This window comes from Alteromonas sp. DY56-G5 (assembly GCF_041414725.1).
Lineage (GTDB): Bacteria > Pseudomonadota > Gammaproteobacteria > Enterobacterales > Alteromonadaceae > Alteromonas > Alteromonas macleodii.
Window position 1 is genome coordinate 1 of record NZ_JANHZQ010000010.1, and the last position, 57671, is coordinate 57671.

The 57671-nt window shown below is 45.7% G+C and carries 36 protein-coding genes (1 of these 36 running past the window's edge); 15 read left to right on the forward strand and 21 right to left on the reverse strand.

Annotated elements, in window-relative coordinates:
• Nucleotides 1-121: 121 nt before the first annotated feature.
• From NO989_RS07000 to rnr, 3 genes are all read right to left on the reverse strand, one after another.
• Nucleotides 122-1792 carry a S8 family serine peptidase gene (locus NO989_RS07000; RefSeq protein ID WP_371342307.1) on the reverse strand — a complete coding sequence of 557 codons (1671 nt, stop codon included), beginning with the start codon at nt 1790-1792 and terminating at the stop codon, nt 122-124.
• Between the two features lie 511 nt (nt 1793-2303).
• Nucleotides 2304-3044 (reverse strand): 23S rRNA (guanosine(2251)-2'-O)-methyltransferase RlmB, encoded by a 741-nt coding sequence (gene rlmB, locus NO989_RS07005; RefSeq protein WP_371342308.1) that lies wholly within the window; start codon nt 3042-3044, stop codon nt 2304-2306.
• A complete protein-coding gene (gene rnr / locus NO989_RS07010; protein WP_371342309.1) occupies nt 3045-5462 on the reverse strand; it encodes a ribonuclease R in 2418 nt (805 codons plus the stop codon).
• Nucleotides 5463-5769: 307 nt separating this feature from the next.
• Between rnr and NO989_RS07015 the strand changes: the two genes are divergently transcribed.
• Nucleotides 5770-7488, forward strand: coding sequence for an alkaline phosphatase (locus NO989_RS07015; protein ID WP_371342310.1), 1719 nt, complete (start codon nt 5770-5772; stop codon nt 7486-7488).
• 125 nt (nt 7489-7613) lie between these two features.
• Here the strand turns inward: NO989_RS07015 and NO989_RS07020 are convergent, their stop codons facing one another.
• The 3 genes from NO989_RS07020 to NO989_RS07030 form a co-directional block, all read right to left on the reverse strand.
• Nucleotides 7614-7910 (reverse strand): type II toxin-antitoxin system RelE/ParE family toxin, encoded by a 297-nt coding sequence (locus tag NO989_RS07020; protein WP_014950919.1) that lies wholly within the window; start codon nt 7908-7910, stop codon nt 7614-7616.
• Complete coding sequence (locus NO989_RS07025) at nt 7891-8139, reverse strand: CopG family ribbon-helix-helix protein (protein ID WP_014950920.1); 249 nt, start codon at nt 8137-8139, stop codon at nt 7891-7893. Before NO989_RS07025 ends, NO989_RS07020 begins: the two co-directional genes overlap by 20 nt.
• 232 nt (nt 8140-8371) lie before the next feature.
• Nucleotides 8372-10735 carry a TonB-dependent receptor gene (locus NO989_RS07030; protein WP_371342311.1) on the reverse strand — a complete coding sequence of 788 codons (2364 nt, stop codon included), beginning with the start codon at nt 10733-10735 and terminating at the stop codon, nt 8372-8374.
• Nucleotides 10736-11053: 318 nt separating this feature from the next.
• On the opposite strand from NO989_RS07030, the gene NO989_RS07035 reads away from it, so the two are divergent.
• Both NO989_RS07035 and NO989_RS07040 read left to right on the forward strand, forming a co-directional pair.
• Entirely contained in the window at nt 11054-11335 is a 282-nt protein-coding gene (locus NO989_RS07035) for a PepSY domain-containing protein (RefSeq protein ID WP_014950922.1), read from the forward strand.
• 101 nt (nt 11336-11436) lie between these two features.
• The gene (locus NO989_RS07040; RefSeq protein ID WP_014980447.1) at nt 11437-12000 is read left to right on the forward strand and encodes a cytochrome b/b6 domain-containing protein; all 564 of its coding nucleotides are present in this window, start codon (nt 11437-11439) and stop codon (nt 11998-12000) included.
• A 137-nt stretch (nt 12001-12137) separates the two neighbouring features.
• Here the strand turns inward: NO989_RS07040 and NO989_RS07045 are convergent, their stop codons facing one another.
• Entirely contained in the window at nt 12138-12782 is a 645-nt protein-coding gene (locus tag NO989_RS07045; RefSeq protein ID WP_014950924.1) for a tetratricopeptide repeat protein, read from the reverse strand.
• A gap of 178 nt (nt 12783-12960) precedes the next feature.
• Entirely contained in the window at nt 12961-13212 is a 252-nt protein-coding gene (locus NO989_RS07050; RefSeq protein WP_014950925.1) for a TIGR02647 family protein, read from the reverse strand.
• Between the two features lie 294 nt (nt 13213-13506).
• Between NO989_RS07050 and ubiD the strand changes: the two genes are divergently transcribed.
• The 4 genes from ubiD (at nt 13507) to NO989_RS07070 (ending at nt 18664) form a co-directional block, all read left to right on the forward strand.
• Nucleotides 13507-14973 (forward strand): 4-hydroxy-3-polyprenylbenzoate decarboxylase, encoded by a 1467-nt coding sequence (ubiD, locus tag NO989_RS07055; protein WP_014950926.1) that lies wholly within the window; start codon nt 13507-13509, stop codon nt 14971-14973.
• 98 nt (nt 14974-15071) lie between these two features.
• A complete protein-coding gene (fre, locus tag NO989_RS07060) occupies nt 15072-15767 on the forward strand; it encodes an NAD(P)H-flavin reductase (protein WP_014977536.1) in 696 nt (231 codons plus the stop codon).
• Nucleotides 15768-15964: 197 nt separating this feature from the next.
• Nucleotides 15965-17383, forward strand: coding sequence for a M28 family metallopeptidase (locus NO989_RS07065; RefSeq protein WP_171337403.1), 1419 nt, complete (start codon nt 15965-15967; stop codon nt 17381-17383).
• A gap of 255 nt (nt 17384-17638) precedes the next feature.
• On the forward strand, nt 17639-18664 hold the full coding sequence (locus NO989_RS07070; protein WP_075177825.1) for an ABC transporter substrate-binding protein: 1026 nt from the start codon (nt 17639-17641) through the stop codon (nt 18662-18664).
• Nucleotides 18665-18898: 234 nt separating this feature from the next.
• Here the strand turns inward: NO989_RS07070 and NO989_RS07075 are convergent, their stop codons facing one another.
• The 4 genes from NO989_RS07075 to NO989_RS07090 form a co-directional block, all read right to left on the reverse strand.
• The gene (locus NO989_RS07075; protein ID WP_171337404.1) at nt 18899-21625 is read right to left on the reverse strand and encodes an ATP-binding protein; all 2727 of its coding nucleotides are present in this window, start codon (nt 21623-21625) and stop codon (nt 18899-18901) included.
• Nucleotides 21626-21806: 181 nt separating this feature from the next.
• The gene (locus NO989_RS07080; protein ID WP_171337405.1) at nt 21807-22577 is read right to left on the reverse strand and encodes an outer membrane beta-barrel protein; all 771 of its coding nucleotides are present in this window, start codon (nt 22575-22577) and stop codon (nt 21807-21809) included.
• Nucleotides 22574-39829 carry a tandem-95 repeat protein gene (locus NO989_RS07085; RefSeq protein WP_371342312.1) on the reverse strand — a complete coding sequence of 5752 codons (17256 nt, stop codon included), beginning with the start codon at nt 39827-39829 and terminating at the stop codon, nt 22574-22576. The genes NO989_RS07080 and NO989_RS07085 overlap by 4 nt, the downstream gene beginning before the upstream one ends.
• A 773-nt stretch (nt 39830-40602) precedes the next feature.
• On the reverse strand, nt 40603-41016 hold the full coding sequence (locus NO989_RS07090) for a hypothetical protein (RefSeq protein WP_278346489.1): 414 nt from the start codon (nt 41014-41016) through the stop codon (nt 40603-40605).
• A gap of 310 nt (nt 41017-41326) precedes the next feature.
• Here NO989_RS07090 and NO989_RS07095 point away from each other — a divergent pair, with 310 nt between their 5' ends.
• The 4 genes from NO989_RS07095 (at nt 41327) to NO989_RS07110 (ending at nt 44845) form a co-directional block, all read left to right on the forward strand.
• Entirely contained in the window at nt 41327-41884 is a 558-nt protein-coding gene (locus NO989_RS07095) for a GbsR/MarR family transcriptional regulator (RefSeq protein WP_014999724.1), read from the forward strand.
• Between the two features lie 11 nt (nt 41885-41895).
• A complete protein-coding gene (locus NO989_RS07100; RefSeq protein ID WP_371342313.1) occupies nt 41896-43269 on the forward strand; it encodes a cytochrome ubiquinol oxidase subunit I in 1374 nt (457 codons plus the stop codon).
• Between the two features lie 11 nt (nt 43270-43280).
• Nucleotides 43281-44288, forward strand: coding sequence for a cytochrome d ubiquinol oxidase subunit II (locus NO989_RS07105; protein WP_283629398.1), 1008 nt, complete (start codon nt 43281-43283; stop codon nt 44286-44288).
• Nucleotides 44289-44680: 392 nt separating this feature from the next.
• Entirely contained in the window at nt 44681-44845 is a 165-nt protein-coding gene (locus NO989_RS07110) for a hypothetical protein (RefSeq protein WP_014950935.1), read from the forward strand.
• 34 nt (nt 44846-44879) lie between these two features.
• Here NO989_RS07110 and NO989_RS07115 read toward each other — a convergent pair whose 3' ends face one another.
• From NO989_RS07115 to NO989_RS07125, 3 genes are all read right to left on the reverse strand, one after another.
• Nucleotides 44880-46475 (reverse strand): methyl-accepting chemotaxis protein, encoded by a 1596-nt coding sequence (locus NO989_RS07115; protein ID WP_371342314.1) that lies wholly within the window; start codon nt 46473-46475, stop codon nt 44880-44882.
• Nucleotides 46476-46985: 510 nt separating this feature from the next.
• Nucleotides 46986-47468: an Lrp/AsnC family transcriptional regulator gene (locus NO989_RS07120; protein ID WP_014950937.1), complete on the reverse strand. Its 483-nt coding sequence runs from the start codon at nt 47466-47468 to the stop codon at nt 46986-46988.
• Nucleotides 47469-47547: 79 nt separating this feature from the next.
• Nucleotides 47548-48192 carry a hypothetical protein gene (locus NO989_RS07125; protein ID WP_371342315.1) on the reverse strand — a complete coding sequence of 215 codons (645 nt, stop codon included), beginning with the start codon at nt 48190-48192 and terminating at the stop codon, nt 47548-47550.
• Between the two features lie 106 nt (nt 48193-48298).
• On the opposite strand from NO989_RS07125, the gene NO989_RS07130 reads away from it, so the two are divergent.
• Entirely contained in the window at nt 48299-48439 is a 141-nt protein-coding gene (locus tag NO989_RS07130) for a hypothetical protein (RefSeq protein ID WP_156086993.1), read from the forward strand.
• Nucleotides 48440-48604: 165 nt separating this feature from the next.
• On the opposite strand, the gene NO989_RS07135 is transcribed toward NO989_RS07130, so the two are convergent.
• The 6 genes from NO989_RS07135 to prlC all read right to left on the reverse strand — a co-directional run bounded on the left by NO989_RS07135 (nt 48605) and on the right by prlC (nt 55109).
• Complete coding sequence (locus NO989_RS07135) at nt 48605-48814, reverse strand: cold-shock protein (protein ID WP_012519905.1); 210 nt, start codon at nt 48812-48814, stop codon at nt 48605-48607.
• A gap of 293 nt (nt 48815-49107) precedes the next feature.
• Nucleotides 49108-50736 (reverse strand): ubiquinone biosynthesis regulatory protein kinase UbiB, encoded by a 1629-nt coding sequence (ubiB, locus tag NO989_RS07140; RefSeq protein ID WP_014980456.1) that lies wholly within the window; start codon nt 50734-50736, stop codon nt 49108-49110.
• Nucleotides 50737-50759: 23 nt separating this feature from the next.
• Complete coding sequence (locus tag NO989_RS07145) at nt 50760-51395, reverse strand: SCP2 domain-containing protein (protein ID WP_014980457.1); 636 nt, start codon at nt 51393-51395, stop codon at nt 50760-50762.
• Nucleotides 51395-52192: a bifunctional demethylmenaquinone methyltransferase/2-methoxy-6-polyprenyl-1,4-benzoquinol methylase UbiE gene (gene ubiE / locus NO989_RS07150; protein ID WP_014950941.1), complete on the reverse strand. Its 798-nt coding sequence runs from the start codon at nt 52190-52192 to the stop codon at nt 51395-51397. The genes NO989_RS07145 and ubiE overlap by 1 nt, the downstream gene beginning before the upstream one ends.
• A gap of 172 nt (nt 52193-52364) precedes the next feature.
• Nucleotides 52365-53066, reverse strand: a complete 702-nt coding sequence (locus NO989_RS07155) for a DNA-3-methyladenine glycosylase I (RefSeq protein ID WP_014977550.1) — start codon at nt 53064-53066, stop codon at nt 52365-52367.
• Between the two features lie 6 nt (nt 53067-53072).
• Nucleotides 53073-55109 (reverse strand): oligopeptidase A, encoded by a 2037-nt coding sequence (prlC, locus tag NO989_RS07160; protein WP_039233979.1) that lies wholly within the window; start codon nt 55107-55109, stop codon nt 53073-53075.
• 316 nt (nt 55110-55425) lie between these two features.
• Between prlC and NO989_RS07165 the strand changes: the two genes are divergently transcribed.
• The 3 genes in view from NO989_RS07165 to NO989_RS07175 are tightly spaced (at most 23 nt apart) and all read left to right on the forward strand, a layout consistent with a single transcriptional unit that may run on beyond the window.
• Nucleotides 55426-55986 carry a response regulator gene (locus tag NO989_RS07165; protein ID WP_014977552.1) on the forward strand — a complete coding sequence of 187 codons (561 nt, stop codon included), beginning with the start codon at nt 55426-55428 and terminating at the stop codon, nt 55984-55986.
• 23 nt (nt 55987-56009) lie between these two features.
• Entirely contained in the window at nt 56010-56834 is an 825-nt protein-coding gene (locus tag NO989_RS07170; protein WP_371342316.1) for a phosphate/phosphite/phosphonate ABC transporter substrate-binding protein, read from the forward strand.
• 10 nt (nt 56835-56844) lie between these two features.
• A protein-coding gene (locus NO989_RS07175; RefSeq protein ID WP_371342317.1) for an ATP-binding protein crosses the window boundary here: on the forward strand, nt 56845-57671 show its 5' end (the start). 841 nt of this gene lie beyond the right edge of the window; 827 of the gene's 1668 nt are visible here — the first part of the coding sequence; its start codon is at nt 56845-56847; its stop codon lies beyond the right edge, outside the window.

Sequence of the window (57671 nt, forward strand, 5' to 3'; positions counted from 1 at the left end):
ATATCGCGATCGCAGCCTTCGGCTGCTAGAAAAAATAAACCCCTCCGAAAAAAGAGGGGTTTATCATCAATCTGAGCCTGCATAAGCAGGCTTTAACTGTGTCTTAGGGAGACGGGATTACTTACTCATACGAGTATGATAGCGTCACACCGCTGTATGACGAATAAGCGCGAATACCAATGTGCCACGTGCCTGACGCTGGCGCGTCGAATGTACATACTTCGCTGTTGCCATTTTGATAAGGACGACAATCATAGCTATTCGTTTCTGGCTGTGAGCCAAACTTCACATAAAGGTCTGCGTCGCCTGAGCCACCAGCAGTACTAATGGTCATTTGCGTTACGCCCTCTGGAATAGTCCATGTGTAACGATCCCAGTTACCACGAGAACCTGAAAGACCAGTTAGCTGACCTGATACTGGCTCTACACCAGGCTCAGAACCGCCACCGCCACCAGTACCGCCACCCGCACAACCATTGGTGTTAAGGTAGTTGTAGGCATCAGCAAGCTGCATTAAGCCATAACCGTAGAAGTTATCACGCCCCGCACTGCCTTTATCTTCTGCCGTTGCATTAAGTGCACTACGAATTTGGTTATTTGAACACTGCGGGAAGTAGCTCCATACCAGCGCTGCACCACCAGCAACGTGCGGAGTAGCCATTGAGGTACCGCTTAGCGATGCATAGGTGTTAGTAGGATAAGTAGACTGAACTGCACTACCTGGCGCCGCAATTTCAACTTGATCGTTGTACTGGCTGTAGCTTGCACGGTTTTCGCTTGAATCTACCGCTGCTACTGACATTACCGCATCGTATGACGCTGGGTAAGATTTTGCGCTGTTACCGTCGTTACCAGCCGCCGCAACTAACAACATGCCTGCATCAGTAAAGCTTTGCATTGCATTACGCTCGGTGGTTGACGAACTACCGCCACCTAAGCTCATGTTAACTACGTTTGAGCCGGCATCCTGACATTGGGTGATAGCATCAATAAGGTCAGATGCGTAAGTCCATTGGCCGTTGTCGTTAAAGATTTTAACGATATGCATATCCACGCCAGGATACACACCAACTACACCTTCGTTATTATCGTATGCTGCAATGGTACCCGCTACGTGGGTACCGTGGCCATTGCCATCGTTATACCAGTTACCTACAGCACTATTGTTAGCCTGACCTGTAACGCCATCGTTTGTTCCAGGCAAATCTGGGTGACCCAAGTTGTAACCTGTATCGATGATACATACTTTGCGAGCCGTAGTATCTGACTGTGCAAATTGATTAGCCTGAACCATGGTGTAGCCGTAAGGCGTGGTCTGCGCCATAGGCTTACGACGAACGTCCACTTCAATACTTTCTACGTTTGGATTTTTACGAAGCTTGTTCAGCGCTGACTTACTCATTGTAGCCGCTACCATTTTATGCTTCTTAAGCTCTTTCTTAATTGCACCACCTGCTTTTCTTACTTCTGATTTAGCAGACGCGATATCGAAAGGCTTTTTACCTTTTACTTTGGCACTTGAGATTTGACCTTTACCTTTTAATGCACTCACTTCAACCGTTTCACTGGTCATCTCATCTTTGAACTTGATGATGTAACGCTCTTGGTCAGTGGTGACAAGACGATCGACAGTCAATCGCTTACCTAGTGCTTGTTTTAGGGTTTGAGGCTTTTCTTTAACTTTTACCAGACCTTCGCCTGCTGCCATTGCAGAATTACCCATTAAGCCAAGTGATACAGCTAGAGCAGCTGCTGTTAGACATGTGTGTTTCTTATTTAATTTTGAGTTCAAAATTTATTTCCTGTTTTATCTGTCTTATTAACTTCAACACTGTTTTATTCCGTGCTTTGGAAGCTATTTGTTATTAAATGACATACAGGTATAACCATTACCTCATACGAAAAGCTCATCCATGACAACCGACGCAACTGCGTTGCAACGACCTACCCGTTTGTCAGGTATGCAAATAAACGGTATTACCAATTATTTACAGAGCTCATATTAGGCGGCGAATCAGGCTGTTGAGTATGTTGCCTTAACCCTGGTGAGCATTTTTAATACCTTTAAAAATGCACAAAAAAACAACACAACTTATGAAGAGCGCGCCAAATGTGTATTACGAGCAGATTCATGGTAGGAATAAAAAACTATAATTAACATTAATTTCACAAATTCAAATGTAACAAAATATTAAACTCTTTATAAGTTTTACTTAAATATAAAAAAGCGTGTTCCCGAAGGTACACGCTTTTTTAAAAACCAATTGAAAACTCATTAGAGGCTCAATTCTAGCAACTTAGTCTCATAAACTGCGCTGTCTTACGATCTCGTATAAGCACACGCCGGTTGCTACCGACACGTTTAAACTTGTCACGCTGCCAGCCATAGGGAGCTTCACCAACTCATCGCATGTTTCTTTGGTGAGCCTACGCATGCCCTTACCTTCAGCCCCCATTACTAATGCAGTTGGGCCTTTCAGGTCTACATCATAAAGGGTCTTATCGGTTTCACCGGCTGTGCCAACAATCCAAAGGCCTTTATCTTGAAGGTGCTTCAAGGTTCTGGCCAGGTTCGTGATTTGAATAAGTGGAACCACTTCAGCTGCACCACAGGCCACCTTTCTTACTGTGCCGTTTAAGCTTGCTGATTTATCTTTCGGTACTACTACCGCGTGCACCCCTGCTCCATCTGCAGTACGCAGGCACGCACCTAGATTATGCGGGTCAGTAACACCGTCTAGTACCAAAATTAAAGGCTGCGCTTCGCTTTCTAAAATATTGTCTAAGTCAGCTTCATCTAGTACACGGGCTGGTTTCGCTCTTGCTACCACGCCTTGGTGTTGCTCTCCGCTTACTTTGTCATCTAGCGCTTTGCGCTGACAAAACTGAACTGAAATACCGAAACGACGGGCTTGGTTAACAATGTTGGTTAGGCGCTCGTCATTGCGACCTTTTAACACTAACACTTCCATTACACGCTCGGGCTCTTTTTCAAGTACCGACTGCATGGCATGTAAACCGTATAACCATTCTTGCTGCGCCATTTAACGCTTACCTCTTTTATTCAATGACAGTGTTTTGCCGCTACTACCGCCTTTGGCGATGCCGCGACTTGACGATTTTCCACCGCTACGACTAGACGAGCTTGAGCCGCCTTTGCCTTTGTTCCCCTTTTTATCAGAACGCGAGCCTTTGTCAGAGCGTGATTTGTTATCAAAACGAGTAGGTTTATCTGAAGCCTTTTTCGCAGACCTCACTTTTACCTTCTTACCCTTAGTGCCGCGCAGCATAGACTTATCGAGTAATAAATCAATCTTTCTTTCATCAAGGTTGACCGCTGCTACGGTTACTTCAACCGTATCACCCAATCTAAACTGGCGATGACCCGACTCACCGACCAACGCTTGTTTTACGTCGTCATAGTGATAATAGTCATCATCTAGCGATGTGATGTGTACTAGGCCGTCGATGTGATATTCGGTAAGGCGTATAAATAAGCCAAAGTTTGTCACCGAGCTGACCACACCTTCAAAGGTGTCGCCGACGTGGTCGAGCATAAACTCGCACTTAAGCCAGTCAGCCACGTCACGGGTGGCATCATCGGCGCGGCGCTCTGTCATTGAACACTGCTCGCCTAACTGTTCAATTTCTTCAACGGTGTAGTTTTTCGCGCCACTGACTGCTTTTTTGCCCTGCTGTTTAGCAATAATGCCTTTTAGCGCACGATGAACGACCAAGTCTGGGTAGCGACGGATAGGTGACGTGAAGTGCGCGTAAGCTTCTAGCGCCAACCCAAAGTGACCTACGTTGTCACCGTCGTAAACCGCTTGCTTCATGGAGCGCAGCAGCATGGTTTGAATTAGTTCTTCGTCCACTCGACCGCGGGTTTTAAGCACCACATCGGTGAATGCGGCAGGCTCCGCGTCTTCAACAATGCGATGAGGAATACCGATTTCACTTAAGTAACTGGTAAATGCGGTAAGCCTGTCGGCGTCTGGTTTGTCGTGCACACGATATAGCGCAGGCGCCTCATGCTTTTCAAGCATAAGAGCCGCACTCACGTTTGCCATGATCATGCACTCTTCAATAAGCTTGTGCGCGTCGTTACGCACCAGCGGCACAATATTTTCAATCTTGCGCTGGGCGTTGAATACAAACTTCACTTCTTGGGTTTCAAATTCAATCGCTCCACGCTTAGCACGGGCTTTTTTGAGCGCGCGGTACAAGTCGTGAAGATTACGTAAATGAGGTACATGAGGCTCGTAACGCTGATGAAGTTCTTTGTCGCCCTGAAGAATATTCCACACTTTGGTGTAGGTTAAACGGGCGTGTGAGTTCATGACTGCTTCGTAAAACTGGAATTCTTCCAGTTTACCATTTGCACTGATGGTCATTTCACACACCATACATAGGCGGTCGACTTCAGGGTTTAGTGAACACAAGCCGTTTGACAGCACTTCCGGTAGCATAGGAATTACTTGGTCAGGGAAGTAAACCGAGTTACCGCGCTGCTGCGCTTCATCATCAAGGGCTGAGCCTGTTCTTACATAGTGACTTACATCGGCAATAGCTACCCATAGCTGCCAGCCACCATCGTCGAGCGGTTCACAATATACCGCGTCGTCGAAGTCGCGGGCGTCTTCACCGTCAATGGTAACAAGCGGAAGCTGGCGCAAGTCTATGCGTCCTTCTTTGGCTTCTTCGGGCACTTGGTCAGTTAGCTTTTCCACTTGCTTGGTTACGCCTTTAGGCCACTGATGTGGAATATCAAACGTACGAAGTGCCATTTCTATTTCCATACCTGGCGCCATATGTTCACCAAGTACTTCAACAATTTTGCCCACCGGACTCATTTTACGGCGTGGACGCTGGGTAAGCTCTACCACAACCACCTGCCCCATTCGAGCACCGTGTGTGCTCTCTGGTGGAATAACAATTTCGTGCTGCAACCGGCTGTCATCTGGCACAACCATGCCAAAACCTTGTTCAACAAAGTAGCGGCCAACAATTGGCTCGCTGCGTGGCTCAATGACTTGCGTAACAAACGCTTCTTTTCTTCCGCGGCGATCGGTTCCGCTAATGCGCGCTTCTACCACATCGTCGTGAAGGAACAGGTTCATTTGCCCAGCACTGATAAATAAATCACCGCTCTTATCTTCAGGACGCAAAAAGCCGTAGCCATCACGGTGACCAATAATTCTGCCTTTAATGAGTTCATCACGGTTTTGGAGAATGTATTTTTTCTGCTTGGTAAATTGCACCTGACCTTCGCGCTCCATGGCACGTAGTCGGCGCTGAATTCCAATTCGCGCTTCTTCGTCGAAGGCGTTCACCAAGTTACAGATATCAAGAAACGACAACGGCTTGTCGTGCTCTTTTAATAAACTCATTAAATATTCGCGGCTGGCTACCGGATTTTCGTACTTCTCTTTCTCGCGCTGATAATGCGGATCATCACTCATGTATTTTAAATTTACCTTTCGTATTTTGTTCAACGTGTTTTCGTTTGTGGCTTAGTTCTTCAAAGCCCTGTAGAAAACATAAATATGATTGTTTAGACACACAAACCATTTTTGGTTCATGTGGTTATTTGCTGCACAGTATAACAGTATTTGCAGTAAAACATTGACTGTTATTATGGATTCTCAGCCTGACATCTGTATGTCACAAACACTCAGTATAAAAATGGGTTTTCGTTTTTGTTGCATGAGCGTTCAACAAAACAATGACATCACTAGTTACCTTACAAACCTTATAAAGAGCAGGCATATGGATAGAAGATCGTTTATAAAGCTGTCGTCATTCGCAGGTGCGAGCGTGGCAGTGTCTACAGGGCTAGCGGGCTGCACAGTGAGCAATTCAGCAAATAGCCAACCTCAAACTAACGCTACCTTTACTCATGGTGTGGCCAGTGGCGACCCGTTAAAAGACGCCGTTATTATCTGGACGCGCGCCGTGCCCACTGCAAATTTGGGCTCAAGTACGGGCTCAAAGTCAGGTTTAGCCAAGGCCGATATTTTATGGGAAATGGCAAGCGATGCTGATTTTGCCAATGTGATAAGTAGCGGTATTGTTGAAGCCAAAGCAATTCATGATTTTACCGTAAAAGTGGACGTAGCAGGTCTTAGTCCAGCTCGTCGTTATTTTTACCGCTTCAAAAGCGCTAATAATACAAGTCCTGTGGGAGAAACCCGTACGCTACCTGAAGTCGATGTGTCTAACGTCACGTTCGGCATATTTTCTTGTTCCAACTACCCCGCTGGCTTTTTCACGCCTTACATGGAAGCAGCGAAAGACGACAACATCGACTATGTATTACACCTTGGTGACTACATTTATGAGTACGATGGCGAAGGTTACGCAACTGAGCACGCCAAGGAAATTGGCAGGACCTATGCGCCTGATAACGACACCGAGCTTTACACTCTCACTGACTATCGCAACCGCTATGCGCTGTATCGTACGGATGAAGGCTTGCTGTCGTTACATCAAAATAAGCCGTTTATTGTTGTGTGGGATGACCATGAAATTACTAATGACACCTATAAAGATGGTGCCGAAAATCACCAAGCCGATGAAGGCGATTTTTATGAACGCCGCGCTGCGGCCGTACAAGCCTACTATGAGTGGCTACCTATACGCCCGCCGTTTGGCACTGAGCGTTTAGAGATTTATCGTCAGTTTACCTTTGGTAAGCTTCTTGACTTATACATGCTCGACACCCGCGTTCTTGCCCGCGACAAACAGCTTGAATACGCCAACTATCGCGATGCTGAAACTAATGCGTTTGACCAAGCACGCTTTATGAAAGACATCGGCAACCCGAACCGCGGTTTACTCGGTGAAACCCAACGCAACTGGCTACATTCGTCTATGCGGCAAAGCCAGGCTAAATGGCAGGTGTTAGGGCAACAGCTATTAATAGGCCGCATGCTTTTCCCTGTATCTATTTTTAACGGCGTTGAACGCAAAGCAATACCTGATCATGTACATAGGCTCGCGAATATCAAACGCAAACAAAAGCAAGGTGGTGCACTTAGTGAGCAAGAGCTTGCGCTTATCAATACCGTAATGCCTTACAACTTAGACGCATGGGATGGCTATCCTGTTGAGCGGGAACAGGTGCTGATGCAGCTTAAGTCCATCGGCAAGCCAGTTATTGCCCTTGCAGGTGATACACATAACGCTTGGCATAATAAATTAACCCTTAAAGACGGCACGGAGGTGGGAGTTGAACTTGCCACACCAGGCGTGACGTCACCCGGTATGGAACATTACCTAAGCATGGGGGATGAAAAAGCTAAAACCCTTGCAGACGACCTACCGCTTCTTATAGAAGATTTGCAGTACTGTAACCTCCACCAGCGTGGCTTTATGACATTGACCGTCAGCGAAGGCAGCGCAAAAGCCACGTGGCACTATGTGGATGCAATTTTAACCAAAGCTGGAAAAGTAGTTAACACGCATAGCTTTGAGATTAAGGCATAGCTTTCTAAAATTTTATAAGCGTGTATAGGCTCTAGCCTATGCACGTTATTTATAAAGTTAAAGGCTACAAACGCTACCTTACAAGTCTCACAACGAGCTTAGTGCTTTCCACAAATAGTTTGTTTTTAATCTGCGTTGGGCCATTGCTGAGCATCATGAAGAACACGTAGTATTTCGATGCAATTTGTAGTGATGTTTTCTCGATATATAACGATAAACGGCAGGCCATTAATTACAAGTTCACGCGTATTCTTCAATCGGCCATGACGGCCTGCTCTAGGATGTTCCGATAAGACTAGGTGCGAACTATCAATAATGTTCATGACAACGTCAATAGCTACAGAGGGGCTATTTTCTTGAGCAATATGAGCTTCAATTTTCTCTAAATCGGTACCTGCAAGATCAGTCCATTTGAGCTGCACGCTTAGCCTCCCACTTAGTTTTGACATCAGTATGGTCGGTCAAACGTCCCTCATCAGCGGCTTTCACTCCTTTTTCCACCTCTTGGATAAACCACTCTTCGCGAGCAACATACTGCTTGATGGCTTCGGCCATCAGCCACGCCCTAGGTCTATCCATCGCCTTAGCCATTTCGCCTACACGTGCAAGTGTTTCGTCATCTAATCTTACTGAGGTAGCTTTTAAAGGCATGTAGATTCTCCGAGGTTCTTTGAGAATCTTTATTGTAGCTGCACTAGCATTAAATGTCTTCTTTTGCTTTTCATCACCAAAGACAGAGTGCAAGACGTTATAGTTAAATCGCACCGAATAAAATCAGAGTCTCTGATACTCCTTCTTGTGACCCATACAATTTAAGTTACGTCCTATTCCCATCAAGATAGGGGCATATTGACGGGAATAGGTACTCTCTTATTCTTTACTTCTAAAACTCATAATAAACACGCACACCAGCAAAGCGTGGCATGCCGCGTACGAAGGTAGGAATACCCAATCCACCGCCCGTATTACCAGCATCAATCAAGAACTCTTTATCAAACAAGTTGTTCACGTAAAGCTCATAGGCAAACTTGCTGTTGTCTTGAAGCAGCTTCACCGATACATCAGTCAGTGAGTAAGTATCTTGAGAAAGACCAGGGTAATTGCTGCTTTCAAAAAACACTTCTGACTGGAAACTGGTAAGCCAGTTAACATCAATGTCAAAACTGTCCATATTGAATACTTTGTTGATGTTTATCGCGCCGCTAACTTCTGGCGCTAAGCGGAACTTATTACCACCGTATTGGAACTCAGATCCATCAGCAGTATTGTCTGCAAATTCAGCATCAAGGAAACCAAGGCTTGCTGTTAGCGTCAACGTCTCGCTGTAGTTATAAGTCGCCATGCCTTCAATACCCGACATGGTCGAGTCGCCTACCGTTACAGTAATAGACTGTAAGGTTTCTGCGTCGGTAAAGCTTTGCTGATAATCGCTGTATTCGTAGGTGAAAATGGCACCTGAGAACAGGAAGTTCGCGCTTTGGTATTTAATACCTAAATCGTAACTGTCTACTATTTCAGGTTTAGTCACATTAACGCCACCTGCATTAGCATCCACAACTGGTGAACGTCGTCCCCTAGCGTAGTTCGCGTATACGTTCCAGTTGTTATTAACATCATAGCTTACAGCAAATCGCGGTAGGGTATCGTCAAAGTCGCGCTCGGCATCGAACGTAAATGCACCGTCTGCAGTAGTATAAGTATTACGGGTATAACGTGTTTCGTCGATATAGCGCACGCCAGCAGTAATGTTGATGTCGTCGGTAACAAAATACGACACCTCAGCAACATAAGACGCTATATCAAGTTCAGCTTCAAATATAAACGGCCCTTGTATCATAATAGGCGGCAGTGCAGGGTTAGAAATAGGAGAGCCATCTTCATTAAACAGTTGCGACACTAACATCGCACGCAGTGCTTCTATTTCTTCTAACGATGCGCCGGTAGCGATATTCTGATTTAGCGGAATGTTTGAGGTGGCCTCAAGCTGTGCTTTTACCGCATCGAAGGTACCACGTACAAATGGGTCGACCATTACATAATAGGGCAAAATAGAATCGTCTTGAGTAATAGACGCACCTACAAACGCGGCCAATTTATCACCCGAGTCATACACTAAACGCATTGACGCACCTTTAAGCGTAGCGTCGTTATCGAAATAGGCATCTTGAATACGCAAAGCAGAACCGTCGGCGTCAAATCCCTCGCTTACCTCTACATCTTTATAGTATGCGTCGGCATGCAGACTGAGCATTTGGTTGAAATCGTAGTTTACGGTTAAGTCATAAGCTTGAAGCGTTCGTTCAATGCCTAGCTCACTGCCTAAACTAAATTCGGCATCAGTAAAAGGGCTAGTATCTCCGCCATTGGGGGCGATAGAGCCTGACTTGAAGGCAATGCCCGGCTGGTCGTTATACTCCATGGCTGCGCGCGCAATGATTTCAAGCTGATCGTAATTCGCTCGCCATGTTGCACGTAGTGCTTGTACTGAAACACCCTGAAGATCTTCGCTGTTGCAAGGCACTTCTTCACCAAGATGGTTGTACATATTTGCATTACCGTAATAGGAGTCAGCGCTACAGGCATTGTTTTCTACAATGCCGTCCATTTCGCGATAAAGACCTGCTATACGAAAACTGTGGTTATCGTTAATAGGCTGGTTATACATGAATTCAACTTCTTGGCCTTGCTCTGAGTTATAGCCAACCTGTACCTTGCCTTCTTGTTCGAAGGTGGGAAGATTAGAATGAATACTCACCGCACCATTGGCTGCCGCCACACCAAACAAGGTTGGCTGGGGGCCTTTTAAAACCTCTACGCGCGCAATATCAAAAAGCGCGACGCTGGCTACCGTCTTTTTACTGATATCAAAGCCATCTTGATATACAGAGATGCGAGGCGTTGCCGACACCGAAGATACGTCGTCAGTCACGCCTCGAATATTAAAGGACGGTAAGCTTACAGCCTGCTCTTGAATTTGAACGTTAGGTAAAATACGAGAAAGCTCATCAAGTTCCATGATATTGGTGCGCTCTAAGAACTCGCTACCTATTACATCCATAGTAACAGGCACATCCATAACGGACTGCTCACGCATTTGTGCGGTTACCGTAATCTCTTCTATATAGTTATGTTCGTTTTCTGTGTCGGGCGCTACTTCTTGTGCAATTGCGGCGCTTGATAGTGCAAATGCAATTGTTGTGGCAAGCAGAGAGCGTGGATAAACCGTTCGAGGGTACAGAGGACGCATCAAGTCATTCCTTTTGTGTGCTTATTGGGTGTTTTATGTATTTTTTAAACATTTCGCCGATAGATTGGCGACATTGCCTAGTGTTTAGAAATATCAAAGCCCAAAAATGTAGAATGCTTTTGAGACGGTTCGATGAACTATCCGTGACATGTCGGAGGCAATTTTATGACAAGTATTCTGTGCCCCGCTATAAAACCAAACAGAACTCAATTCTGTACAACAAAGTTGTGCAACCTCTATGCACAAAAGAACAATGTCAGTACAATATTTAAGTAGGATAGAAAGAACTTTTAAATAAAAAGCGAAACGGAGACTGCAATGAAAAAATTAATGATGGCTACTGCTATTGGCGCCGCGACCTTATTAAGTGCATGTAGTGCAGAGCACGGCACCACTCAGTGTACTACTGCGCCGGAAGCTGAATGGCAAAACCAAGATGCGTTTCAGGCTCAGCTGTTAGCGCAAGGCTACAAAATCAACGAATTTAAAGTGACAGGCGGTAACTGCTACGAAATCTACGGCTTCGATAAAGAAGAGAACAAAGTAGAGATTTACTTTAACCCTGTTGATGGCAGCATTGTTAAAAAAGAAATGCACTAAATTCTGTTTAGCAAACGGTTCATCGAACGCTTGCTTTAAAACTTGATAAAAACGCTGCAAACTATTGCAGCGTTTTTGTTTTACCCTGAGAAAGTCACGTAATGCACAAAGCTAAAGACACGGGTTCAGATATTTATGTTTGGGATTGGGTAGTGCGCGTATGCCACTGGGGCATTGTTGCAAGTTTTATCACCAACTACTTTATTGTAGAGCCAGGCCGGCTTTTTCATGAAATCGCGGGCTATGTGGGCGTAGCGCTTATATCTATACGCGTTGCTTGGGGCTTACGTTCAGCTAATCCCAACAAGAAGGGCTCCGCAGATTACGCTAGCTTCTCCACTATTTCGCTAAGCAAGCAGGCCTTTAGAGAACATCTTCAGCACTTAAAGCATAAACAAATCCCACGTACTCATGGCCACAATCCTTTTGGCTGGCTTATGGTGATGGCAGTTATTGCCCTTTTGCTTGGGTTAGGTATTACCGGTTTTATGATGGAAGAAATAGACGCACTGTTTGGAAATAGCACGCTGGAATGGATACACAGTATTATGGCTGATGTATTGTACGGCTGTGTGTTGGTGCATATTGCTTCCGTGTTTGCTGTACAACGTATGGGTAATATTCAGTTAGTTCGCCCTATGCTTACTGGCTGGCGTAAGCGTTAAGCCTACGTAAAGACATAGATGTGCTACGGACATAAATACACTTTTGCCGAAGCTGGCTTGTTGTGTTTGCCAGCCTTTCTGCCCTTAAGATTTTAGTTGCCTGCAGGTGTTCGTTATCACCTCGCCACTTGTGGCTTTTAACTATCCAAAGGCCGCTTTGCCTCTCGCACGGCTTTCGGGTGCATTAATTTTTCTAAGCGAGCGAGGTAAGACGCAATTTGCTGATGCTGCTTTTTATCGTTGGTCACCGAGTTATAAAGCCAGTGGTATGCGTCTTCATAATCGTAAGGACTGCCATAACCGTCCAAAAACAACTCAACCAAGTGAATTTGCGCTTTTAGGTTTTTAAGCGCAGCGGCTTCTCGTAAATACACCACGGCGCGAGATTTATCCTGCTGTACGAGTGTGCCTTTGGCATAGTAACGCCCAAGTTGCTCTAGTGCTGCTGGCAAACCTTGATTCGCGGCATCTTCCATGTAGCCAATACCACGGGCAGGTTCAGCGTCTACGCACACGCCCCATGCCAGCATATCTCCCCATAAAAACTGGTAGGCCGGTACTTTCAACACGTTTGCACGCGCTTCAATGTCTTGCACTAATTGGCATCGATCAGCCACGACTTTGTCTAAATGCGTATTGGCATTAATCATATCGATTAAGGCATCTTGGCTGTAAAGCTGAACTGCGCGAAGCTCTTCAATCGTTTCCCCTTCAAGAGCATGAGCGCAAAAACCCGTGACAGTCGCGCAGATAAATAAGGCTGTGTGTAGAATACGTTTCATAGCAAAAGAGTATGTGTTGATTACAATGTCTTAGTTAAGGTATCGACTAATTATAGATTATCTTAACCAAGACATGCTTTTCTTTACGAATGGACACATGAGCGTTTGCGGCCAGCTAATATCTGCTTTCAACTTTATGCTGACCACATGCATTTAACCGTACGCCAGCATCTTGCTTTTAGTGGCTACTTTTTCGTGGGCACATGGCCGATTGGATATGGCGGGCGTGATCGGCTAGGTCAATACCTAAATCAGTTAGGTAACCACCGTCTGGCTGGGTAATTAGGCCTTTGGAGTATAGCCTAGATGCTGCGTTCACCATGCTTTGGCTGGCATCGTGATGAATTTTTAAACCTTGAAGTAGGCTGTCTGTTGGAAACTTCAGTAACAAATTTAATTCGTCTAACATGTCCTGATCGAATGAACTCATGTAACCACCTTAGGCAAAAGGGTTAGTAGGGATTTAGCACGCTGGCCACTGTAAAACACCTCAGCAAAGCACTATGTTAACAACCTATACCGAAGCGCACACACCAAAGCACTATTAGCCCTAGATTTGTTAATATTTTTAACGCTTTCTTATATCACACCCAAATGGCACCTCTGTAAAGCGTAATTTATCTGTAAAACGTTTAATCGTGTAAACACAGCGCTTACTGATCGGACTTTGGCGCTAAATAGTATATTCTTGCCTTAAATTGAGTTTGTGGATGCACCTGCACTGATGAAGTACAAAGATTTACGCGACTTTATTCGCCAGCTAGAAGCTAAAGGTGAATTGGTACGCATTACCCAGCCCATTGATACCGACCTTGAAATGACAGAAATTGCCGACAGGACGTTGCGTGCCGGCGGCCCTGCACTGTTATTTGAAAACCCTAAAAATCACGACATGCCCGTATTGGCAAATTTATTTGGTACACCAGAGCGCGTAGCTATGGGCATGGGTCAAGAGTCTGTTGAAGCACTGCGTGAAGTAGGCAAGCTACTGGCTTATTTGAAAGAGCCTGAGCCGCCTAAAGGGCTGAAAGATCTTTGGGAGAAGCTGCCAGTATTTAAGCAGGTGCTTAATATGCCAGCCAAAGTCCTTAAAAAAGCCCCTTGTCAGGAAGTGGTGCTTACCGGTGACGACGTAGACTTATCAAAAATTCCGGTACAGCGCTGCTGGCCCGGTGACGCTGCGCCTTTGGTAACATGGGGTTTGAGTGTTACTAAAGGGCCGCATAAGAAGCGTCAGAATCTGGGCATTTACCGTCAGCAGGTTATCGGCAAAAACAAACTTATTATGCGCTGGTTGTCACACCGTGGGGGCGCCCTTGATTTTCGAGAGTGGTGTCAAACACACCCGGGCGAACCCTACCCGGTATCTGTGGCACTTGGCGCAGACCCCGCTACTATTCTAGGTGCGGTTACCCCTGTACCAGACACCCTTTCCGAGTATGCTTTTGCAGGTTTACTACGTGGTGATAAAACCGAAGTAGTTAAGTCTATTAGTAACGACTTACAAGTACCTGCCAGTGCCGAGATTGTGCTTGAAGGTTATATTGCACAAGATGAAACAGCGCCTGAAGGTCCATACGGCGATCACACCGGGTATTACAATGAAGTCGATGACTTCCCTGTGTTTACGGTAACGCATATTACCCATCGTAAAGATCCTATCTATCATTCAACCTATACAGGCCGTCCACCAGATGAGCCAGCTATTTTAGGTGTTGCGCTAAACGAAGTGTTTGTGCCTATTTTGCAAAAGCAGTTCCCTGAAATTGTCGACTTCTACTTACCGCCTGAAGGATGCTCTTATCGTATGGCAGTAGTGACGATGAAGAAACAATACCCTGGGCATGCGAAACGGGTGATGATGGGTGTGTGGTCGTTCTTGCGCCAGTTCATGTACACCAAATTTGTGATAGTGTGCGATGACGACGTCAACGCGCGTGACTGGAACGATGTTATTTGGGCCATCACTACCCGTATGGACCCAGCCCGCGACACGGTAATGATAGAAAATACGCCTATCGACTACTTGGATTTTGCATCACCGGTTTCAGGGCTAGGCTCTAAAATGGGCATGGATGCAACAAACAAGATGCCGGGCGAAACCGACCGAGAATGGGGCGTACCTATTGTGATGGACGAAGACGTTAAAAAACGCGTTGATGATATTTGGGACAGTCTTGGTATTATGTAGCGACTATTTTTAGCGCTATTTATTTTGTATAGAAGCAAGCGCTTTTCTTAAGCGCATGAAAAGGCGACACGCTAAGCAAGAAGGTTAGAAGAGAATACATGTCAGAAATTAAGTGTAAGGTTGCAAGCATCACGCCTTTAACCGAAGTGGTTCAAAAAGTCGAATTAACGCCAGAAAGCCCTGTTGAGTTTAAAGCGGGTCAGTACGCCATGGTGGTAATGGGCGAAAAAGATATGCGTCCATTTTCTATTGCCAATGCCGCATTTGATAATAGCCGCATTGAATTACACATTGGCGCAGAGCCTGGCAACAGCTACGCTGGTGAAGTGCTAGAGCGCATGCGTGCGGATGGCGAAATTACCGTAAACGTAGGTAATGGCAATGCCTTTTTGCAAAGTAATGGCCTGCCTATGGTGCTTATTGCTGGTGGTACTGGCTTCTCATATACCTACTCTATTCTGCAAGAGCATCTTAACAGCGGTGATAAGACACCACTTACCCTTTATTGGGGTGGAAAACACGCGGCTGATTTGTACTTAGCTGACAAGCTAACTGAGCTCGCTGAAACTAACGATCACTTCACTTTTGTGCCGGTTGTAGAGTTTGCATGCGACGAATGGAAAGGCAGAACGGGCTGGGTACACCATGCGGTAATGGCAGACCACGCTGACTTTGCCAATATTCAGGTTTACGTTGCAGGTCGTTTTGAAATGGCCAAAGTTGTACGCGATGATTTTACACAACGCGGCTTAAAAGTTGAGAACCTGTTTGGCGACGCGTTTGCGTTTATTTAAGCGCTAGCGTAAACCCATATTCTGAAAGCCGGCGAATGCCGGCTTTTTTGTTTTTTTAAAGTCATTTTTCATTCCCAGCGTCTTACTCCGTTTTTCAATCGCGATGCCTTGCGATGACCAACCATTAAACACGTTTACTCTAATTGTAGCTTTGCCACGTATTCGTTATGGTGAAAAAATAAAAACAGGAGATAACAATGATAAAAAACCGACCCGCACTAGCCAGTATAAGTGCAAAAATAAGAACTGAATTAACGAAAGTACTGGCATCAGCTGTATTGGTAAGTAGCACAGCGTCATTCTCTACTCACGCACAAAGCGAGCAGCAGCAAGCACTTTACGATATTGCCAAAAATGTCTCTGCTGAAAACATTGAAAAAGACATTACTACGCTGGTGAACTTTGGTACACGCCATACCCTTTCTGAAACCGAGTCCGATACTCGTGGTATTGGTGCTGCGCGACGTTGGATTAAATCTGAATTTGATAAAATTTCCGCCGAGTGTGGTGGCTGCTTAGAAGTGTACTACCAGTCGGAAGTCATCAGCGGAGAAAAACGTATTCCCGACCCAGTAGAAGTGGTTAGCGTTATCGCGATACAACGCGGTACCACCGATCCAGACCGTTACGTCATCATGTCAGGCGACATCGATTCACGGGTGTCTGATGTAATGGACTTCACCTCTGACTCACCAGGGGCAAACGACAACGCCTCTGGTGTTGCCGGTACCCTTGAAGCTGCGCGAGTACTATCCAAATACAAGTTTAACGGCAGTATCGTGTATGCTGCTTTATCTGGTGAAGAGCAAGGGCTTTTCGGCGGGCGTATTATGGCAAACCAAGCCAAGGAAGACGGCTGGCGAATTAAAGCCGTGCTCAATAATGACATGATAGGCAATATCGAAGGGGTTAACGGTGTGATTAACAACACCACCGCTCGCTTGTTTGCTGAAGGTACACGCGTAACCGAAACGGATAAGGAAGCGCGCATGCGACGTTTCACCGGGGGTGAAGTTGACTCACCAAGCCGTAACCTTGCCCGTTACATCGATAAAATTGCCGATCAGTATATTGAGAACTTAGACACGATGGTGATTTATCGTTTGGACCGTTTTGGTCGTGGCGGCCATCACCGCCCGTTCAACGACTTGGGCTATCCGGGTATTCGTATTATGGAAACTAACGAAAACTACACCCGCCAGCATCAAGATCTTCGCGTAGAAGACGGTATTGCCTATGGTGACACCTTGGATGGCGTCGACTTTGATTACGCTGCCAAACTTACTGGCCTTAATGCTGTTTCACTTGCTGCAATGGCGTGGGCACCGAATCCACCTGCAAATGTAGAAATTGCCGGTGCAGTTCAACCTTCAACATTTTTAAAGTGGGATGCACTAGACGCTGAAGAGAACCCTCAACTTAAAGGGTACAAAGTATACTGGCGTCATACTGATGCTCCGCAATGGGAATACAGTAAATATGTGGGTAACGTCACCGAGGCCATGCTTGAGAACGTTGTTATCGACAACTACTTCTTTGGCGTAGCCAGCGTTAACAAGGACGGTGTTGAAAGCGTAGTGGTTTATCCAGGTCCTGCGGGAAGCTTTGGAGAATAAACGTTTTTATTGAGCGCCTATGTTAAGCGTGCGTATATGCATGCAATCAAGTTCGTGACGTTAAGCTGGTAATGAAACCGGCTTATCGTCACGAATGACTTTACTCAATAAAAGCTAGTATAAACGTGGACACTACACTCAATATATTGATGTCGCTTACATTTTGTTAATTTAAGCCAGTACGTGTTTATTGGAATTAAGCGACTAACTGCATTACAGTGTAGTAAATGTATGACGGCAGTTCGGAGTTCACCTTTGGTAAGATTCAGCGCGTTCTCGCTCTCTATTTTCACTCAACGTCTTTCTTTATTAGGCATAAGCCTAGTCCTTTGTTGTTTTAATGTTTCGCAATTACATGCCGCCCCTACCAAATTAGGTGCAGCTTCCTTCGAGACCTACATAAGCGACGATGGGGAGCCTGCTCGAGTTAATACACTGCTCGAAAAGGTGTTTCAGAAGGCGGAGCTGGATATCCAACTTCAGGTTATGCGACAAGCTTTTTTGGGCAGTTCTGTACTGACAGGTAAGCTAGACGGTGAATTTGCCTACGTTAATTTGGGCGAGGACAGCAGCAACTATGTTCTATCCGATATCTACTTACCCATTTACCTTTACGCGGTAAGTAAAGAGGCGGACGTTGAGGCAATAAAGCTTTTTCCTCATTTAAAAGACAACCGGGTCGCTATTGAAAATCGCTTTGCGAATACGCCATCATTCAGACTGCTGAAAGATATAAAGTGGTCACGCAACCCCACTACGTTTGATGCATTTCGCCAACTTGCCGACGATAGAGCGCCTTACTTAATTACCACCCAGCTGCTTGCGCGCGAGCTAAACATACTGCTGGCTAACGATAATGAAGAAACCCTGCACTTTTCAGCAAAACCATTAGCAAAAACCGGATTTCAAATAGCTATCAGCAAAAATGTTGCTAACGCTGAAAGGATTATTGCGCAATTCAACCAGGCTGTGTCGACAATGCAGAATTCGGGGGAATTGAATCAGCCACTTGATTTAGCTTGGCTCACCAAAGATGTGAATGGCGATGGCGTTGCCGACTTTATCGGGCACAGCAACATAACTACCACGTCAGACTTGTTAAACACCGCCTATTCCCTTGACGGTAAACCTACATCTGAAGCTAGCGCGTTTTATATTGACGGGGATAGATATGCATCGCTTGAGGAAGCGCGTGCTGCCCTTCCTGATAAAGAAAGTTCGTCGCCTCGCGAGTCGCTGTTAGATAAAACCACCTACCAGCTATTACTTCGCCGCTGGTAGATGAATTTTGACTTCAGTGAACTTTGAAAGCAATGAGCGTTGAAAGGCATTAAATTAGGTAGAGAAGCACGAAGTCGACTACGCGACTTCTACACTACAAAGCATACCTGTCGTTGCTTAAACTAAACGACCTATTCAAAGATATGCGTCAGCTTTGTTAACGCTCTATCTTCGCGCTCTATCCTCGTAATACTGCTGATCAAAGGTTGCAAAAAAGACTGGGAGTCATCTGCGTTAGTGTGTCGTTTCTGGCAAGTACATTTCCAAAATTGTCAGCAATTCTTCGCCATCTACCGGTTTTGACACATAGTTATTAAAGCCAGCTTTAAGAGCTTTAACGCGATCAGAGGTATAGGCATAAGCAGTAAGCGCCACAGCGTTGAGCTTTGCAATCTCTGGGATTTCGCTTGCCCTCATTTTCAATACTAGGCCTAACCCGTCCATTTCCGGCATGCCAATATCCGACAGTAATAGATCGAAAGCTTCGGGCATATCGTTTAGCTCTTTCCATGCGAGTAGCCCGTTTTTAACTACGTTGACCCGGGCACCGTTAGACTCTAAAAACAGCTTTATAAAGTCACGGGCGTCTTGCTCGTCTTCTGCTACCAAAATTCGTAAACCGCTTAGACGCAAAGACTCGGTCAAATCACTGATTTCACTATTCTTGGTTTCGATAATGTCATCGTGCAAACTAAGAGGAGCAATAGGCAAAGACACAAAGAACGTAGTCCCGGAATTTGGCCCATCACTTTCGGCACGAATTTCCCCGCCGTGCATTTCAACCAAGCTCTTTACAATAGATAAACCCAGCCCCAAGCCGAGTTTGTTATGAGAGTCTTTACCTTGGTAAAAGCGTTCAAAAACCCGTGCTATCTGATCTTGGGTCATTCCTTTACCGTTGTCTTTTACACGAAACAAGTAATTTGAATGTTCTCTTCGCCCCCGCACATGTACGGTTCCGCCTTTTGCTGTAAATTTAAGAGCGTTACTGAGCAGATTGTTTATCACCTGCTTAATACGCAAATTATCACCCAGAATTTGAGTATGTTCGTCTTCGCAATTGATTGAAAGTTGAATATTTTTACTGGCAAAGCCCGCTTCGAATGATTTAGCGACTTCAAATATAGACCCAGCGATATTTAATGAATGCGTACTCAATTTCATAGTGCCGGAGATAATGCGCGACAAATCTAAAATGTCATTTATTAAGGCAGCCTGTGTAGACGCAGCGCGTTTGATAACGCCTAATGCGTCAGACATTCTATCGACATTCGTCACATCCATCAGAGCTAAGTCGGTCCAACCTACAATAGAATTAAGGGGCGAACGAAGTTCATGGGAAATACTCGCCAAAAACTGATCTTTAGCTTTATCTAACTCTTCTAATTTACTAATTTGCTTGTCGAGCGACGCTTTCAGGCTTAGCGCGTAAGGTATAAATAGATGATCAAAACCTTCTATAATAAGCTGATCATCCTCGCTCCACTCTACCGACTCATCAGCAACACTTTGTAAGTACATATCAAAGGAATTACGAGGTGTTAGTACCTTACCAACATCTTTGTTCGCGGCTTCGCGGCCCGCCCATCGTATAGTTTTGTCTTTTTGCTCTCTAAACCAAACCGTGTAGTAACCAAGCTTGGCAGATACACAGGAAATATACATGCCGCGAATGCCATTAAGGTCACATTGTTCGGACACTTCTTCCGCCAGCTTGCTAATAGCAATTGACTCTTCAGAGTTTGGAATAACGAATTTGTCGAGAAGGCGAGTTAATGTTTGTTCAGAGGGCGTTTTACCTACTAAATATTTATCTACAGGGGTAATAACGGCCATACCACATGCATTGGCTACATCCAAAAGGCCTTTTTCTTTTTGGGTTATCGCCTCAAGCGGGTTAGCAAAGCCAGTAAGCTGATGAATAATAGTGTTTAGCTTACGTTGGCGAATTTGAAACTGTTCTTTCTTTTCATGCAAGGCTTTAGTGTGTAGCTGCCACGCATAGAGATGACCGAGGGATTCGCATACCAAACGCTTTTTTTGGTCGATATATTTAGGCTCGTTATTGTGACAAGCAAGTAACCCCCAAAGTTTACCTTCAAACACAAGGGACACGGAAAACGATGAACGTATGCCCATATTTTTAAGATAAGTGATATGAACCGGCGACACTGAACGAACCATAGACATGGATAAATCCATTGGCGGTCGCTCTGCTTCTTGCACAGTTGGTATTAAAGCAATAGGGGGTTGTTCTACGTCAAATACACAACGTACGCGATTTTTTAAGTACAGCGCCCGGGCTTGGCTAGGAATATCAGATGCGGGAAATTTCAAACCTTTGAAAGAGCGAGACCCTGGGAATTTTGCTTCGCCAATTACTTCTCCGCTATAGGTTTTATCGAACTGATAAACCATCACCGAATCAAACCCTATGTAGCGCTTAAATACGCCCGCAATGGCGTCTGCAACATCACTGATAGACTCGCACCCATCCACATCGGGAAGCAATGTGCGAATATTTACGTCCATCGGTACCCATTGTTGGGCGGCTTCATAACTAAGCTGAGGGGTAGGCTCTAGTTCAATAACGAGTAAGCCGTTTGAATCGAACGCGACACCACTGCCCTCTTTTTCCCAATTGTCTAAACAAAGTGCGTTTTCGGCAAATTTCCATTGATACGCTCGGCGTGTATTCCCGCCTTTAACGCTTTGATAGATACTTTGAAAGGTTGGTGCATCTTCGGAAGGCGTATCGATGAGCTCAGTAATAAGAGTTTCACCCGCAGTGATACTGACTTTAAATAGCTCATTGATGTTTTCACTAACCACCTGAATTTTTTTAGTTTCAGGGTCTACCGCTATAACGTAACCAAAGCTTTGAACACTTTCGATTAGGTGAATAGCTTCATCTTCGCAGTTTTGAAGCGTCTTTATCTTTTTATCTGTAACGTGCTGCATTGCCTTGGCCGAGAAATTTTGAAAGCGAACTTTCATGAGGGGAAATATTATTTTTGACACGATAACAACTTATCGTGAAGAAAGCATGCTATATCCAAAAGTCTAACGCATAAAAAAGGAGGCTTATCGCCCCCCTCTATTGGTTTTGCTCGTATATTACTTGTTGAAAATTTACATTTCTCTAGAAGAGATAATTAACACCTATTGATATGAGGTCAGTAGAGTTATCTTCTATGTCATAGCGTTCATATTCAATCATTGCAACCCAATCATGGTGAATACGCCAGTTAGCGCCAATGCCATAGAACAAATCCGTGCCTTCATCATCAACGTCTTGAAGTAGGGCTGTATCCTCAAAAACATCTAACGAATCGTAGTTACCTTGCCAAAAATATAAGCCCACATGCGCATGTAAAAACCAGTCCTCATGACGTAAAAACTGATAGGCTACACTTAATGTATAGCCATCTACTGATGTTGGGCGAATACGCGATGTCTCGCTGAAAAAGCGAGATGGCTCGTTGGTCGTGGTTGAAAATGCTGCCGATACATCACCTAAATCGGTATAACCGACTTGAATAAAGCTGTTTTCGGTAATATTGGTACCTACTACCGCTTTCCACGCACTGCGGGTGTCATCAATATCTATGTCGAAGACATCAAAGCCTAGCTCTGCGGCTTCTTGTTGTACATCCCTTTCCTTGAAATCTCCTGATGCGCTCCCCCAACTCCCGCTTATGAAAAACTGTTTAGCCGTGCACTTTTCATATCCTTTAGAAAGTTTTGAGGCATCCTCTTCAGATAAGCATTGAGTTTTGCTAGCTAAAAAAGGGGAAGCATCCCTTTCTTTATTAGATTGCTGAGCCATGGCTGGAAATGAAAACATTGCTCCCATTGCAACAGCGCTAACAATCCCATACCTAAAAGTTCTATTCATCTTAGCTACGCTCACGCTTTTACTCCCTTTCTTTGCGCCGCTAATAAGCGGCGCAGTGTCATAACAAATACCAGTAACATCAGCAGCATAGCGTTCATGCTACCACCGCCTCCGCCAGAGTTTTCAATTCTAACGGTCACGGGTTGAACAGTAATGGTTAGTCTACCCTCGCTCGTTCCGCCCTGTGTATCTTCAATAATATAGGTGACTACAGCATTGCCCGTAAATGCAGCAGGCGGCGTAAAGGTCAATGTATCGTCAGGGTTAACAGATACGCTACCGATTGATGCCTGGGCACTTACAACACGAATACTATCGCCATCTTCGTCGAAGTCGTTGGCAAGCACGTTAACGGTTACAGATTGGTCAACGTCTATCGTTACAGTATCGTCTACAGCCTGTGGAGGATTGTTACCAATAATGGTTACCGTAATTACACCCAGGTCTGAACCTCCGTTTCCATCACTGATACCATAATTAACAATCACTTCGCCAATAAAGCCAAGTGGAGGCGTGTATTCGATGGTATCCCCCGCTATCACAGCTGTGCCGAACGTGGTTGTAGCAGAGGTAATACGCAAGTCATCGCCATCAGGGTCTGCATCGTTACTTAAGGCTTCAATAGTTACAGACTCATCAACAATGATAGTTACTGCATCGTCATTTGCCACGGGTTGTGTATTGCCATTAAACATGACACTTACACCACCTGGGTCAACAATCGTACCGTTCACCAAACCGTCGTCATCATCAACGCCACCATCTAGAATTTCGAGCTGCACACACCAGTGCCCTTCGGTTAGCCCTTCGGTCCAATAGTCGCCGCCCGGCGGAGGACAGTAGCCCGGCTCACCTTGAACTGACCATAAACGGTTGTTTGCGTTTTCCGTAAACGTTACCCAACCGTTTTCAGGCGTAAACTTACGATAGACCGCATTCGCAGGAATTGGCTTAAGCTGCGGCATAACAATGTTCAGCGTTTGTCCGGCCTCAGGTAGACCATAGGCGATGAAATCGAAAATGCCGCCAATGTTTGTCGCTTCTGGGTCAGGGACAATGTCATCATCGCCCGCAATATCACCATCTATGATTTTCGCGCCACCGAGCTCGCTACTTACAGAGAAGTTACCTAAGCGCAAGCAAACACCTGGGTCGCCTTCTACCATGTAGCCGTCAACAAACGCCACTTCTTGCGGAAGCACATTACATTCAGGCGTTGGATCTAGGTAATCTAAAATACCGTCTCTATCGCTATCGGCAAGACCATCCACAACATCCGGTACACCGTCACCATCACTATCAAGTTCAGTAGGCGATGGTAGTGCATCCACTACTTGAATATACAAAGTATCCGAGTCTGTGAAGGCTGTGTCATCTGCGTCGGTGACCGTTGCACGGATTCGGTACACACCAATCTCTAGACCACTTGGGTCAAACGTAAAGGTGTCATCAACGCTATCGGTATCTGCAAGATCTGCATCCAGTGATGTCCACACAAACTCGTACTCGTTGGTTGGGTCTGGGTGGTCAACTCGAGAGGTTACCAACACGTCAGAGCCTGTAGGAATAACCCGAATTCTTGACTCGCCGTCCTGCTCGGTAAACAGGTCAACATCTGGGTTCACGTTATCTTCACGGATAGTTATTTCGTGAATGTATTTGTTACCTATGTTCAACACATCTGAAAGCTCGATAATAATGGTTTCAGTCCCTTCAATATCCGCATCAGGGAAAACATTGAAGCTCACCGTTTTATCACTACCCGACTCCATCACAATGATGCCATCGACTAAGTCATGATCGCCGCTGTCTGCCGTACCGCTTACCGTAAATGGAATTTCTAGCGGATAAACCGGTGACGTGCCGTTTAAGTGAATACCAAATTCTACTTCGTGGCCTTCCAGTACAACTTGATCTTTAGTGATGGAAACAAGAGGACGTACGCGTACGGCCTGACTTGCCACAGAGGTTAAGCCGTCTTCGTCAGTCGCTTGCCAGTAAGCCGTATTATTACCCGGCTCATAGAAGATTAGCCCATCAACCAATGACACAGGCAATGGATTACCAAATTTATCGACCGCCGAGGCTACGCCAAGGTCAATTTTGGTAAATAGCGCATTGGCATCTACGAACACGTCTTCTGGCACTTCAATAACCGGGCGATCGGCCAAGTCATCTGGCATTACATCTACCAGTACCGATGCCTGAGCTACCTCGCCTTGAGGGTCGGTGATGGTGTAGTCGATAACGATTTCACCTACGAAGCCTTCAAGTGGTGTATAGGTAAGCGAATCGTCTGACCAAGAAACATCACCTAACTCAACGCGCGCACCAATAATACGAAGCGTATCCCCGTCTGCATCAGAATCGTTGGCTAGTACATCAATTTCTGCAGGATTGTAGTTCCCCAAGCTGATTGCATCATCGCGGGCAACCGGCGCGTCGTTCACTGGATTTACGTTGATGGTCACCGTGCCTACATTAGAAGTTTCTTCACCGTCATTTGCTGTAAAGGTAAATGTAGTTGTGCCGCTAAAGTCCGCGTCCGGCGCGTACAACACATTAGGTAAACGACCAACAAGCTCACCGTCCGGTGATGTTACCAGCTGGTAGGTTAGCGCATCGCCGTCTGCGTCACTACCCTGAAGCTGAATGGGCAGAGTCGCATCTTCTTCCATCGTAAAGGTTAGGTTCAACACAACAGGGGCATCGTTAGTGTCGATTACCGTTACCGTGTAGGTCGCACACGCTTGCGCGCCCGACTGGTCAGCAACACACACTGTAATGGTGGCAGTGCCATGGAAACCGTCTGCAGGCGTAAATGTCACCACACCATTAACGATTTCTACGGTGCCGTTTGTGGCTTCGGCACTAGCAATAGTGAGCGTATCACCATCAATATCGTTTGCATTGGATAATACGTTGATACTTAGCGGCGTATCTTGATTAGTAGATACTTCTCCACCTTCAAGAGTCGGAGCATCATTTACATTTTCAACCGTCACCGTAATTTGCGCAGTCGCTTCACCGCCATTCCCATCTGATATGGTGTAGGTGATGATCGCCGTTCCAACAAAGTTAGGTAACGGTGTGTAGACAATGTTGCCATCGCTATTAACGGTTACCGTGCCCGAGTTAGCCGTTGCATCTGTGATGATTAACGTATCGCCGTCAATGTCAGCGTCATTGGCAAGTGCATTAACAATAACACTGCTGTCTTCACTTACATTAGCTTGGTCGTTATTTGCTACTGGTGCGTCGTTAATAGCAACGATAACTACGGTAACCGTTGCGGTATCAGTACCACTAAAGCCATCGCTAATAGTATAGGTAAATGTTGCCTCACCATTTACATTGGCAACAGGTGTGTAGGTAACGGTAGTGCCGTTATTGACCACCACACTTCCGTTGTCAGTACTTGCCATGGTTACTGTTAGTACATCGCCGTCGACGTCGCTATCGTTTGTTAGTACGGTTACTGTAACACTGCCATCTTCGGTAACACTTGCCGTGTCATCAACGGCAACAGGGGAATCGTTCACTGCAGTGACAGTTAGGGTTACCTGCGCTGTATCAGTTCCACCATGACCATCTGAAATGGTGTATTCAATAGTGACCACGCCGTTGTAGTTGGCAGGCGCTTGATAGCTTAACTCACCGCTTGGCAACAATATCACCGTGCCAGTAGACGCTGTTACTTCGGTAATGGATAACGTATCGCCGTCTTCATCAGTATCGTTAGACAGCACATCTAAGGTTACCGATTCGTCTTCTTGTGACGTAAAGCTGTCATCATTCGCAACAGGGATATTGTTTTCGGCAACAGTTAGCACCAAGGTACCTGTTACCGTGCCGCCCATACCGTCTGATACGGTGTAGGTAACCGTTACTGTGCCTACGAAACCTTCAGGTGGCGTGTATGACACTAATCCATCAATAATAGTCGCCGTTCCAAAATCAGCCGATACTGAGGTAAGCGTAAGTGCATCGCCATCTGCATCTGTGTCATTAGCCAGTACGTCGACCTCTACCGCTTCGTTGAGCTTAATAGCCAGCTGATCGTCTTGAACGTCAGGAAGAGTATTGCCATTAACAAATGTGCCTACTCCACCAACAAAGCTAACCGCTCCATTAGTTGTACCGTCAGCATCAAAACTTCCGCCATCGGTTAGCGTCAGCTTCACACACCAGCTACCTGCAATTAGACCTTCTTGCCAAGCGCCACTATTAACAGTAGGACAGAAACCTGGCGTACCTGGTGCTGAGTAAATCACGGCGTCGCCGTCTGCAATGACATCGAACCAACCTAGCTCAGCAGTCCAGCTACGCATAAATGCGTCTTCTGGGACGGCATTGCGCTGCGGAATAACCACATCGAACTGTGCTTGATTAGACTGATTATTCACCACGTCGAAGTTAAACAACCCACCAACATTGTTAGTTTCCGTATCTGTCGGAATGCGACTGGTTACTACGCTGTCATCAGCAAGTAGCAATACGCCAGCATTTGAAGTGCCACGGGTGTACTCACCCGCACTTACACATGCACCAGCGTTTGATTCAACAAGATATTGCGCGCTTTCACCTGCAATTTCTGGCGCAACCGAACAAAGCGCAATGCTATCTAAGTAGTTAGGCACACCGTCTAAGTCGGCATCACCTGTGCCTTCAATGTTGTCTGGTAGGCCATCACCGTCGGTGTCTGCACCAGTAAGTTCAGGTAAAGTTTCTACTACCTCAATATAAATTGTGCGTGAACTTACAAGCGCGGGGTTTTCACTGTCTGCCACAAGTAGCGTAACCGCATAAACACCTGGCGCTACTGAAGTAGGGTCGAAAGTAAATACACCGTCATCATTTGAAACATTAGTGAGTTCTGGTGCTGAATTACTCCAGTCGTAGATAAAATCAGCGGCAGGATTGGTATGACTGATAGCCGCAAGTACATCAACTAAACCATCATTTTGGCCAACAGTTAACGTTGTAGTGTTATCTTGCTCAACTGACAGCGCTACAACTGGTGCCACAGGTGCTTCTGCAATAGTGGTGGTTTGCGACGCTTTTTCTCCGACATTTACGTTTTCATTTAGCGTTACGATTACCGTTTCGCCGTCATCAATAATCGTGTCAGGGATAATATTGAATTTAACGGTTGCCTGTGTGCCACTCTCAATAGTGACAGTGCCAGAGATAAGGTCGTGATCGCTAGTATCTGCAGTACCTGAAACCGTGTAGCTCACTGTTACTGGGTAACTAGGTGCATTACCGCTTAGCAGTACATCAAAGCTTGCTGCGCCACCTTCGGTGACAACCACATCATCACTTAGTGACACCTGAGGGTTAACGCGGATAGTCTGACTAACCGTTGTCGTATTGCCTTCATCATCAGTTGCCTGCCAGTAAACGGTATGTAGCCCTGGCGCAAAGCGAGTTTGACCGTTCAATAAGGTTACAGGGATTGCATTACCACTTGCGTCAACAGCTGTTGCATTACCTAATACAACCTCCGTTAGATAGCCTATGGCATCAAGTTCAATATCCGCTGGTGCTTCGACAACTGGGAAGGTTTGAGCAGTTTGCTCAGAGGCACTAACAGTAACGATGACACTTGCTTGCGATGTGGCGCCACTTGCATCGGTAATAGTATACGTAATTTGAACATCGCCTTGTGTTCCAAGCGCAGGCGTATAGACAAGCACCCCACTTTCAACTTCGACACTGCCGCTATCCGCTGTTGCGCCAAGTATCGATAATGCATCGCCTTCTACGTCAAGGTCGTTGCTTAGTACGTCAATTTCAACAGCTGTGTCGTCTAATGTAGAAGCCGTATCCGCAACCGCCACAGGCGCATCGTTCACGGCCACCACATTCACTGTGATATTGGCGGTGTTCGAATCTTCTTGACCGTCGTTCGCTTTATAGCTGAACAGTACCGTACCGTTGTAATTTTCTGGGGTAACGTACAGCAAAGAAGGAGCAGAACCTAACACTTCACCTGTTGGCAACGTTACTAATTCAAACGTTAAAACGTCTTCGTCTGCGTCGGTACCCGTTAGCGTGATGGGTAGGCTATCTCCTTCTTGAATAGTGAATTCAAGATCTTCAACTACTGGGCCTATGTTTGTATACACCACTGTAACGGTAATACGCGCACAAGCCTCTTCGCCCTCAGCATCTTGAATACAAACGTCGATGGTTACTTCGCCGGAATAATCTTCAGACGGCGTATAAACCAGTTTGCCGTCAACAATATCAACCGTGCCGTCTGAAGATGTGGCGCTAACGATAGTATGCGTATCATCTGTATCTACATCTTCAACATTGGCGATAACATCGATAGTTAACGCTTCATTCTGGTTCGTTGCAGCAGTGAAATCAGCAAGTGTAGGTGCATCGTTAACAGCGGTAACCGTTACAACAAGCGTACCTGTTGCTGTTGCTCCATTGCCATCAGAAACCGTGTAGGTAATGGTTGCTGTACCATTGAAGTTCTCATCTGGTGTGTAGCTTACTTGCCCACCTTGAATAGCGACTGAACCTTCGTCAACGGTTACGTCTGAAATAGTCAGTACGTCTTCGTCAATGTCAGAATCATTCGCGAGCACATCGACAACAACAGAGCCATCTTCCTCGACTGTGGCCGTATCATCCACCGTTACCGGTGTATCGTTAACTGGGTTAACGGTAACAGTAATCGTTGCTGTATCAGTGGCACCATTACCATCGCTTACCGTATATGATACTGTCGCTTCGCCATTAAAATCAGCATTAGGCGAGAAAGTAACCTGGCTATCTGCCGTGATCACTGCGCTACCCTGCGCTGATGAGGCGGCTGAGACTGAAAGCACATCTTCATCTATATCAGAGTCATTGGCGAGAACAGCTACCGTTACTGAAGCGTCCTCATCAACAACAGCGGTGTCATCCAAAGCGATAGGAGCATCGTTCACCCCTTCTACTGTAAAGCTAATGCTGGCAGTGGCGGTACCGCCATTTCCATCTGAAATAGTGTAGGTGGCCGTTGCTGCCCCATCAAAATCAGCTGGTGGTGTATAGGTCACACTGTTATTTGCATTAACTGTGATAGTCCCCTCAGATGCGCTAGCAGATGTCACGCTTAATTCATCGTTGTCAACATCTGTATCATTGTCTAATACAGCAAGCGTAGTGCTTGAATCTTCGGTAACTCTTCCGGCATCATCATTAGCTACTGGTGCGTCGTTAACAGGCGCCACCGTTACTGTGACTGTCGATGAGGCGCTACCACCAGCACCATCCGATACACTGTAAGTTATCGCGGCTGTACCGTTGAAGTCGGCACTTGGCGTAAAGCTAAGCGTATTATCGCCGGTAATAGTTGCAGTGCCTTGACTGCTGCTTGCAGCCGACAGCTGCAACGTGTCACCGTCGATGTCACTGTCGTTTGAAAGCGCATTAATAATTACCGTTTCGTCTTCCTGTACACTCGCCGTATCTGCCACAGCCACCGGATTGTCATTTACTGGGTTTACCGTAATTGACACTGTTGCTGAATCAGAGCCGCTGTTTCCATCAGAAACGGTATACGTCACTGTTGCAGCACCGTTATAGTCGGCATCCGGCGTATACAAAAGATTACCATCGCTATTAATGGTTGCCGTACCAGTACTAGCATTAACCGCAGTTAACTCAAGGGTATCGTTGTCTACATCTGTATCGTTAGCAATAACGTTAACCACAACGCTGCTGTCTTCATCAACGCTAGCTGTATCATTATTCGCAACGGGGGCATCGTTAACGTTTACAACCGTCACTGCCACCGTTGAGTTAGCGCTGCCGCCAGCACCATCTTCAATGGTGTAAGTAATAGTGGCGCTGCCGTTGAAGTCAGCTTCTGGCGTGTAGTTCACCTGGTTACCTACAACCTGCACGCTGCCGGTTGTAACAGAGGCGCTCGCCACACTTAAGGTGTCGCCGTCAACGTCGGTATCGTTAGCAAGTACATTAATGCTAACCGACTCGTCTTCATTGACACTTGCGGTATCTGGATTAGCGATTGGGTTGTCGTTAACCGCTGCAATAGCTACAGACACCGACGCATTGTCACTGCCGCCGTTACCGTCTGTTACCGTATAAGCTACTGTGGCACTACCGTTGTAATCTGCCGCTGGGGTAAACACCACATTGCCGTCACCATTAACTATTGCACTTCCATTGGTTGCCGATACATTTGAAACGCTTAATGCATCGTTATCAATGTCGGTATCGTTAGCCAATACATTAATAACTACCGCTGTGTCTTCGTTAGTGCTGGCCGTGTCGTCGCTTGCCACTGGTGCATCGTTGACGTTAGTAACATTAATCGTCACCGTACCTGATGCCGTACCACCTGCACCGTCACTTACTGTATAAGTTACGGTTGTTGCGCCATTAAAGTCGGCCGTAGGTGTAAAGGTAATATTGTTTCCGCTAAAGGTTACTGAACCATTTGGCGATGTTGCATTGGTGATCGACAACGCATCGCCATCTACGTCAGTATCGTTAGTCAAAACATCAATAATTACGCTGCTGTCTTCGTTCACCGTCCCTGAATCAGGGTTAGCTATTGGCGCGTCATTTACTGCATTAACCGTTACCGATACAGAAGCTGAATCGGTTCCGCCATTTCCATCAGAAACCGTGTAATTAAGTGTAACAGGGCCATTGAAATCGGCCGGTGGCGTATAAAGAACATCGCCATTTGAATTTACGGAGGCCGCACCAGCGCTTGCCGACACCGCAGTAACACTTAGGGCATCGCCATCTACGTCACTGTCGTTAGCTAACACATCAATAATTACGTCATTATCTTCGTTAGTATTCGCACTGTCGTTTGTGGCAACCGGTGCATCGTTATCTGCTTGCACGTCTACCGTTAGATTCGCGCTATCACTGTTCCCATTTCCATCAGAAATGGTATAGGTCACAAGTGCTGGACCGTTAAAGTCTTGTGCAGGCGTGAAGGTGATGTTGCTTCCCGCAAACGAAACCGCACCGTTGCTAGAATTAACCGCCGTGATAGACAATGTATCGCCATCCACATCGGAATCATTTGCCAATACATTTACTACCACTTGTGTGTCTTCAGTGGTAGTGGCTGAGTCGGCCTGCGCTACAGGTGCATCTTGAACATTGTTAACCGTAAATGTTGCCGTGGCAGTGTCGCTACCACCTGCGCTATCGGTAAGGGTGTATTGCACGGTCTCGGTGCCGAAGAAATCAGCCGCTGGCGTATAAATCAAGTTCGCGCCATCTGTAGTTACCGTACCGCCGTTACTTGGCGTAGCAACAGAGGTAATGCTAATGCTTTGGCCATTATCTGTATCACTATCGTTACTACGGGCCGCTAACGTATTGCTGGTTGTATCTTCATCTACCGTGAAGCTATCGTCATTCGCAGCGGGTACACGGTTGAGCAAGGTTACCGTCACGTCGTTAGCATTTAATGACTGAGGCTGAGCTGCCCCATCAACGTAGCTAAGCGCAGAAGAAATGGTTAAATCCTGGGTAGCCGCACTAGGCACTAGCGCGCTGGTGTCTAGTTCAACGCTAAACACATAGGTTTCAGTGTCACCATCATTATCGCTATTTACAATACTGCCTAAATCAAGCGTTAGCGTATTGTTAGACACACTAATATTGCCGTTCACATTAACTGCTGTGCCGCTAGCAGTGCTGTTAATACTTGCTGGGTTGACGCCTGAAGAAAGGCCAGTATTAAAGGTACGAGCAAGTTCCCCCGCCCCTGCGAGCAATGAAACATTAGCAGGTAACGTAACGCTTAAGCTTAAATCGTCTGTTGTCCCCTTAGGTACAGTAACAGTTTGTGTAAGGGTTAGTGTTTCGCCCTGCACAAAATTGTTACCAGATGTGCCACCATCACTGGTATCGGTAAGGGCAAAGGTTGGCGCAGATACGGTTTGCGCTTGTGATGTAACCGGAATAAGCAGCGCATTCTCACCATCAGTAGCGTTACTGTCGTTGTCACTTAACTGGTTGGCACCTAGATTATCACCACTAAAAAGAGCTTGCGTTGAGAATACGGTGTTGTCAGCCGCATTTGCATCTAGCGTTAGCACCACAGACGCGGTTACCGTTTCACTTGGCGCAATTCCGCCCACGTTTACGTCAAACGGCGTTTCGCTTACTACAACGCCTTGGCTGGTAACAGCTGTATTAGCTACTACGCTCAAGCCCGCATTGACCGGCTGAGTAAACGACACGTTTTCTGCAGTCGCTGAACCTTGATTGGTTGCCACGGTGTAAACGCGTACGCTGTCACCAGGGTCAACAACCCCATCACCGTCTACATCGTCAACAAGTTCAAAGTACTGAATAATTTCTAGTTCAGGCGTGCCTGCGCCCGTTGATGCACTGAAGGTAAGTGGCTGGAAGCCATCACTATCTGCACGGTTATTGTCGGCATAGACAGTATCAGTTTCATCGCTGGTAGCTTCACCTTGGAGCGAGAAGCTCTCGTTTGCGGCATTGCCGTTGAAATCAACCAGCGGTGAGTCGATGGTAACTTCAAGAGAAACCGTTTCGCTGGCGCCAGCTGCTAGCGTGATAAAATCTGCGCTCAATGAGCTACCAATTACACTAACCGTATGCCCACCGCTTACCGTCGCCGAATTAGCAACGTAAGTAAGACCTGTGGGAATAGCGTCGCTTAGGGCAATGTTTGATAGCGCTTGGCTACCTGTATTTTCAAGTAAATACGTAATGGTTAGCGTATCGTTAGGGCTAATGACATCATTGGTGTCAGCATCGGTTGATAAACTTACTAGCTGAGTAATATCTAAATCTGCTGTGTTTGCAGGTGTGCCCACTCTGAAAGTGTTTGCCTGGTCGCCGTTTACATCGTTACCATCAGCATCAGTTGGCTCTGCTACTGTGTCAGATGAATCTACGCTACCTTGTAGCGAGACTAACGTGTTGTTAGCCACATTGGCATCAACAAGCAACTCGAATGTAATGGTTTCAGATTCACCAAAAGCCATATCGCCAACATTTACCGTAATGCCAGCACTATCATCAAGGGTGCCTTTCGTGGTTGTCGCGGACCCTGCTACATAGTTTGTATTCGCAGGAATCCCATGAGTAAATACAACGTCAGTGGCTGTGGCACTATCGCTTTCATTAGTTAGCGTTGAAGTGACTAATACGGTATCACCAGCATCAATGAAACCATTACCATTGACATCATCAGATAGCACAACTGATTGGGTTGCACCGATGAATGCGGCGATATCACCTGTTACGTTAATTGAATCGGCAAAGCTGTAGTCTCGCTCGTCAGCAGTGTCGCCGCTCATTGAGCTATATGCACCATTGGTCAACCCAATAGATAGCGCGTTACCCACATCAGCATCACTATCGACGGTGAACTGAAGGGTTACTTGTTTGCTGCCATCTACCAACGTAATACCGCCCATATCTACAACAAGTAGCGTAGGCGACGTGTCATCAATCGTACCTTGCCCCATGAAGCTATTTGCCACATAAGTTAGACCGCTAGGAACTGAAACGTTAAACGTGGTCTCAAACGCGTCGGCAAAACTAGAGTTGTGGCCTACGTTAATAGTTAGGGTAAAGGTATCCTCCAACGATACCGAGGTTTTATCGAGCGTCATTGTTGAGTCTAAATTTGGCTCAACGATATCGATCTCGAGAGTAGATGGACCTGCGCTTTCGCCGCCACCTGATGCATTCACACTATTAGTAAGTGTTGTACCCTGCGCGTTGCCTACTTCGTTTTCTACAACACCGGTAAACGTAACCGTTATGTAATCATTTGCGCTATTGCCATCTGCGGTGTTGCTCACAGTTCCAAAGTCAACCGTGACATCATTGCCAGACACCGAAGCGGTTGCAGCGCCGTCATAGCTAATTTGCGCTGGGCTGTTAATACTAATACTGTCAAAGCGAATGTCCGCTGGCAGCGTATTTACAATAGAAACACCGTCAATTGTGCCTTCCACTAAATCGATACGCGCATCAATAGAAACCGACTCACCCACTGCGAAATCATTATCGCTATGTGTAGCATTAAGTGCAGATTGAATAGCCAGTGTGTTATCTACCGTTACATTACTGCTAGCTGTTTCACGGTAGTTATTTAACGTAGCGTTATTGTCGTCATCTCCACCATCGGCGCTGCTACGTCCGCTGCCGTCTAGCTGACTGTTATAGGTTGCTTCAACTGCATTAGTTAGCGTTTCACCAGCGCTTGCTTCGTTGGCCATTACAACGCTGTATTCGACGGTAACGCTTGCAAGTGCTGGTAGGTCGAATGCTGCAACCGACAGCGTATCGCCAGTGTTGGTCGTAGTAGTCTCACTAACATCACTTGCGGTCAGTGCTGTGTTCGTGCCTGTTAATACAGCTTCATCACTTGGGTTGGTCAGGGTTATTGCAGAGAAGGTAACACCAGAACCGCTGCCGTCTGGCCCTCCAAGTAATTCTGCAGGCATCACATCTTCAAAGGTAACGGCGTACGCGGTTGCTGTATTCCCCGTGTTGGTTACCACTGTGCGATACGTTACCGTATCACCGCTATCACTTGATGTCGCACCTGCAATGATGGTTTGCGTAATAGATAAATTCGGCTCGATAACATCCACGTCAACGTTCGCAGAAGGTGCTGGCGAGCTCACGTCTTGGTAGCTAAGTGAACCGGTACTAGTTAGCGTTATTCCACCTTGGTTACTTAAGATATTGGCAACTTCAACAGGTACTGCAATAGTGACTTGTTGAGACGTTGAAGCGCTGTTGGTGATGGTACCAAAATCCAACACGACCGGATCGGTCCCTTCACCAGGGGTGGTATTAGGTGTATTTGTGCTGGTGAAATCTGACACCGGTGTTGTAATGGTAATGGCGTCGCCGGTATACGTTAAGCCTGAAGGAAGATCTAACGTATAAACAAAGTTGTCTGTTGTACCCGTTGGTATAGAGAAACTTGCCGTTAAATCAACCACAGTTCCAATTGCAGCATCTGATGCAGTAGTCGTTAACGTAAGCGTGGGCGCATTGGCGGTAACTGATGCCATGGCCGAGTCCGCGATATCGTTGACGTTTTGGCCGGAGTCGTTGTTGGCACCGCTACCTGTACGTTCGCCGTTGTCTGAACCGGCAACACCTGGGGTAGCATCCCCTGTACCTGATACACCAGGCAAAGACGTTGCCGAGGTTGAAACGGTATTAGTTACGGTTTCTTCAAACGCGATATCAAAATTGACCTGAGCGGTATACACAACGGTAACGCTTTCACCCGCTGCTAGGTAATCAATGTCGCTAACTGCGCAGCTATCAGACTCAACCGTTAGCTCGTTACCACTGATGTTTGCACAGGCTGATACATCAATGCCTGCCCCTCGTGAATGTATTGCGCTAACCAGTGCCACACTGTTAAAACGCGCTGGCACGTTGTCGTTGATGTACCAGTCATGCGCACGCGATACGGCAGTTCCCGACGTATTTGTTAACGTAACGGTGAATGTTACTTCGCTGCCACCATCTACAGTTGATGGCGAAGCTGTTTTTGTAGCCGTTAGGTTTGGCTCTGCAATACGAATATTCTGCGTCGCACTGTTGCTCTGGTTAGCACTGCTTTCATTTAAATAGTTTACTTCACCTGTTACCGTTTTATTGTTTGTACGGTTATTGTTACTGGTGTTTAAGGTAAGCACATCAAGTGTAACGGTGATACTTTCATCACCTGCATCGTTGTCATTATTTGTTATGTCACCCAAGTCGAAGATAACAGACTGACCACTGACAACCGGGGTAATAGTTGTATCTGACGCAGTAATTGACACACCATTTGACGTCGTAAAGCCCGTATCAAATGTTCCGCGAATTAAGGCAGTGCCCGCTTGATAGGCCATTCCAGCAGGCAGAATAACTTCGATAATGTCCTGATTAGCAGTTTCTAGCGTCTGTCCCTCTGGTACGACAGTTGTAAACGCGTAGGTAAGCACTTCCCCTATAGCCGATTCACGAGTACCTGAATCACTCGTAAAAGTTTCTGAAGAAGCTATCAACGTAATATTGTCAGCTGAAATTGCTCTTGTGGCCGTGGTACCTGTGCTACTGGACTGAGAGTCACGCTCAACGGCTTGATCGCCTGTTTGGCTATCACCTGTAGCTTGCGCGGTAATATCAAAAGAGGAACCAGTCTGTGCACCTGCTTTTACTTCAGCAGTATAAGTGAACTGCACGCTATCACCAGCGGCAAGCTCCGTACCTGAATAGGTTACTCTGTCTGGTGAAGTTTGAAGTGCATACGTAAAACCAGTTGGGGTTGTTCCTGCGTTTACATTTGTGAAAATATCAGTATTAACATTGCTGACCACTTCAACATCATAAGCGGTAGCTGTACCTGTATTTTCAACATCTATAGTTACGGTTACCGTATCGCCTGCTTCTACGCCAGAGCTTGGCGCCACGCTTGTTGTTGCGCTTAATACATGCTCTGAAAACTGATTAGTTGACGTAGCTGACGCATTGTTGGTGGTATTGTTGGTTCCCGCATTTACCTGTAACTGCTTGCTTTGCGTTGACGTTGTAGCGGCATTTTGTGTGACGTCTTGCACCAAGGCTTCAAGCGTAATTGAAAATGTATTATCGCTTGGATCGTTATCATTATTAGTGGTTGTACTGCCGTTAAACACAGCTCTAACCGTTTGCCCACTAGCGACAGTGCCAGACGATGTCACGGTTGGGCTGGCACTTACGGTTCCGTCAAAACCTGTTGAATTTACCGTTAACGTATTGCTGTATTCAAAGCCAGCAGGGAGCGTCATATCTACCGTTAAGTCATTCGTTGTGCCCTCTGGCAAAGTCACGTCTACCCGATACTGTACGGTATCACCTACCACAACATTCCCCGTGGGGCTTACTATTGTTGAAGCAATAGCAATATCTGAAACGGTGACAAATGCGTCATCTGACTGCGGATCAAAGGTCGCAGCCTGCCCCTGTGCAGAAGCCCAATCAATCGTCGCTTCAGACGTGATGACATCGTTAGGCTCTGCAGTTTGTGCAATATCTTGAGTGAAAGTAAGCACGTAAACTTCACCTGCGGCGAGGTTCTGTATGCTGTAAGTACCATCTGCTAGTGAGCCGCTGCCCAAGGCTACACCATTCCCATCGACTGTTGCAGATACAAGGCTCTGCGAAGCCACGCCAGAAACGATAGGAACACTGGCGGTGGTGTCAAATGATGTAGCACCACCTTCGTTAGTTACTGTTAAGGTGTACTGAATCGTATCTCCGGCATCTACATTTCCTGCAGAAGTAGCAAGTGAAACGGTCAATTCTGGAGCACGAACAAGAATTTTAGCTGACTTAAGATCGGCAGTGATTGCATCAGGCGTATTGGTCGAAGTACCTTGGAATAAGTTCGCCAATTCCAACCCATCAGCATAGGGCTTATCGGTTACCTCAACGGTAAAATCAACTTCTAGTACTTCAGCTTGGGTTGTTGAGATACTGCCCCAGTCTAACGTTACGCTGTTTTCAGCAGATGATACCGTGATTGTAGGTGTGAGGGTTGTTACCGTATTTTCAGCGGTATAAGAAAAGCTGGTGTTGCTCGCAATATTTGAATTTGTATCGACAGTCGTTTCTGGGATTAAGAAAACGGGCAAAGGAAGAAAATCTACAAATACAATGTCGTTAGTATCGCCAGAAGGAATATCCATGCGCAAACGATAGGTAACGCTTTCACCCGGTGCGTACTGTAATAGTTGTGTGGTTGTATCGCCGTTACCGTCAACAAGAAATTTAGAGGTACGAATACCTTCAATCGAGACCGAAGCACTTGAGCCTTCCAAGCAGCTCGACGCACCACTTGCTACGTTATATTGTGCACTTTGAGAAAACGACAGTGAATCGTTAGCAACGACAGGGGCATTACTCTCAACCCCTGTGTAACCACCAACGTAATTTTGCTGAATATCTACGGTGTAAGACACCGTTAAAACGCTTCCCCCCGGAAGCGTGCCGGTTGCGTTAGTAACGTTGTAAGTGATGGCCTCATTTTGACTGGCGTCAGTACTTGAAGCAGGCCTCGTTATATTAAACGTATTTCCACCATAGCTAATCGTGATATCCGATGAAAAATCAACGCCATCGGCTATGGTGTCGTTAAGAATTAAAGAGTCTACCGATACGTAATCAGAAATTTGAATTGAGTTAGTAACGGTAAGTGTGTTGCCAGGACTTGATTCCCCTGTATTTACACCTTGCTGTATTGCAACATGCTTTGCCGTAACCGTGTCATTGCTAGAAACCTGGGTAAGCCCATTGCCGTTAAAACTCGCATTAAAGTCAAGCGGATGCACAATACTTGAAGCACTGCACTGCTGCGCATTCAGGACATTAATAAAATGCATGGGGTAGCTCACGCGCACATCATTTGCACTGCTTGTTCCCGTAGCAGAAGCACACGAAACATCTAAAATGCCACCAGTACTGGATGTAGAAGGTTCACTATCTATAGCGCACCCAGTTCCACCAGTTATCGTAGCTTGAGCGCTATACTGAACACCATTGTCTAAAACATCTGTGAACTGTAAGTTGTCTATCGTTGGACCATTTGCAACATCTACCGTATGTGTAACGGTTGCTGAAAAACTTGGGCCCGCAGCAAGCTCGTTTTCCGCAGCAGAGCTTTGCGTAGTTACTTGGTAAAGGGCCGCCTCAACTGACGCACTTTGCGATGTTCCCACTATTGGGCCGTTATCACCTGTTGCTGTGTCACCAAATTCATAAACAGGCGTTACCTCGATAGCAAACGCTTCCGCTGGCGTTGCATTACTGTCGATAGTGAAACAAACATTGGTAGTTAGGTCAGGGCCATTGGTTACAACCGAGCCCACTGGGATATCTACCGTTGAAAAACTGAACCCTTCGGTGCCAGCAACGGTTTGCGCAATGATAGGATCTTCGAGCTCATTGTTGTTCGCAACGGTGTCAAACGTGCCTACATTAACCGTAGCGCTGTTACTTCCTATAAACGTCGCACCGTTAAATGTTAAGTCAGCATCATGAATAACGCGAAGATAAGGGCCATACCCTGTTGTACCTGAGTTTGTTAACGGTATGTCGTAACAAAATGACTCCCCTATAAACGCGCTTTGCGGCGGTGAGTTTGTGATGACAGGGGTTGCTGCTTGCGCGCTTTGCAATGCGCCTAAGAGCAATGAAGTACCGATGATGGCTTTGGACAATGTGCGGATCATGTCTTTCCTTTCATTCGTGTTTTTCGTTTTAAAACAGTTGGCTATCGGGTTCAGTTGTAATCACTTCATACTTGTTTTCATCGAACTCAACGTAAAAAACCATTGAATACATTCAAATGATGGAACCTGAAAACTAGTACAAGATTTAACTTCTCGCCAGATAGAAAGCAGTAACTTTTAATAAATAAAAACTAATATTTCTCTGTTTTATATAGAGTTACTGAGCAAAGCGGAACATAACGCGTTGGAAAACGTAAAGACAGTAGACATAAGGATAAGACAACAAGGATAGGGGTTAACCCCTATTGCAATTTCTAAACCCCAAAATTTAGTTGGCAGTATGGATCATTAGGTTTAATATCGAGCGATTTATTTAAACCCCACACCATCATATTGGTATAAAAATTAATACCCAAGTATTGAATTAAATTACAAATTTGAGCATTATTATTAACCAAGGCGTCAAAAGTTCATGCTTTGAGTAAACTTAGTTCCTATTAAAGGCCGTGCTCTCGCATCACTAACAAAACATAAAGCATTTGAATTTGCCCTGTGTTCTCTATGTCGTCAGTGTCAAACTGGATACCCACAGACAGTTTATCGCGACCTCGAATATTTTTGATGTTCCCTCGAATTACTATCGCTTCGGGGTTTTCTTCGTCGGGCGGAAACTCTATTTTGACAGGTTCATGAATTAAGCTATTTAAGGCATCTTTATCTGCGTCAGCTATTTCTTGTTCGGTAGGATGATATTCACAATGAACACCAGATTTTTACAAATCAGTAACCATTGCAAGGTGCCCTGTTTGAAATGATTCCATCTCTAGCTTAACCATCAGCTCAACTTTAAGCCGCGGCTCACGGCGTAAGCGTTTTTGGTTGATGTCTTTTGGAAATGAAACAACCAAGATAGGAACTTGAACAGTGGTGAGCATCAGCAGCTCACTTTGAAAGTTTATTGACGTGAGTGTTGCGTCACTAACTATGCTCTTTAACTCAAGCGTAAGGCCCGGACGCAACATTTTTAGCTCATGCAGACTTTTTTTGTTTCGCGTTAAGTCAAACAACATAAACTCAGACGACACGCAGCCAATGTAGCCGACTTTAAACGACACGCGCTCGTGCAAGGCATTCAAATAACTTATTTCAACAGGTGTGCCAGCTTTAAGCTCGTAAATTATGCTCAAGCTTCCCCCTTAATCACTCTCATTATCCAATAATGTCCTTTAACGCGCTAACCACAACATACCGTTAACATAATAAAAATGAAAGAAAACAAATCTTCGTCGAACCTTATCACATACCACTCTTTTAGTTTCTCAGCGGTATTTCTTACTCAAATTCACTTAATTGTTTCTGCGCTAGCTTCGGTTATCGCAAATTAGGGTAAATAGCGCATCACCATTAAATTTTTCTTATTTTCATTCCCTTTCTATTGATCTTGATCAAACTAATAATTAAACTTTCAGTAATTTCTGAAACTTCTGGAAGGTAAAAATGAAAATGACGCCTTTAATTACATCTGCGGTTATGCACTTTGGCGAAATGGGAAGTCGTTGGGGTTTCAACAGAACAGTTGGGCAAATTCTTGCGCTTATTGTTTTAAACGAAGAGCCCATTTCGGCGCAGGAAATTGCGGATGCGCTCAACATATCCAGAGGCAATACCAGCATGGGTTTAAAAGAGCTTCAGTCATGGCGCTTAGTTAAACAGCATCTTGTTCCTGGTGAGAGAAAAGAGTTCTTTATTCCGGCTGGCGATATTTGGACACTGGCCAATAGAGTATTCGAAGAGCGAAGAAAGCGCGAGATAGACCCAACAATGAGTCTACTGCGTGATTTGTTGCTTGACGCACCTGCCAATGAAAAAGAGGCGAATGCACAACATAAACTGAACGAAATTCACGATTTACTCGAATCAATTACGGCATGGTCTGAAGAGCTTCAAAATCTTGGACCTGAAAAGTTAAACACGTTGATGAAGTTGGGTTCTGGCGTGGGCCGTATGCTTGAGCTTAAGGACAAGCTACTTCCGGGGAAAAACAGCGTTAACTAAGGGGGCCTTCTGTGGATGCATTCTTGCTGTCTCGTTTACAATTTGCGTTAAATATTAGTTTTCATATTTTGTTTCCAACCATCACCATGGCGATGGGCTGGTTTCTATTTTACTTTAAGCTGCGCTCTAATATTTCAGGTCACCCTGTGTGGATGCGTATGTATCGCTTTTGGGTACGTGTCTTTGCCCTAAGCTTCGCCTTGGGTGTAGTAAGCGGCGTCACCATGTCATTTCAGTTTGGTACTAACTGGCCTGGATTTATGGAGAAAGTAGGTAATGTGGCGGGGCCACTACTCGGTTATGAGGTACTTACCGCCTTTTTCTTAGAAGCCACGTTTTTAGGCATCATGCTGTTTGGCATACGCCGTGTTCCGAACTGGCTGCATACGGCTTCAACCCTTATTGTTGCACTTGGCACCACTACTTCTGCGTTCTGGATATTAGCCTTAAATAGCTGGATGCAAACACCGCAGGGTTTTGAAGTGGTCGACGGTGTGGTGTATGCCACAAACTGGAAAGAAATTATCTTTAACCCGTCTTTCCCTTACCGCTTTGTACATATGATGTTAGCGTCTGGACTGACGGCCAGCTTCCTGATAGCTGGGCTTTCGGCCTACCGCATGCTTAAAGGCGACGACAAGCTTGCACCTAAGCTCGCGCTTAAAACCGCCACCTATACGGCGGCAGTGTTAATCCCGCTACAAATTTTTGCTGGTGACATGCATGGTTTAAATACGCTTGAGCATCAGCCTCAGAAAGTAGCGGCGATGGAAGGACTTTGGGAAACCACTGAAGGCGCACCTTTGTTGCTTTTTGCAATTCCTGACGAAGAAAGCAAAGAGAATCATTTTGAAATTCCCATTCCCTATGGTGCGAGTTTAATTCTTACTCACGAACTTAAAGGCGAGATTAAAGGGTTAAATGAGTTTGAAGGAGAGCATCCGCCCGTTGCTCCTGTTTTCTTCGGTTTTAGGGTTATGGTGGGAATGGGTATGTTAATGCTTGCTGTGTCATGGCTTGGCAGTCTTTATCTTATGCGCAAAAAAGACTTCCCAATTTGGCTTAAACGCACGTTAGCAGGCATGGCGTTTAGCGGCTGGATTGCTACGTTAGCAGGCTGGTACGTAACGGAAATAGGCCGTCAGCCCTATTTGGTAAGCGGTGTATTAAGAACCGCTGATGCCGTTACCCAGTTACCACCGGCGAATATTGCTCTGTCGTTCACGCTCTATCTTGTTATTTATACGGTGCTTCTAATCGCATACATGGGAACACTTATGTTGATGTGCAGAAGAGCCGTTGAAATTGAAGAGATAACGACGGAAGAGCGCGAAATTGCCAAGGCAAAAATGCAGCCTACTGACCCAGACCCAAGCACGGTTTAAGGAGAGCAAACATGTTTGAAAACGTATCAGCAGAAATGCTCGGAAATATTTATGTGGGTTTACTTGGTCTATCTGTATTGCTGTACGCCATTTTAGATGGCTACGACTTGGGTGTGGGTGTGCTTATTCCGCCAAGAACAGAAGCGTTTCGCGATGACATGATAGCCTCCATAGGGCCTTACTGGGATGCTAATGAGACGTGGCTTGTGCTCGCCATAGGTCTACTGCTTGTTGCCTTCCCTGAAGCCCATAGTGAGTTTTTACAAACCTTGTACTTGCCAGCCACCTTCATGTTATTAGGGCTTATTTTGCGCGGCGTAGCGTTCGATTTTCGCGCCAAGGTTGTGCAGGTGAAAAAGCGTAAATGGGACATGGTATTCAAATACGGGTCGCTGTTAACCACATTAGCTCAAGGGTATATGTTGGGTATATACGTGACGGGGCTTCGCACAGATATTTGGGCGCAAGGCTTTGCACTTCTCGCTGCATTTGGTGTTACGGCTGCTTATGCGTTTATTGGCTCGTGCTGGTTAATACTTAAAGGCGAAGGTGAGCTTCAACAAAAAGCGTATTACTGGGCCAGAAGAGGTTTAGGGGTACTGGCAGTAGGGATTGTCGCGGTAAGTATCGCAAACCTAACCTTACACGATGACGTACGAGACTTATGGTTGTCTGCTCCTTGGGGCTATGTGCTTTTCGCTATTCCAGTAGCGTGTTTTGCGCTTCTAGCACTATGTGGTGTGTTGCTTAAAAAACTGCCTGATGCACAAGGGAAAGGCGAATGGCTTCCGTTCTTTATTGCTCTTCTAGTATTTTTACTTTGTTTCACCGCATTTGGCATAAGCTACTATCCGTTTATCATCCCTGGACAGATGACGGTGATGGACGCGCTTAGTGATGCAAGCTCTCTGCGCTTCTTGCTTGTTGGCGTAGTTATTGTAGTACCTATTATTTTGGCTTATACGGCCATGGTATATAAGATATTCTCCGGTAAATCAGAGAAGCTTTCTTACTACTAGCTTTTGTTAATGGGATCGCAGCAGATCCCAATTACTTGAAACAATAGTGAACATCATTGAAATTCAATGGTGTTCACTTTCTATTCAGCGCTATACTAAACGCTGTACATTGCGAGTTTCTTGCGGTTCCCGACGCCTTTCCTGTGCTCGGGGCATTTGCGGCGACCAGTATCCCCAATCCACGAACTCGATCTGAAAACCTGCGATCAAAATATGATCCTTTCCCTCGAACAATGTATACCAATGACTAGAGGATGTTTAGCTTTAGCTAGTCTACCCTTAAGGTGTGATCAAAATTTAAACGTTACTTACCGTTAAATATTTTGTTGACATCAAACTGTAATATTACTATATTTTATTTGGGGCAATTTTTAATAGAAGGAGCCAATACCATGGAAAATGTATTCCATTCGTTCTCACGGTTCTTCAAGCGCGCGCACCCCTACACAGTCGCTCACTATATCGGCCGTAAAAATGCGCAGCGTATCTTAGGATGTAAAATCAAAAAGAAATCCAAGATATTTGCCGACCAGCACGTTGAAGACCAAAATCATTAATTTATATGGGGCCCGTCAAACCGGCCCCATTTTTTTAGCTCAATTTAAATCTATTAACGTTTTCCTGAAGGTTCTCAGCCAGGCTGAATAAGCTTTTCGCTTCACTATTCACATTGGTATTCGCGGCTTTTACTTGATCGCCCAGCATTTGAAAATCTAGTGCCCCTTCGCGTGCAACTTGCACCTGATCTTTAGCGTGTTGTACAAGAGCCGAAGCCTCATTGCTCACCTCAACTAACGATAAAACACTTTTGCGTCCGTCTTCCAACGTAATCACCAGCTCATTGGCAAGCCCCAATGCGTTGTGTGCCTTGTCTTTATTCGAAGTCATAGTTTGTACAGAATCACGAATTGACTGCACTATTTTTTCTAACATGGCATTAATTTCAACTGTCGATTGATGAGTTCTTGATGCTAGCGTACGCACTTCATCCGCCACCACCGCAAAACCTCTACCCGACTCTCCTGCTCTTGCCGCTTCTATTGCAGCATTAAGTGCCAATAGGTTAGTTTGATCAGCAATCTCAGCAATGGTTTTCACCACACTCGATACGTTTTTTCCATCACTTTGCAACTTATCTAACGTAGAAGCAGTTTTATCAATATTTAGGGTTAAATCAGAGATGGCGCGCGCTGTGGTTTCCACATCCACCTTACCTTGCGCTATCTGGTGGGCACTACCTTTCGCTTGTTCCGCAGCTTTTATAGATAGAGTAAGGCTTTGTTCCATTTCATCAGACAGATTGTCCATGACTGACACTAGCTGCTTGATGTCTCCTTGAAAGCTTAGAATAGCGGTTGAAGAGTGTGATGTTGCACTGTTAAGTGTTTGTGATGAGTGGTTCAGGTCATTCACTGCATGTTGAAGGTCAGTCATTCCCTTGTGAAATACGGCTAGTAGACCTTGAACGCTATGCGTTATCGCGTGGAGTTCTTGTAAATTTTGAGTAGGTAGACGTGACTGTAAATTGCGTGTTTTTGCAATATCGTCAAGCCTCTTAGCCATCTCTTCGATAGGACTTGCGATATTCCGCTTAGCAAGTATGTAGCCCATTATGGATACAGCCAGTAGCAATATGATTAGGCTGTAGATAGTGAACTGGCTCACACTGAGTTCAGCAGAAATAGCCATGGTTCGAGAGTTCGCAGCACGCTCAACACCCGAGCGTACCCCAGTTAAAAGTGCATTTAGTTCAGATGCTGCTTGGGTAATAACTTGAAGATTTTCCCGTGCAATATCCCAATCTATAGATGTTGCTGACATCGTTTGCTGTAAAGACGCAGCTGACGCAACCAGTACATCAAATTTTTCTTGAGCGGCATCGCTTCCCATATAGCTGAATCGGGAAAATTTGGCGTTGGTCTCGTCGACGAGCAGGTCTTTCTGTCCGTTATATTCGCGACTATTTATTGTGGTTCCGTATAAGGAATACGCGATAAGCACCAGCTCTTTACTTTGAGTTTGTATATCATCGATAGCGCTTAACGAGGGTAATGTTTCAGCCACGTAGGCTTCTACTAAGTTTTCGACATTGGCGTTGTTCTTTGTCAATACAATTGCCGCGATGAGCGACACAATTACAACGAGAAGATAACCGAGCAAGATTCTTTGCTTGATGGTTTTAAACATATAAGCCCCATATTATTTAGGGGCACGTCTATACTTGTCGCACGTCTCTGCACCCTTTTCTATTCGTGGTAGGACAAAATTTACTTCTCCTACAATTGAACAAAAATAGACCGCTACGGTTGCTTTTTTCTTTCAGATTTTTAATCGGGAAGTTATCGAATTTATGTTGTACCAATCCGCTTAGAAAATTGCCCACTCAGAAGGCGCTGGCAAGTTTCCTAGCAAAGCGTGGGAATGCAGGAATGGCTGTTCCCTTTCAAATTCCCAGAATGAAGCTAGGAAGCTTGCCAGACCTTCCCGAAGGGCGAGTTTAAAATGTTCGTACTCTTTGTTGTGTCACCTTGATGTAGAACCACTATACCTGCGGTAACACGCCCGCGATTACGAACATTTTAACTCTCGCTGAGTGGGTAATGATCTATGCGGACTGGTATTACTTAGTGTCTTCAACTGCAAGTTGCCTCATCTATCACCGAAAGTATTGAGAAACCAACGCTAATTATGAGGGAGTTAAATATGGTTAAGCGGTACCGAGGTTGTGTACTTAATCTGCTCCATTGCAAAGCTTGAAGTGACGTCGGAAAACTCTATACCGTTAACCAATCGCTTATAAAAATGATCAAAGCAATCCATATCGGTAACGAGGACTTTTAGCAGGTAATCGTATTCGCCAGACATACGATAGCATTCAACAACTTCATCAAACGACGCGGCGTGCTTGGCGAAACTTGCCAGCCACTTTCCATCATGTCTGCCCGCTTTTACTTGCACGAAAACGGTCATGGCCAGCCCCAGGTGTTTTGCTTGCAACAGCGCTACTCGCCTAGAGATTATGCCCTTCTCTTCTAGCTTTTGAATACGCCGCCAGCAGGGCGTTACCGTAAGCCCAACTTGCTCAGCGATTTCTGCGACAGGCGTGTCAGCGTTATTCTGTAGCATGGCCAAAATGGCTTTATCTATTGTGTCTATACCGCTTGTTTTTTCGCTACGCATAGTGAGATGTTGCCCTTTATTTCCATGTTCTCAGTTTTTCAGCGAATTACGTCAGGCGCTTTACTTTTATGGAGGCTATTTAAAGCCACCAAGGCTGAGTAAAGTCGACATTTTCTGGTGCAATTTCGTACTGAAAGGGAGGCGTGAATACATCCCAAAATGCATCCCGCAAGTCCTCGTCTATTATGCTAAGTTTACCTGCATCGCGATAGCGAGATAGCAGTGTATTGTAAGCGTCAATCGGCATTTGCGGGTTAGACTGGCGAAAGATAACACGCCCTCCAAACTCTTCATACATCGCTTTTTCTGTTTGAAACTGTATAACCTGCTTGGCCGCTATCTCTTTAATGGGTTTCGCGGCCGTTTCACTTGAAACCTGACCTTCAAACTTCTCGATAAACTTGCTTACCAGTGTTTGATTAACCGTTATGCCTTTTTGTTTTGCATAGTCCTCTAAAACAAGCTCATAGATTCTGTTAGACGCATTTACACGGACCACATAATCAAGCATACCTGCGTAATTGTCTTTCGCTTGCAGCTTCAAGTTTTTACGTTCTTCTTCACTAGGCACGACGTCTGCCATACGGATTTCGGTATTAAGCACCATTCCTAAAACACCCTGATCATCGACTTGTCCATTTGCCTGAGCAGCATAAGCAAGGTTTGAAATTAGAATAAGTAGCGCGGTGGCCAATGAAGATCGAATAGTTGATGTTATGCGCATTAAGCACTCCCTGTAGACGTATTTATCGCCGCGATTACGAACACTTTGAGTCTCGCTGAGTGGGTAATTAACTGTGCGGACTGGTATTACCCAAATGGGCGTTGTAATGAGTAAAGCATTAAACGCTATGACTACGCAATACCGTGGCGTACTGATATTAGGAATATGCTGCGAGCTTCAAATTTATTGGGGTGAACGAGTGCTTATGTGGTGTAGCCGAGAGAGGATGGCGATAGCGACGCAGTAGACTAGCTATTGATGAAAAGCGTTATACGTTAAAAATGATATATACCAAAGCGATATGGACTAAAAGCTTTATGCACTAAAAGCTTTGGCGCGCGTTTAGCGTGAGTGCGGAAATACAGACATTAGAAAGAAAAACGGCGGTCAAATGACCGCCGTTTTTGAATTCTTAGATAGCTTGCACGTTAGCAGCTTGAAGACCTTTTTGACCTTCTTCAACTTCAAATTCTACTCGCTGACCTTCTGGAAGCGTTTTGTAACCGTCAGAGATGATCGCACGGAAATGAACGAAAACGTCCTTACCGCCGTTATCTTGAGTTAGAAAACCGTAACCTTTATCAGCGTTGAACCACTTAACTGTGCCTGTAACTTTAGACATGTCGTATAGACCTCAAATATCGTATTAAATTGCGCATAAGCGCGTGTAACAAAGTTCTTTAGAGTCTTTAAATTGGCGGAGTATTGGGTCTTACTTACGAATGGACAAACAACTTACAACAAATTACCGGGTAACTCGAGTGGTTTTACATATAGCAAATAATACAAAATCGCGTCTATTTAAAGACTTTGGCTTAGAGCCGTATCCACTATAACACTCTTCGGGACGATTACTATACAAATTAATTAATTAACTACGGAATTCATAAATATTTCACCGCAGCGTAACAAAAATCACAGCCCTTTTCGCCACGCTAAATACCAACAAATTGCGCCAATTACACCCGTACTTGCTGGGAAATACCAGGATAAATCATACATTGGCAATATAGCTGACATCAGTACAAAGGTTGCCCCTACTAGGCTCAAGTGAGTGGTCTGAGTTGTTTTCTTTTGCTCTTGGAGCAGTGCCAAATGGGCCCTTTGTTGTTGCAATGGCAAGCGCTTCATTTGCTGTAAACTGTCGTACAGCAGGTCTGGCATTTCAGGTAGTTTTTCAGACCAGAAAGGTAAGTTGTCTTTCACCTTCCCCATCATGGCGGTAAAGCCAATCTGCTCTTTCATCCAGTTTTCAAGAAACGGCTTAGCGGTTTTCCAAAGGTCGAGCTGAGGATACAACTGACGGCCTAAGCCTTCGATATACAGCAATGTTTTTTGCAGTAGCACAAGCTGTGGCTGCACGACCATATTGAAACGTCGTGCCGTATTAAATAGCTGCAGCAGCACGTTACCAAAGGAAATTTCAGCAAGTGGCTTTTGGAATATAGGTTCGCATACCGTGCGGATGGCCATCTCGAATTCATCGATATTGGTATCTTGCGGTACCCAACCTGAGTCGGCGTGAAGCTGCGCGACTTTGCGATAGTCGCGGTTGAAGAAGGCAATAAAGTTCTCGGCCAGATAGCGCTTATCTTCACGATTGAGCGTACCCACAATGCCAAAATCGATGGCGATATATTTGGGGTTTTCAGGGTGTTCGGTAGATACAAATATATTGCCCGGGTGCATGTCTGCATGGAAAAAACTGTCGCGAAATACCTGAGTGAAGAATACTTCCACACCGCGCTCGGCCAATTTTTTCATATTGGTATTTTGGGTAAGTAATGCGTCTATATTTGAGATTGGCAGACCGTAAATACGCTCCATAACCAACACATTACTGCGGCAATAGTCACTGTAAATTTTAGGTACATAAAGCGCGTCTGAACCTTCAAAATTACGCCCTAACTGAATACCGTTTGCAGATTCACGCAGTAAATCCAGCTCATCAACAATGGTCTTGCGGTATTCCACAACCACTTCGACAGGACGCAGTCGTTTGCCATCAGGAAGCCAGCGTTGAAGCACGTTAGCCAAGCTAAACAATAGCTCCATGTCCGCCACGATGGTATCGCGAATATCTGGGCGCAACACCTTTACCACAACGTCTTCATTGTTATGCTTTAACTTTGCTGCGTGAACTTGGGCGATAGAGGCCGACGCCAGCGGCGCCTTTTCAAATTCACTGAATAATTCGCTTAAATCAGAAAGCCCCAACGCTTGCTTGATAATGTCTTGTGCGGCGTCAGATGAAAACGGCGGAACTTTGTCTTGTAAACGGGCAAGTTCGTTAGCAATGGCAGGGGGAAGCAAGTCTCGGCGGGTAGAGAGCATCTGGCCGAATTTAATAAAAACAGGCCCAAGGTTTTGTAGTGCAAGGGTAATACGCTCGCCGGCTGACTTGCCCTTGTGCTTGTTTCGCACCCAAAAAATGGTATGACGCATAGCCCGCGCGTACCAGGGTAACCACTTTGCTGGAATAAGTTCGTCTAAGCCGTGTTCCAACAATACCTTGTTAATTCGGTATAACCTAACAATACGCATTTATGAGCCTGTTTCTCTCAATCTTACTTAAATTTTTCTTCTAGGCGGCGCAGTCTCGCATCGGCACTTTCTGCTCGATCGCGAAGCGCATTAACTTCGTCACTAAAGTGCATAACCGCCAGCTTGTGTGCAGCAAGCTGCTTTTCTTCTACTACGGCGTTGCCGAATACCTTCGCCATGGACGCTAGCGCTGACATCGACTTCTCATGCACGGTTTTCACCGTTTTCACGGTCTGATGGGCAATAACATCGTTGGTCTTTTGTGCCAGCAACTCTTCAATGTCGATATCGAGCTGCTGAAACAAGGCACTGACCTGCTGAGCAACATTGAGCTCTCCTTCCAAAAAGAGGGCCTTTTGCTGAATAAGACGAGTCAATTGACTGGTTTCTTTTAACTCTGGCAAGGTTTGTAGCGACGTTTTTATACAACAGTCTTTCGGTCCAAGGGACGCAACGGCGTCTTCAAACGAGCCTTGTTCGCTGAGTACGTCAATACGGTCAGAAAACGACAGCGTAATACCATAAGGAAGCGGCGAAATGAACGCGGTAAGCCTGGCGCCAGCAAGCGCTTTTAGCCTTGCTTCGCTGTCTTCGTCTAAAGACAGCAACTTGTTTAAAACCGATTCAGCCGTTGCGGTAACCAGCGCAGAAGTAGGCATTAAAACTTATAACCTCTATGTAGCGCTACAATACCGCCAGTCAGGTTTTGGTAATCACATTGCTCAAAGCCAGCCTGCTCGAACATCCCCTTCAAGGTTTCTTGATCTGGGTGCATACGTATGCTTTCCGCAAGGTATTGGTAGCTTTCTGCATCGTTCGCCACTAGCTGACCCATTTTTGGCAAAATGTGAAACGAGTACATATCGTAAAGTTTGCTGAGCTGCTCTGACGTAGGCTTAGAAAATTCTAATACCAGTAAACGGCCGCCTGGCTTTAACACGCGAAAAATAGAATTTAGCGCGTTTTGCTTTTCCGTTACGTTGCGAAGGCCGAATGCCATGGTCACCACATCAAAGTGGTTGTCGGGGAAAGGCAGTGCTTCCGCGTCAGCTTGCACATAGTCGATATTGCTTACCAAGCCGCGGTCGCGCAGCTTATCACGGCCGACTTTCAGCATAGACAAGTTGATATCTGCAAGGGTTACGCGTCCTGTCGGCCCTACCAAACGTGAAAACTTAGCGGTTAAATCGCCAGTACCACCGGCAATATCCAATACTTTATTGCCCGCGCGAACACCGCTGCAGTCTATTGTGAAACGCTTCCATAAACGATGCACTCCCATCGACATAAGGTCGTTCATTACGTCGTACTTTGCTGCAACAGAGTCAAAAACATTAGCAACTAAAGAGGCTTTTTGCCCTTTATCCACCTGTTTGAAACCAAAGTGAGTTGTATGCTCAGTAGCATTGTCGATTGCAGAGTCTGCTTGCGTAGCGGGAGTTTGATTGTCGCTCATGACAGTCCTGTAATTTGAATATTTTTATTAATGCCGAAGTGTATAGGATTGTGTGCTCAAGCAAAAGCTTTATGCCTGACTGTCTCCTGATGTAAATCAAGCCTTTGACCTTCACAAAAGCGGAGCCTGCAAGGCACAAGCTCGCTTGTTTAGAAGGCTAGAGCAGCTTGCTCTACGCTACCTGATTGTTTGTGCCCCAACTATAGGCAACAATGGCACTGATCTCTTGCAATGAACGGCCGCTTTCCTCATGCCATTGCGCAAATGCCGCATTGGCCGCCGACAGCGACTTTTTCGAGGTTAAGCCACCGTCGATAATTTCATTCTTTCGCAAGTAATCTTCCACGTCACGAGAGAATAAAAACGTGTCTATGCCGAGTGCACGAAGCATGTAGGGGCCGGTGTTGCCACCTAATCGCGCACCGCGTTTTTTCAAAAACGCCCAAAGCTCTGTGATATTGTCTTTTTCAAAGCCTGCTACGAACTTACCAAAGCTACCGTGCTCCAGGGCTACGTCTTTGATCATCATGGCATTGTCACGCACTGTCATCACTTTTTTATAGTTGCGAACAATGCGCTTATCTGACGCTTTTTGCTCTAGCATTTCATCGGGCATCAACAACACTTTATCAATGTCGAACCCGAAAAATACGGTTTCAAAGTCGGGCCACTTTTGCTCAATAACTCGCCACACGAAGCCCGACTGGAACACTTTTTTGGTCATCGCCGCTAAAAAACGGTCGTCAGGAATTGCTTCAATTTGCGCTTTAGAAAGTGGTGCTTGGAGCATGGCTTCAAGCACCCTTTCACCGCCTTTGCGCTCGCACGCTCGGCGGTAGATAGATTGAAAAGACTCTAACTTAGACTCTTTCATGTGTGCCTAGCCTTTAATACCGCTGTGACGAAGCAAAGCGTCAACTTGGGGCTCGCGCCCTCTAAAAGCAACAAACAAGTCCATAGGAGGCTTACTGCCGCCCATTTCTAAAATGTTTTCTAAGAACGCCTTGCCCGTATCGCGGTTAAAAATGCCATCCTCTTCAAACTTGCTGTACGCGTCGGCAGAAAGCACCTCGGCCCACTTATAGCTGTAATAGCCCGCTGCGTATCCACCAGCAAATATGTGACCAAAGCCGTTTTGGAAACGGTTAAACGATGGAGGAATGACCACGGCCACCTCTTCACGCACTTTATCCAATGTGCCCTGTACGTCTACCTCACTGCCCTTTTCGCTATGCAGTAAGAAGTCGAAAAGACTGAATTCAAGCTGGCGTACCATCTGCATCGCTGACTGGTAATCCCGTGCAGCAAGCATACGCTCCAATAAATCAGCAGGAAGCGGTTCGCCAGTTTCATAGTGACCAGAGATAAAGTTAAGCGCGTCCTCTTCCCAGCACCAGTTTTCTAAAAACTGACTTGGCAGTTCAACCGCATCCCATGGCACACCGTTAATACCAGATACACCGGCTACGCGCATTTTAGTAAGCATGTGATGGATCCCATGACCAAACTCATGAAACATGGTCACCACTTCATCGTGGGTAAATAGCGCTGGCTTATCCCCTACAGGTGCGTTGAAGTTACAGGTAAGGTACGCAACGGGTAGCTGCAATTCGCCATTCATTTTTTCACGACGTACGCGACATTCATCCATCCACGCGCCGCCACGCTTTTTAGCTCGTGCGTACAAGTCTAGGTAAAAGCTGCCGCGCATCACATCGGCATCGTCAGTAATGGTGAAGTAACGTACATCTTTATGCCACGTATCGATGCCAGGCTGCTCAATAATTTTTAAGCCATACAGGCGATGTACAACTTCGAATAAACCAGACAGCACTTTATCTTCGGGGAAATAAGGGCGAAGCATTTCATCAGAAATCGTGTACTTTTCCTGTTTCAGTTTCTCGCTGTAATACGGTAAATCCCATGCCGCTAGCTCGCTGACACCATGCTTGTCTTTCGCGTACGCTCGTACTTCTTCAAGCTCTTTCTCTGCCTGAGGCTTAGACTTAGCCGCCAAATCACGCAAGAAACCGATGACCTGATCGGTAGAATCCGCCATTTTAGTCGCCAGTGAACGCTCTGCATAACTTGAAAAACCTAACAATTCAGCCAGTTCAGTACGCAGCGTTAAGGTTTCTTTGATTATATCGGTGTTATCCCACTTACCCGCATTAGGGCCTTGATCAGACGCTTTTGTTGCATAGGCGCGATACATTTCTTCGCGAAGTTCGCGATTATCGGCGTAAAGCATGACTGGCAAATAAGACGGAATGTCTAACGTAAACAACCAGCCTTGTAAGTCTTTTTGGTGCGCAGCTTGCGCCGCTGCTTCAAGGGCTGACTCTGGCATACCGGCAAGTTCAGCTTCATCGGTAATGTGTTTAGTCCAGCCCATAGTGGCGTCCATCACATTATTGGAAAAGGTTGATGATAGCTCGCTAAGCTTTGCCTGAATCTCTGCAAAACGCTTCTTTTGCTCTGCGGGAAGCGCTACACCTGACAAGGTGAAATCGCGAACGGCGTTTTCAATCACTTTTTGTTGTTCTTCGCTTAGAGTCGCAAATTCGTCAGACGCTTTGAGGGAAGCATAAGCATTGTAAAGGCCTTCGTGCTGGCCTACCCAAGTTCCATACTCAGATAGTAATGGCAAACACGCATCGTGAGCTTCACGCAATTCATCGCTGCTCACCACGCTATTCATATGAGAAACCGGCGAGAACATTTTGCTTAAACGATCATCGACCTCTTCAAGGCGCAGCACTAGATTTTTGTAAGAGTAATCTTTCGACGCCACGACCTCATCTATTTCGCTTTTGCACGCCGCAATGGCTTTTTCAATTGCAGGCTTAATAGAGGCAGGTTCAATAGCAGAAAAAATTGGTAGACCATCTACCATTTCAATTGCAGGGGTTGTCATAATCTTTTTCACTCTTAACACTTTGATAGAATAATGATGGGGCTTCGCTGATTAAAAGCAAGCTATTGTTTTAGCCACTGTTGACCTATTTTGAACTTACTAGCCGTTAACGTGCATGGATCATGATTATTGCCTATATTTACGAATTCAATGAATGCCGCTGCACCGTTTTTCTTAATGCCCCTCATAAAAGCTGAACAACACAGCCACCTCTACTAAGCGCTGTCACAAATGTCACATTTCATCCTTTTGTCTACTTTGTCCCTTCGCTGTTCAGCGTCTATAATTTCGATTAATAAATCTACAAGGCATAGATATGAAAACGTTGACCTCAGGCGAAATAGCCTCGTATTGCGATGTAAATCTGCGCACCGTAATTCGATGGATTGAAAGCGGCAAGCTGAAAGGCTTCAAACTTCCTGGGCGTGGAAACAACAGAGTATTAGTAGAAGATTTTGTCGCCTTTCTTGAACGACACGACATGCCAATTCCCGATTCATTGAAAGGCATTGCCACGCCCTCAATATTAATTGTTGACGATGAAATGCCAGTTGCCAAGTCTATTCAGCGCGTGGCCAGACGGGCGGGTTATGAGTCGTATATCGCTACAGGCGGCTTCCAAGCGGGGATTATGCTGAGCCAATACGAGCCCAAAGTCATGACCCTCGATTTAAGTATGCCAGGCATGGACGGTTACAGCGTTATCGAATTCACGCGAGATCAAAGTAAATATAAAGATCTCAAAATTGTGGTCATATCGGCACTCGATGAAATTAGCCTGGAGCGCGCGCTTGAGATAGGGGCTGATGCCACCTTACAAAAGCCGTTCTCAAACCATGACTTAACAATGGTCCTTGAGCAGTTTATGTCGATGTAAATCGATTTAAAGGGAGTGACATTATGGCTTGGTTATCGCGATTCGCTCTTTTAAGTTTGCTTGTAGGTGTTTGCGCATTACCGACAAATGCTAAACCCCTTACTTTTGCTGTTGTACCTCAACAGTCTGCCAAGAAAATGGCTGAAACATGGCAACCCTTAATCGACTATGTGAGCAATTACACCGGTTTTGAGATTGATTTTAAAACCGCAAAAGACATTCCTACTTTTGAGGCGAATCTCGCCGACGGCAAATATGATATTGCCTATATGAACCCCTACCACTTTGTGGTTTTTAATGAATCTGCAGACTACCGCGCGCTTGCGCGCCAGCGCGATAAAGAAATTCGCGGCTTACTTGTTGTACGTAAAGACAGCCCCATACGCTCTCTTGATGACTTAAGCGGTACTGAAGTAGCCTTCCCAGCGCCTGCTGCGTTTGCTGCCACAATTATCACAAGCGCTCACTTACGGATGAAAAAAATTGCTTTTGTACCACGCTACGTCAATTCTCATGACTCTGTGTATCTCGCGGTACAACGGGGCTTTTTCAATGCTGGGGGTGGCATTGTCCGTACGCTTGACAGTTCACCTGACGACGTTAAACAAGATTTACGTGTCCTTTGGAAGAGCAAAGGCTATACGCCTCATGCTATCGCAACCCATCCAAATATGGCACTCGCTGACAGACAAGCTATTCTTAATGCATTACTTGCTCTGTCGAATGACACAAGTAAGTCTTGGATTTTAAAAGGTATTGGATTTAACGGCTTTATAGCGTCAAACGACAGTGATTGGGACGACGTAAGAGCATTGGGAATAGCGTCGCTATCGAGGCCGCATTTATGAGTAGACTCGTATGAAACTGTCGTTGCGTATAAAAACAATAACAGGCATCGCATCAATAGCAGCGCTTTTGCTGCTAGTGCTCATTGTGACGGTGTTTCAGCTACTTAATGACCTTGTCGACAGTAACATAAAGAAGTCAGCCGACACCACGGTTGCCCTTTTTGTTTCGACGACAAAAAATGCCTTTTTAAGCTACGACCTTGCAGCTCTAGATGCCGACGTCTCAGAAATTCTTACCAACCCCAATATTGCTTACGTCAAAGTTAAAGACAAATTAGGTAGAGTTTTCGTAGAAAAGGGTAACACCAACGCACTAAATCGGCCTTTTACTGCCGACACAAGTGTTTCAGACGCTGATGATGGTATTTACGACACCCGAGCCCCCATCATGGTAAACAGAACTTTGTACGGCTATGTAGAGATTGGGCTTAACATTGCTTCAGTAACTGAATCTGTATCAAGGGTGAGAAACTGGACAGTTACACTGGCTTTTCTAGAATTTATTTTGGTCGGATTGTGCTCTTACTTACTTGGTTCTTACCTGATGTCGCAACTTCATCAATTACACGAAGGCGCTAAACGTTTAGGTGATGCAGTGAAAAACAACAGCTATCAAGATGTTTTTGTTCCCGTGCGCGGCACTGATGAGTTAAGCGAACTGGCAGAGGCATTTAATCAACTGGTTGAGCGTTTAAAAGAAGAACATGCGCAGCGTCAATACGCGCAAGATGAGCTTAAAGAGCTTAACACGCTACTTGAAGAAAAGGTTCAGGATAGAACCGCATTGCTGCATCAGAAAAACTATCAACTCCAAGAGGCCAATAAAGATCTAAAAGA

Excerpts from the sequence above, each read along its gene's own strand:
- NO989_RS07085 (WP_371342312.1), bottom strand. The coding sequence starts at position 39,829 with ATGATCCGCACATTGTCCAAAGCCATCATCGGTACTTCATTGCTCTTA.
- NO989_RS07155 (WP_014977550.1), bottom strand. The coding sequence starts at position 53,066 with ATGAAAGAGTCTAAGTTAGAGTCTTTTCAATCTATCTACCGCCGAGCG.
- NO989_RS07065 (WP_171337403.1), top strand. The coding sequence starts at position 15,965 with ATGATAAAAAACCGACCCGCACTAGCCAGTATAAGTGCAAAAATAAGA.
- NO989_RS07135 (WP_012519905.1), bottom strand. The coding sequence starts at position 48,814 with ATGTCTAAAGTTACAGGCACAGTTAAGTGGTTCAACGCTGATAAAGGT.
- fre (WP_014977536.1), top strand. The coding sequence starts at position 15,072 with ATGTCAGAAATTAAGTGTAAGGTTGCAAGCATCACGCCTTTAACCGAA.
- NO989_RS07040 (WP_014980447.1), top strand. The coding sequence starts at position 11,437 with ATGCACAAAGCTAAAGACACGGGTTCAGATATTTATGTTTGGGATTGG.
- ubiE (WP_014950941.1), bottom strand. The coding sequence starts at position 52,192 with ATGAGCGACAATCAAACTCCCGCTACGCAAGCAGACTCTGCAATCGAC.
- NO989_RS07030 (WP_371342311.1), bottom strand. The coding sequence starts at position 10,735 with ATGCGTCCTCTGTACCCTCGAACGGTTTATCCACGCTCTCTGCTTGCC.
- NO989_RS07120 (WP_014950937.1), bottom strand. The coding sequence starts at position 47,468 with ATGCGTAGCGAAAAAACAAGCGGTATAGACACAATAGATAAAGCCATT.
- NO989_RS07015 (WP_371342310.1), top strand. The coding sequence starts at position 5,770 with ATGGATAGAAGATCGTTTATAAAGCTGTCGTCATTCGCAGGTGCGAGC.
- NO989_RS07045 (WP_014950924.1), bottom strand. The coding sequence starts at position 12,782 with ATGAAACGTATTCTACACACAGCCTTATTTATCTGCGCGACTGTCACG.
- NO989_RS07050 (WP_014950925.1), bottom strand. The coding sequence starts at position 13,212 with ATGAGTTCATTCGATCAGGACATGTTAGACGAATTAAATTTGTTACTG.
- NO989_RS07125 (WP_371342315.1), bottom strand. The coding sequence starts at position 48,192 with ATGCGCATAACATCAACTATTCGATCTTCATTGGCCACCGCGCTACTT.
- NO989_RS07035 (WP_014950922.1), top strand. The coding sequence starts at position 11,054 with ATGAAAAAATTAATGATGGCTACTGCTATTGGCGCCGCGACCTTATTA.
- ubiD (WP_014950926.1), top strand. The coding sequence starts at position 13,507 with ATGAAGTACAAAGATTTACGCGACTTTATTCGCCAGCTAGAAGCTAAA.
- NO989_RS07130 (WP_156086993.1), top strand. The coding sequence starts at position 48,299 with ATGAGTAAAGCATTAAACGCTATGACTACGCAATACCGTGGCGTACTG.
- NO989_RS07145 (WP_014980457.1), bottom strand. The coding sequence starts at position 51,395 with ATGCCTACTTCTGCGCTGGTTACCGCAACGGCTGAATCGGTTTTAAAC.
- rlmB (WP_371342308.1), bottom strand. The coding sequence starts at position 3,044 with ATGGCGCAGCAAGAATGGTTATACGGTTTACATGCCATGCAGTCGGTA.
- NO989_RS07165 (WP_014977552.1), top strand. The coding sequence starts at position 55,426 with ATGAAAACGTTGACCTCAGGCGAAATAGCCTCGTATTGCGATGTAAAT.
- NO989_RS07110 (WP_014950935.1), top strand. The coding sequence starts at position 44,681 with ATGGAAAATGTATTCCATTCGTTCTCACGGTTCTTCAAGCGCGCGCAC.
- NO989_RS07105 (WP_283629398.1), top strand. The coding sequence starts at position 43,281 with ATGTTTGAAAACGTATCAGCAGAAATGCTCGGAAATATTTATGTGGGT.
- NO989_RS07025 (WP_014950920.1), bottom strand. The coding sequence starts at position 8,139 with ATGCCTTTAAAAGCTACCTCAGTAAGATTAGATGACGAAACACTTGCA.
- NO989_RS07170 (WP_371342316.1), top strand. The coding sequence starts at position 56,010 with ATGGCTTGGTTATCGCGATTCGCTCTTTTAAGTTTGCTTGTAGGTGTT.
- rnr (WP_371342309.1), bottom strand. The coding sequence starts at position 5,462 with ATGAGTGATGATCCGCATTATCAGCGCGAGAAAGAGAAGTACGAAAAT.
- NO989_RS07115 (WP_371342314.1), bottom strand. The coding sequence starts at position 46,475 with ATGTTTAAAACCATCAAGCAAAGAATCTTGCTCGGTTATCTTCTCGTT.
- NO989_RS07075 (WP_171337404.1), bottom strand. The coding sequence starts at position 21,625 with ATGCAGCACGTTACAGATAAAAAGATAAAGACGCTTCAAAACTGCGAA.
- NO989_RS07095 (WP_014999724.1), top strand. The coding sequence starts at position 41,327 with ATGAAAATGACGCCTTTAATTACATCTGCGGTTATGCACTTTGGCGAA.
- prlC (WP_039233979.1), bottom strand. The coding sequence starts at position 55,109 with ATGACAACCCCTGCAATTGAAATGGTAGATGGTCTACCAATTTTTTCT.
- ubiB (WP_014980456.1), bottom strand. The coding sequence starts at position 50,736 with ATGCGTATTGTTAGGTTATACCGAATTAACAAGGTATTGTTGGAACAC.